The following is a 57,671-nucleotide window of genomic DNA, read 5'->3' on the forward strand; positions in this document are numbered from 1 at the left end:
TTCATCCTTTTTAATTGGTTTTCCAGGTTTAGGTTGACCTACTCTTTCAATAATTACATTCACTTTTTCATCGCTAGATTTTTCAGCCCAAAGATACTCCCATTTATTCCCTGCATGATGACTTCCCAAATAAGCTGTATTTCCATATGAAGCCACGGTATAAGGAACTCCTTCTGTAACAAATTCACCTGAATTATCTACTACATAATCTTCAAATTCTTTATTAGCTTTAATTTCAGTATCAATCTTTTGTGTAGGCGTTAGATTGTGTGCGTCATTGATTTCAAATGTAACTTTTCTGTGCGCAGCAATTTCAGATTTAATAGGGTGTATATTTTCTCTAGACTCATATGTAAATCCATTTTCACGTTTAACCAGTGTTACTGTTTGTGACGGAGCATTCCATTTCTTACTATAAGTAGTAGGAATATCTTTACTCACTCCAATTAAACCAGGTAAAATTGTTGCCCTAATCTTTTGCGTCACAGAATCATAACTACCTTCTACTAATGTTGGTTGCTGTAGTTTTGCAAAAGCTCCGTGTACAGAGTCTTTATGTAAATAACCGCGATCTCCCTGTCCCGCTTTTAAATCGTTCAATGCATCAGTTCCATTATTAGCTGAAACCACTGATACGTTATTAGTACTTTTAGCCTTGTTTACAATATGATTTACTTTTTTCGTATCTATATTTACCTGTTGAAAAACTTCGTTATAGGATAAAACTGGCTTATCAGCAAGAGATTTGTCTTTAGGAGTATATACCCTAAACTTTGGTATATTTCCTATATCTGTTTCTAATTGTTCAGTAGCTGCATTTACTCTAGACTCATATCTCCCTGAATCCCCCAAATGCATAATTTCTTCACCTTTTTCAATAGATAAATCCATTGTACTTGTAGGTAAAACTTCAATCGAAAGAAGTTCCCCTTGTTCAACAGCTTTCAATTCATCCAAAGATAAGACAATATTCGCATCTGCTTGTCCTTCTAAACTGTCAATTACTACTTCTGTTTTATTCCGTCCACCTTTTTCTGTACTTAAATAGTTTGCTTTATAACGATCTTGTGTTGCCTTTACAGTATTAATAATTTTGTTTCCTAAACGAATATTAAAATGAGGCGAAACATTTTCAGCGGATGCTGTTCCTACATTCTTATATTCCAAATGTACCCGTAATTTTGCTGCGTTCGCTGTATCCACAGTTGTTGCAGTAGACCAATCGAAATTATTTGTATAACTCTCCGTTTCCGTAGTTGTTTTTGAATATCCGTATCCCACATTTGCTGAAACACTTCCGGAAGGAACAGGACCGGCTGCTGAGCCTTCTACACCACCTGAACCACTTAAACCTACATTAAATGAATGTTGTGTAGATACACTTTTTTCCCATCCTCTACTAACTGATCCTCCATTATTATCCGTAATGGTTGCAATAGGAATTACTTCAATTCGTTTGACACCAATTTGCAAATTCGGCATGTTGGCAACTATCGGATTGAAATTAGTATCAGAATCGTTGTTATAATTCTCAACCTCATACATATCAGTAAAAGGATCACCATCCGTATTTGCATTCATAGGATTCGATATAAATTTTGTTTTCCCTTTATCCTTCTCGGTATCCCATGCTTTCGCTTCATTTTTTCCAGTTTGTGAATTGAATTCAATTTTATATCCATTAATCTCTAAGTCGTTGGAAATACCATCTTTATCCCAATCGTTGTTTGCCATTTCAATGTTTTGTGTAATGAGTGAACCTATTTCCCCATCAGATCCGAGCGTGAAATTCTTATCTTCTTTTTTTACATTTGCATTCTCTTTGAATATTTCAACTGTACCTCCTGGATTCGGTTGTTTTACATCTGCTAAAGCAGGAGATGCTAAAGTCAGTGCCATCGATACACTACCTAATACACTAATTGCTGGCTTCAATTGTTTCATTGTTATTTTTCCTCCTTGGTTTCTAGGTCCATTAGAACACCTACTAGTAAGATTAATTTCATCATATATAACAAATCTTTCTTTTCTCTCTCATAACTGTTAAAAAAGTCTCTCGTAAATATTACAAAACACTTACAGAGTTTTTAAAAGCCATAAAATCTATATATGAAACATCAAAAAGCCGTAATATGAAGAATCGATTACAATATATACAAAAAAGCAGCTAGCCAAAGCTAACTGCTTACTCATTTATAAAATTTCAGTAAAAGAATGTATTAATTTTGAAGTGTGCAAATTGGAAGAGTTACTTCAACTATAGTTCCCTTATTCACTTCACTCTCAATAAATACCTTCCCCTGGTGTGTTTCAATAATTTTATAACAGACCATTAATCCTAAACCGATTCCCTCTTCCTTAATACTGTAAAAAGGTTCTCCTAAATATGGTATACGTTCTTTTGGAATCCCACATCCTTGATCGATAAAGCGAATCCTTATTTGATTATTATCAAGTTTATCAAATTGAATCAAAATTTCTCCTCCTGTTGGCATGGATTCAATTGCATTTTTTATAATATTAACAAATACTTGTTTTAATTGATTTCCTTCACATGGAATCAGTGGAATACCAGGTGTAAAATCAATTCTAATTTTTATATTATTCATCATTGCTTGAGGTTGCAGTAGCATTAAAACTTGATCCATTAGCACACTAATATCATTAGGTTGTATCTTTACAACCTGTGGTTTGGCTACCGCCATAAATTCATTAGTAATACTTTCTATACGCTCAATCTCTGATGATACTATATTTATATAACCCTGATTATTCTCAGTTTCCGTTGATTTTAGTAATTGCATAAACCCTTTCATTGCGGTTAATGGATTATTAATTTCATGAGCCATTGCAGTCGCTAATTGTCCTACGACAGCAAGTTTTTCAGATTTTCGTAGTAATTCTTCTGTTTTTAGCCGTTCAGTGATATCACGAGAAATACTCAGGAAAACCTTTTTACCATTTAAGTTAAAAACACGGACACTAAACTCGGTAGTTATTATTTTTCCTGTTGGAAAAGCATATTCATCTTGCAAAGTGAAGGAAGTTTGTCCCTCTCTAATTTTTTCTAATAACCTTACAATCATTTTAGAATCTTGTGGTACGACATTTGGAAATGGTAACGAGAGCAGCTCTTCTCTACTATATCCAAATCTTTTACAACCAACAGGGTTTACCTCAATGAATCGACTTGGAACATGATTTTCATTCAGCTCTACTACATATACTGCATCAGTTGCTTGTTCGATTAGTGCACGGTACTTCATTTCACTATCTTTTAATTGTTGGTGTAATCGATGTCGTTCTCTTTCTGCTTGTTTTCTTTCAGAGATGTCTCTACATATTGCAGATAAAGCTATTACATTTCCTCTTACGTCTAGTATAGGAGAAACTGTCAGACTGACATCAAGTAGACTTCCATCGTTACGTCGTCTAACAGTTTCTAATCTAGTAACTACGGATTCTCCTGTTAGAATTTTCTGAATATTTTCAAGTGATTCTTCCATTAAGAAATCTGGTACACAGGGTAATCTCTTACCTACGATTTCTTGTAGTGACCATCCAAATATCTTTTCATAAGCTTTATTTGCTTGTAAAATATGCCCTTTTCGATCAGAAATGGTAATAGCATCTACATTATGCTTTATAAATGATTCTAGTAATTCTTTGGTAGCCCTTAATTCTGATTCTACCTTTTTTCTTTCGGTTATATCGACTGCAGAACCAACAACTTCAATAACTTGTCCATTTCGTTTAATCGGCCTAAGTGCAATAAGAATAATTGTTTTATCATCTGGCCAGGGTAATTCGAATATAATTTCTTTCCCTTCCCATGCCTGAAGATAATACTTCATCAATTGCGGAACTAAATGTGGTGGAACAATAGAAGCATCAATAGTCCGTAAGCTTTTTCCTACCACCTGTTCAGAATAAAATCCTTTTTGATAATAAAACTGTCCATCACATAAAGTGTGTATAAAGTGCTTACCCACTTTTTTAAATTTAAAAATCCCTCCTTGAAGCTCATGTACGGTATCTGTAAGTTCTTGCTTGGATTTTTTTAATTCCCGATTCATTTTAGATAAGTCCTGTGTTAAATAATACAATCTCTGATAGGCTTCCATAAGAAATAGCCCAATTAAAAGTCCTAACGCTATATATAATAAACCTCCAGAGTAAAGTAACGTAGTATTAAAGAATACACCAACTAACCACTTTATTCCGACAAAAATAGAAAAATATAAAGATGCACTTTTAAAAGGATGAAGGTTTTTAAAATATGTTTTAAAAGTAGAAAATAGAACACTCATACTTAAATATGCAATCACAGGTGGCTCCCAATACCCACCAATGAAAAAGATACGCATTATAATTATGCTAATTAGTGTAATCCAGCCAGCAATGCGACCAAAATAAATAAAAGATAGAATAAGAGGAACAACTCGAAGATCGTAGGAAAATCCCATGTATGGAAAAGAAAAGAGCATCAAAGTAACTGCAATAATTCCTCCATAGAATTTTTCGAAATATCGCCTGGAATGAACCAAAAACACTTGAATAAATATCGCTGCGCTAACTAATAAAGAAAAAATAGAAATATTGATGAAATAGTCTTTAATAATCATGTAATGTCCCTCCTTGCATTAAAGATATATTCGACAAAAAAACAGAAATTCCTACAAATAGTATAAACAGTTCAGGTGCAAAAAATATAATTCCGTACATGATAATACATGTAAATAGTATCATATTGATTCAAATCGAAAACCAGGGAATCTTCCATATGAACCTGCAAATCCCCCAAAAATAAGGTGTTTATTTAAATGTTATGTACAAAAAAACGTAGGAATATTTAATTCCTACGTTTTTTATAAATTAATCAACTCCTTCACTATTACAATTCTTCTAATTCCTCAATTTCGGCTTTTCGCTTTAAAAATATTGCAATATCTTTATTCTCCCTTTCTATTAAACCAAGAGCATGTCTATCATTTAAAGCTAATTCTTTATAACCCCATATATATTCTATTGTTGTCGCTTTACTATGTTTATGATCCGCAAAATACCATTCTAAAGGTTGTAAAGGGTTCGATACTTCAAACAATTCCGCTGGGTACCATGAAGGCAAGTTTTCATTTTCACCCAAGATTAGATAGTCTAATGCTCCATTCAATGAACTAATACCATAAACCACATATTCCTTATCGGTTTCTAAATTTATAATAGAGTCTCGATTATATCCTTGATCTAATAAAACCTCTGAAAATGTATCTCCTGAATTTTTTATACATAGTACCTTCACATACAAGCTCCTATCAACAAAAAATTAATTTTTAAATTTAAAATCATTAAATTCGCCTGTTCTATTATTTTTAAAATAATGAATTGCTACAAGAGTTACATTATGCGCCATTTGCGCCTAGCCACCTTCTTTGGGTCAACAAGAATCTGTCATTGGTATTCTCGTTAGAACTATTCTTTGTGGATTTGAATTAATTTTTTTCATTGCAAGTCGTTCTTTTAATGTATTTGCAGTGCTTCTACCTGCGGAGCCTCTTCCTAATATTTCAACTTCATATTTTTTATTTTTTATAGCCTCTTCTAGTTCCTTTTCTTTTCAGGTTTGCGTATATTTCATGTCAAATTACAGAAGTGAGTCAGGTCACTCTAAATCGTAGATTAGAAGAACATGAATAATATTCTTTTTTGAATTGTAATTAAACCTCAGAGTGGCACCCCATACCCAGAATCATTTCCTTACCCAACAGAAGTTAATAAAACATGGTTAATTATTGCTTCACCGCTTTGGCTACAAGTGATGCGTATGCTTCTGCACCTACTTTGGTTAAATGCACACCGTCAGGTGCAAAGTAGTCTTTCTTTCCAGCACTTGCTGCATACCAATCAACTAGAGTTACATTCGGATATTCAGATGCCATTACTTTCAGTCTCTCATTCACGATTGATTCCCACGGACGTGGTACTCTCGTATTAATAAATATGATTTTACGTTCGTTTCCAATTACTTTTATTAATGAAACAAGTTGCTCAGTAGTAAAGGCTCCATTTGTACCTAATCCAATAATGACATAGTTTCCTAAATTCCCTTCATATTTTAACTGTTCAACTACCGGAATCGCTTTTGACAGCTGGCGACCAATTTGCGCATCAATCCTAATATCAGGAAAAGTATTTTTTAAATACGGAGTAATATCAATCATAACGGAATCACCTATCGCAGTAACCGTGAGTGAATTTTTAGGTTGCGCAGAATTTACTTCTCTTGATTCCCCTTGTTTTTGAGGCGTCTCTTGATTTGGATTTTCCCAAACTGCAACTGGATGTGGCGACGGTTGTGTTTGTGCTACTTCCACCTTATCTTGTTGAGAATTCTCCTTAGCCTTACTAGCTTTTGATAACCCTACGACTGCTATCGACGAAACGAATAATGTACAAATTAAAGCTAACTTAACACCTAAAGTGACATTTTGAATTCTTAAATTCTTAAACTGAATGTTCCGGAGCGCTCCTTCTCGGATTGGTTTTTCAATAAACTTCCATGAAATTTGCGCAATCAATATAATCAAAAGAAATTGAAGGATTGCTCTTATTAGTGAAAAATCCCCAGCATTTACCTTTGAAGTCGTCAATGTAAGAATTGGATAATGCCAGAGGTATATACCATACGATCTTATCCCTATCCAACGTAAAGGTCTAAATCGTAAAAATTGAGCAATACGACTAGATGGATGAGCTAGATTTGCCACTAACAATGCTGTTGCAATTGATAAGAGAACCATTCCTCCCTTGTATAGAAATGGATCATATTGATTGGTCTTCCAAAACATAACCAAAATAATAATAAGGGCAATGCCCCCCACTACATCAAGAATGAAACGCGCCTTTGGAATAATTTTATTTGCAAGCCTATTGCTTGGCCAAACTAAGGCAAGTACCGCTCCGATAAGTAAGGAAAAGGCCCTCGTATCTGTACCATAATATATTCTGCTTGGGTCAGCTCCAGGTTCATACAAAATTGCCATCGCTAAAGCTGAAGCAACGACTCCCAGACAAATTAATAAAATCATACGGGATTGTTTTTTTATGTAGTAAAGCCCTAAACTAATGATAAATGGCCAAACAACATAGAATTGTTCCTCAACTGCTAGCGACCAAAAATGATTCAATGGAGAAAGCTGGTTAAAATTATCAAAGTACGATAATTTATGATAAATATACCACCAGTTACTAACATAAAATAATGCCGCTAATGAATCTCCGCGCATTTTTTCAAGTAAAGAGCTATGAAACATCGTAATCCATGCCAACGTTATAACGAGCATAACAAGCATTCCCGGAAGCAATCTTCTTGCCCTACTAAGCCAGAATTTTTTTAAATCAATTCTCTTATTTCTCTTCCACTCTATCGCTAGAATATCTGTAATTAAATAACCTGAAAGTACAAAAAATACAGTAACTCCTAAAAACCCTCCAGGCATCCAATTAAAATTAATATGATACAAAATAACACCTAGTATAGCTAGACCCCTTAGACTGTCCAACCCAACCATATAACGACTATTTTTTTTAAAAGGTTTAGTCATCCTACATTCACCTCTATTTCTTGGAAATTAGGTTAATAATAACGGCATAAAATGCTATTAATCCCCTAAAATCGTATAAGCTAAACTATTACAAATATCTTTTTGTAAGGCTCTTTTTTTATCTTTACATGCACAGTAATTAATACTTTAACACGTTATCTGGCTCTGTTGTGAAAATTTTTAAGCTAGATGTTCTTGTTTCTCTTCCGAAAAAGAGGAATATGATATATAACGTATATTTGAACATTTCCCTGCAAAATAACGTTATAAAGAAGGGCTACTGGTTATGAGCAGCCCCTCTTTTACCTTACTTCACATATACATATGTTTCATTTGAAATCACATTTTATGTCTTGCCCTTACTGTCGTGTATTTTATATTGCAGCGAACCTTGCATTAGAACAATATGTGTTCTAGTGCAAGGTTTTTTTAACTAGAATAAATTCTTTGAAAGCAAATAAGGAACATGTCAGATGTGATATTTTAAAGAAAAATAGTTTAAGAAAAATAATAGTAGCCATTTGCTACTATTATTTTTTTCTTTAAGTTATCGTAATATGCCTGAAATTCTAAAGGGACGTGGTATGTCAATTCATCTAACAACCATTATGTGCTGAGTTCGTGAATGCGGAAATTTCCTTCGTGATTTTTGAAAAATAAAACAAAAAAGAAAAACTATCTTTGAAAATGGATGAAACTTACATAAATGTCAACTAATCTATGTACGAATTCCTTTGCTTTAGCTAGGTGTTATAGGAAATAAGGAGCCATATGCCGGTCAATTTTTCAATTAACTTGGTGTCTAGTTTAGTGTACCATCTCCAATTAATGCGTTTTTTGGGGTTCAGTTCATTATATTTTCTACTTTGTCTTTATACACAACATATTCTTTTCCATCCACTACTGCTACCACCGCAAATTCATCATTTGGATTGAATGAAAGCCAGTCAGCCCACATGCTTGTATTAGCCCCTCCACTCCACATATGATGAACAGTGTTTTTAGTTAAATTCATAACTTTATAAGACGCATTTGGTGCATTTGTTCCAGTCTTTATTTCAAAAGTGTATGCGTTATGGATTTTTTTATAAAAGTAAAAAACGTTTGATGGACGAAGTAGATTCATAAAATCTTGTTCTTTCTTCTCTGCAATTTTTATGCCTTCTAGTAATGTGACAACATCTGCTCTTAATGTTTTCCAACTGTCTTTAGCTGAATTCAAGTTAGACTTTAAAAATTTATATCTATTTTGATCAGCTTTTTCATCAGCTTTATCAATATGCCCCATTACGCCCGAATATTGAGAGTCTAAATCATCCCATTGTGTGGACATATAAGTAAGAGCAGAAATAGCACTATCAATCGTACTATGCATATCACTAATATTATGAAATGCAACTCCGACTACACGATTTAATGTAATTTTATAATCTACAGTTTTACGTAATTCTGCTAAAGCAGGCTCTAATCGACCTAAATTATCTCTAGCAGTACCTATCATTATGCCACCAGAAATAAGCGTGGGGATAAAAGGGACTTTCACCATTATTAACCCATCAGATTCTAATTTCTTATAATAGTTTACTTGTCCTAAAACTTCATCTAAACGCTTTTGATCAGTCTCTACATCAGCTCCTTGGTTTTTTAAAATCGATTGCAAGGTCTCTTTATGGCTTCCAAATACTCTAACATCTTCTCCAATAGCGTTTTTAAATTTAGTTAATTCTTCTATTAGTGCTTTTGCAGACTTTTGGTTTCGTTGAATCCCCACCCTTAAATCTGTAATCCCCTTTTTTAAAGTATCCCCATTTCCATTATTGATCGCCTCTACTAATGTTTCATAATAATTTTCAAACTTTGTATCGTATTCAATAATGCCGGTCAATGTATCTAAAAGCTGTTTTTTTACTTTTGTATTCCATGTAACAGCATGTGCTCTTGCATTCTTTTGATCCTGTACAATTTTACTAGGTAAATCTGCATACCCATTAATAGAAATTCCTTCAAAACTCACATCCGGATTATTAATTAGCAAATAAGAATATTCATTCATAGCCTTTGCAAATAACCCAGCATCTTGCACAGTTTTTTTCATCTTTTCTTCATTTGCTGAAAGAGACATATCTCCAGTGTTCGTTTGTTCAGTTTCAATTGCAAAGGTTGCTACTGGTGCGACTGCATAGGTAGTTGTCATAATTAAAAATGCTGATACAGCCAGTATTTTATAAGGGTTTTTTTTCATCTTTTCTTATTCCTCCTGTATAGAGTATGATTTCAAGTCCTATTCTTATTAAAAGACGATGTTGTTGCATAGATTCGATATTATTAAGCAAATCTATATAACCTGTCCCCTATTGATTAATTCTGTTACAAATTTTTAAAAACAAGTAAACTACATGACTAACTTTTTATTTGGATAAAACTCATATATAAGTGAAAGGCGAAGTCTTTAATGAGACTCCGCCTTTTTAATATATAAGGATTTGTTAATTATTGCTTTACTGTTTAACAGTGTAATCATAGACTCTCTATGTTACGGGTCACTTTGCAACAGAATAAATATTTCCCTATTTTTGTGGAGTAACAGTTTCCACTTTTAATTCCTTTATCCCCTCTTTTAATGTAACCGCATCTGTTCTTAATGTTTTCCAACTGTCTTTCGCTGCATTTAAATTAGGTTTTAAGAATTTAAATTTATTTTGATCCGCTTTTTGAGCTGCATTCTCAATATGCCCTAGAACGCCCGAATATTGAGAATCTAAATCATGCCACTGCGTTGACATATAAGTAAGAGCGTTAATAGCATCATCAAGCGCCTTGTGCATTTCATTAATATTACTATAAGCAACTCCAACTACACGATTTAATGTTACTTTATAATCCACGGTCTGACGTAATTCTGCTAATAAAGGCTCTAACTTACCTAAGTTGTCTCTTGCTACTCCCACTATAATACCGCCAATTATTGGTAGACCCAAAATAGCACCCTTCATTACATTAAACCCATCAGATTCTAGTTGTTTATAATAGTTTACTGATCCTAATACTTCTTCTAGACGCTTTTGATCTGCATCAACATCTGCACCTTGGTTTTTTAGAATCGACTGCAAAAGATCTTTATTGCCTCCAAATGCTCTAACATCTTGTCCAATAGAGTCTCTTAATTTAGTTAATTCTTCTATTAATTGTTGTGCGTACTTTTGGTTTTGTTGAATTTCACCTCGTAAATCTGTAATTCCTTCTTTTAAAGTTTCTCCATCCCCTGTATTAATCGCCTCAACCAATGTTTCATAATAATTGTCGAACGTTGTATCATATTCAACAATACCAGTCAATGTATCTAAAAGCTGTTTTTTTACTTTCGTGTCCCAAGTAACAGCATGTGCTCTTGCATTCTTTTGATCTTGTACGATTCTACCAGGTAAATCCACATATCCATTAATAGTAATTCCTTCAAAATTTACATCAGGATTCTTAATTAGCATATAAGAATAGGCATTCATAGATTTTGCAAATAATCCAGCCTTTTGCAAGGTCTCTTTCATTCTCGCTTCATTTGCAGAAAGAGCCGTATCTCCATTGTTCGTTTGTTCAATTTCACTTGCAAAAGTTGCTACTGGTGAGACTACAGAAGTTGCTGTCATAGTTAATAGAGCAGATGCAACGATCAGTTTGTACGGGATATTTTTCATCATTTTATATTCCTCCAATATAATTGTTCATTTTCAGTTCTATTCCTGTTTAAAAGCGATGTCTTTTGAAATGAATTCTGCATCTTTATGAATATCATTCCAACTTTCTTTAGCAGCTTTTAAATCATCCGGTATTAAAGAGAATTTGTGGTCTTGCATAGAATCGATATTATCCAGTAAATCTGTATAATTTGCGCCCATTGTATTCCATTGCTTTTGAATATTTGTTAGAGACAATATCGCTTGATCTACAGTCTGGTATAGATATGCCAATGTTTCTTTCGCGTTAGTAAGCGAAAGAACTGCTTGATTAGCACGATCTGCTTTCATACTTAATTCTCCGATTTTGTTAGAAATTTCGTTATAGGAGTCCATATGCTTAGATGCCGTGACACCAGCTGCAGTTCCTAGACCGATACCAGCTGCTCCAAGAGCTGAAAGTCCACCAACAACAGCCGGTGTTGCTGTACCACCAGTTACAACAATTACAACTGCTCCTCCAATAGCTGCAATAACTAAAATAGCTGCTCCCAATCCACCACCAATTGACCATGCTAATACATCATCAAAATGTTTTTTCTGAGTAGAACGAAGTTGCTCAATTTCAGCTTGAAGTTGTGGAATCGTTGCCTGTTGACCTGCTAATATTGCAGTTAATCCACCTTTCCCATCTGGACCACCAACATTATTTTTAAAATCTGTAGAATTTTGATATAGTTTCCCTTTGAAGTCTTGTAGCATCTTAATTACATCTGTAACCTCTTTTGAATTTGTATTAATTGTTGTAATTAAATCATTTATGCCCTCTTTTAGACCTGCCTTATCTTTCTTTTGTACAGTATCTACTAATGTGTCGTAATAATTTTGAAATTGTTCATCGTAATTTACAATATTACGAGCTGTTTTTTGAATCTGTGGCTTCGCTGTATCTAACCAATAATTCGCATTGATTCGTGACAGTTCTTGATTAAGATGAATATTTTTGAGCAACTCTCCTCCTTCTGATCCTAAATCGATATTAGATAAATTTACATTCGGTTGCTTAATCATTGTTTTTGCGTACAAATCCATTACAAGAATATGAGACCCTGTTTCAGCCAATGCTTTCTTCAGTCCTTCAGGACCTAAAGCATAATTGCCTACTTTTTGTTCTTGAGCGGTCGTTTCTTGTGCAAACGCATGAATAGTGTTACCAGTAGTAGCAGTTATAACCGTTGCCAAAGTGGCTAAAGTTAGCACTTTGAATGGGAATTTTTTCATAACTATTCTCCTTCTTTCGCTAGATTCTTAGAATCTTTATATTTTTTCAAAAAACGTAATATTAAAATTTATATACCTGTTCTTCAAGGTAACTTATTACATTTTTTAATTGTCTTAATGTATCTTTTTGAGACTGCTCGTTAGTTGCATCAACATTAATAGATAATTTTGTAATGTTATTTTTTATTAGATCCAAATCTGCTTTATAGCGCTTTAGTAGGTCAAGTTCTACATCTACTTGGTTTGCAAACGTATGCAAATCATTTTGTGAAAGAAGAAGCATTGATTTTTGTAAATCTGCTATTGATAGTTTCGTTGTTAAATCATATATTTTTTGGTTTTGTTTCTCTAAGCCATCTAAATATGCTCGCTGCTCTGCTGTTAGTTTATTTACTTCTGCGAAGACACCAAATGTTTTCTTAATTTTTTCAGTATCAATGGCTTTCATCAGGTCATATTCTTGCGTTTTTGCGGCTGCAGCTGCAGCTATTTCACCTTGTTTGCTTTTCTCAATTGCTTCACGAGCTGCTTTTTTGGCCGATTCAATTTCTAGAGCAGTTTTACCTTGTTCTGTCGCTTCTTGCGCTGCTTTTTTCTCAGCTTCTAGAATAGAGTTGTTAATTTCTTTTCCTTTGTTATACGCTGCCATCCCTGCTTGAGCAGCCGGTTCAATAATCTCTTTTGAAAGACTATAAACTTCTTTGAATATAGCAAATCCCTGTTCATTTAAAGCTCCTGGTATTAATGCAATTTGTTGTAAATCATTTTGAATTGCTTTTTTGGTATTTAATATTTCATTTTTTAACTGATCTATTTTTCCTGTTCCCTCTGTACCTAATATGCCTTGCGCAGTTGCCACATCAGTATCGAAATCTTTTAATTTTTTATCAAGCTGTAATTTAAGATCAGTTAACTCATTAATTTGTCGTTGCGCATTTTCTTGATTCGTCATAGCCATTTCTTGAAGTACTTCAAGTCTATCCAAAAAACCTTCTCTATCTTCATTATTGTCTACATACGATTTTAATGTCGGATAATAGCTATTAAATTTCGTTACAAATCCTTTGCTTTTTGAATTTAATAGAATTAACTGTGGATAGAGTTCCGATGACCATTCTTTCATATCTTGTTTGATTAGAAATTGATTTGTATTTAAAGCTGGGACTTCCTCTAGCTGTACATTAGGACTCATTAAAGATTGATCAATATACGTTTGGATTAATTTAGATTGCGCACCTAATTTTCGTAATGATGAAGAAATATCCATGTTTTCCTGTTGAGTTTCTGCTTGAACGATTGGTGTTGCCAGAGTATTGATAGGAAAAGTTGCTCCAGTTACAATGGATGTTATTAAAAATCCTGTCATTATTTTATTTTTCATTCCGTACACTCCTTTACCATTTTTTTTTATAACTTGATTCATATAACTGTACAACCTAGCTCTAGGCTCTCTGCTTACACACGCCTGAGGAAGAAGAGGTCTTTCATATAGGATGTTATCGTTATTATTTACTTCTAATAGAATCTAAGGATTTTACTTCCCTCTCATTTAGCTCTATTTTTCAAATAATAAACGATAAAAATTCATCAGCTATATTTGAATTAGCTGTCCAATGAATAGTAAAATACTTCCACCCCTAGAGCTGCTGTTTAACTTACAGAACCATGAAGATAGATAAACCATTGAATCCAGGGTTAATCCTGTCATGACTTTTTTTAATATCAATTTCATAATAGGGTTTTTAGTTTTTTCAGCAAGAGCCTTACAAGACTACAAAAGATGAACTTATACTGTACATTGCTTATACTTATATTGCGGAATTAATTCACTTTTGCTATGTAGAAACTTAAAACCCTATTTTTTAAAAATAATACTTTTGAGATTCTACATCCGTTTAAAAAAACTGATTATTAAGAAGATTAATCGCAACATACTTTACTTGCAAATTTATTAACCTCTATTAGTTCGCTCTTCTCCTTTCTGTGTGGTCATACCAGTTATGATGTTCATTAAAACATTAAATTTCTGATGCGTAAATAGCGAAATTTTGTCGATTGAGCTCGATAGTTTAACTGTTAAGTAAAAATATGCGCTAAAAAAATTATATAGATATAATTAATTGGAAATTGCATCTCTGTAATTGTAATGATTACAAATTAAAGTGTATACGGTTAATAAATAACCATTTTAGCTCAACGGAGCAATTTCATTTTAAAAAAAATACTTATAGAATAATTTAATAGGTTTTTTTATACTTTTTTACCTTTATTTAGTTATGTATAATTGCATATAATATAGATATATCAAGTGATATATGTTATATTGTTAAACTTTATGTAATAGTCCCTAATATCACCATTATTAAATACTCAACATGCCAACCACTTTAATACTTAACATGAAGATATCAATCTATAAACTTATCCCTTGTTATAACTATAGTTTTTAAAATATAAAAAAGCCGCAAAGCTTTCTCGAAAAGAACCTTTGCAGCCTTCTGTTTTTTTGTCTCCTGAGAAAAATAATGGATAGTGTACTCATAAATTAACAACATGTTATAAATCTTACCCATGTCTTTTAGCTTCACTAAATGTTTCATAGATTCTTCAAGATCTATTTGAATACATATTCCTTTTCTAGATCAATCACATACCCTTTCTAGAGTAAAATAAACAGTATGCTCAATTTTTTGAGTTACTTGAGCGTATATTAAAGTTTTTTCACAAGAAACTGATACTAAGCTCATATTACTGTATATTTTTCACGATACTGTCTAGGTGTCATGTTAGTTGATTTTTTGAAAACCCTTGTAAAATAGCTTTGGTCGTTAAAATTAAGCCAAGCACAAATATCTGATAATGGATATGTAGTAAGTGTTAATAATTTTTTTGCTTCTTCAACTCGTTCCCTTTGAATAAATTCACTTAAAGGAATTCCTACTTCTTTTTTAAATATTTTAGATAAATAAGTAGGCGTAATATCCAAATGATTAGCGAGTTCATTGAGTGATATTCCATCGTATACATTTTTACTAATATGGTTCATACATGTAGTAACCGCATTTGAAAATTTTTGCGCATTGAATTCTTTCACTCGATCTGCAAAAGTACGTAAAGCATCTCCTGACAATCGCCTTACAGAGTCCACGTTATCTAGTTGTTCCATGGTTTGGATATACAAAATACTAAGTGCAAAAGCAATGTCTGGTGGGAGATTACCTTCTATCGCATATCGAGTAGCTAAAGTAATCGCAATAATCCCATGGTTTTTTTGGTTTCTAAGTGGATCCGCTGTTAAAATTAATTCAGTATCTTCCTGCGAAACTGCATACATATATTGCAACAACTTCTTTTTATTTCCCTCTTTGATTGCTGAAAAATAATTATGTACTAATGCCATGTTGTGAGTTTTTGGTTTATTTTGTTGACGTTTTAAAATATATAGATCGGGTTCCACAATTTTATAGGGAACTTCCTCTAACACTTTATTTTTTTCTAAAACAATATTAACATCTAACTTTTCATTGAAAATCATGTAATGCAATAAAATCCCCATATCAATTAAAGCATTTTTTTTTGCCTCAGGTAGGGATTGATAATAAGTTAGTCTTTCTTGAATATTAATATTTGAGTTAAATTCTTTTCGAAGTTTAAATGTCACATCATCTGATCCCTTTGGATGTATAGTTGGGCCAATTATTATAGTCCCTTTTATATAATCATGATTTGCGATATGAATTAGGATAAAATTTTCAAGATAACTGTTACATCTGAAAAGGGGCAAATTATCGGGATCATTTTCTTGATAAATGTCACTAAGATGTTCTTCTTTAGAAGAATAAAAAGGACTACAAATATCATCAGAAGTAGACTGATATAAGATTTTTTTGTCTGTGGATAAAATGTGAACGGGTACATTAAAGGCTTTATGTGCGAGATCACACAAGTGTTGTATATCGATAGAATTATTCATTACCTTCTCCTTTTAATTAGATTAACTAATAAATTTTTACATCTTTACGGTATAAATTCATAAATTATTTTCCGTCAGGTATAACTCTCGACAAAATATTACTATAAAATATCAAAATAGTACAATTCACGACAAAATATTACTATATTTTTTTTATAAAAATCATATATTATTTAATTGTAATTAGCATTTAAATATCAGAGTAGCGTAGATAAGATAAGTAAATGAAATAAGCGAGGATCTTTTCTTAATTCTACAAAATTTAATCATTGAACTTGAAAAAACAGTGAAAAACTTACAAAATACAGTGGTAGTCTATGCGAGGACCAAGCTGGAAAAAAGATTCAAAATATGGCTAAAGTAACATGAGATACTGTACCATCGCAAGAAACAACAGTCAAAATTTGAATTCAATTACATGTACAAATTGAATTCAAAAAATGGATAATGCTAAATTAAATGTAAAACTGAAAAATTACTGTGTTTCAGATTTTAGACAAAAATAACAAAAAGTCGGGAAATTAACAACAGAGGAAAATGATAAGGATATTTATGAACCACTATGCTTTGAAAGTACAAGCTAGAGGAAATTCAAGTATCAAACAGATACATGTTACTTAAAGATTTAATTGAGAGAAAGGTCTTTTCATCAGTACAAAAATAAAAATAGAAAACACAAAAACAGAATGGAATATTTAAAATACTGGTGATATAGGGACAACTATTTTTATCTAATTGGTACTATATTACTAGTCGCAACATTAGTTTTACTTCCCACCAAAAAGGAAGAAATATATAGATTTTAAAAATACTAGGAATAGCAGCCGGGATAGAACAGATGAATAACCTATTTATTGGTTGTTCATCTTTGTATTATTAGTCTTTATATTACCTAGTTTTATTATTACATCACATATACTTATTATTAAATTTTCAAATACAATAGCTGTTAATTAACAAAAACAACATCCATAATTAAGGTGCACAGTAAATTGACCTCAAAAAAATTCTTTAGTGACATATCTTTAAATCCATTTAAATATTAAGTATACTTTGTACACTACTTTTTATAAATTGATATATATACCCCTCTTAATTTCTCACTTTATTTTTAATTAAGAATTAAATTATTTATGAATGAAATTGTATTATATTGGCTTAAATATTATGGAATTAAAATTACGAATAATAACAAAACGGTTTTAAACAACCTTACACTAATCGTATCGAATTTATTTTATACTGATACCTATAACATTAACTAATCTACAAAAGGTTGTTACAAAGGAATCTGAGGGTCTGTTTTTCAACTTCAAAATTTATTTTTTGAAGTTTTTGTAAATAAAAGGAATAATAATCCACTTGCACATGAATTCTTCTTATTTACTGCTTTAACTTAGTGTAATCTGTATTGACCTGTTAATTGTTCTTCAGCCATTCGAACTAAACGTTTTGTAATTTCTCCACCGACAGATCCATTTGCACGTGATGATGTATCAGGTCCTAATGTGACTCCTAATTCACGAGCAATTTCATACTTCATTTGCTCGATAGCACTTGCAGCAGCAGAAACAAGAATTTCATTTGTATTACTTTCGTGTCTTTAAATATTCATAATTGCACCTCCATTATATTTGTATTTAACTTGTGCCTAATTATGATATTTATGCATGAGTAACCTAGTTTCTTCTAGTATTTTTAGGGGAACCCTTTTTCTTTCTCTCTTTCCCATATTCCACTAATTGAATTTGAAACACATCTGAATCCTTAATTCCTAAAACATTCGTTTCTTCTATAAATGAACGCCAGGACTCTACTTTTCTTGATTTTTCTTGACTATTTCTTAATGTGTAGATATTTGAGTACTCTATAATTAATCCTCCTCAAAAGTTAAATAATGTACATTGCATTTCAGTATAAAAATAAAACCGCCTGTAAGAACGGTTTCTCTTTTCGTTATTTTTTTATGGCTCTACGCTTTTTTATTTAATATATTGTATGTTACGTATGCCTAGACGAATTGACGCGAAGATAAGGTAAATCATTATAATGACGTAGACTACTAACCAACTCGTATAAATATATGTACCCTGAAATCCATTTTCAGTAATCCAGTTAGTGATCCACATTCCACCAAAATAAACTGGGATTGTTAACAAGCTTACGTCTTTAGGATCTGTTGCAAGATAAATCATTAGAAATAGAAAAGCAAGTGCCCCTATCGTACTAACATTTTCAAAAACCATTATCGGAAATCACCTACTTTATGATTAATAATATAACAAGTGTTAATTTCTTACCCCTTCCGTGGATAACTCGTTTCGCGGTTTTCATAACTACCATTCCTTGGGGTAAGTATATCAAATACCAAGGTAAATTTCCCCAATAGGTATGATGTCTACTTAACAGTTTCTTCTTCGGCCAGTAATAGAATACTAATTTTTATTGCAACATATCCGCAAAGGAAGTACCTACATTATTCTTTCGCTTCATATGCTTCTCTAAATAGATTTTTGTTGTTTGAATATTTTCATGCCCAAGCGTTTGCATTAAATGATATAAATCCGCATTTCCTTGTTCAACTGCCATGATTGCAAAAGCATGACGGAATGTATGCGCCGTTACAGGATTTTCACGATACTGCAGAAACTCTAAATTGGTCTTTTTTATCATATCTGTTACCTGGTTCGATAACGTTTTTGAATTATAAAAGTTCCCTCTTTGATTTACAAATAAAGGACTTTCATCTCCTCGGTCCAATACAGTTTGGAACCCTCTTCTTCTTCTCATTTCACAAATACACTCATATAAATGTTCAGAAATGAAAAGTTCACGTACTTTACTTCCTTTACCTATAACTTTTAACCAGTGCTTTCCGTCATAATGTAAGTCTTTAACCCTTGTTGTACATAATTCTTGAATTCTTGCACCGGTACTTGCCAGAGCTAGTAAAATTGTATAGTTTACTAAATGGCCTTTTTCTTTATAAAACCCTAAAATTTTCATAACTTCCTCATAGGATAGGTCCCGATTCGGCCGATCCTGTTCATTTACATTTGCACGCTGCAGTTCTTCATGAAGAGGTCTTTCAATATAAGCAAATACATGAAGGTGTTTAAAAAAAGAACGAATCAATACAGATTTTTTTGCAAGTGTTGCGACCGCGTACGTATCCCCATTCCTACCGTTCTCTACCTGCTTCAACCAAGCATTATATTTACGAATATGCCAAGGCTGTAATGTTTTTAACAGAGAGTCATTTTGTTGTACTTCTTCCCCATTCAATTCAAATTCTTCTGCATGCTGCACCATGCACTGACAAAATGACAAGATTTCGGACACATAACTCTTTTTCGTATCCTCTTTTCTATTCTTCTTTTCATCCATATCTTTTTGTAAATGTACAAAATGATAAATGACTTCTATATCACTTAAATACGTATATTTACTCTTTCCCTCTTTTTCTGCAACCTCCATCTTCTCTTCCACTTTATCTATATAACGATTGTTATGCAGAAATGGAATGATCCCACTTATATTCTCTACATATGTATCCATATACTTACTTTGATTGTTTATAATAGGTACATTTTCTTCTATATTGTTATTACCCATAATTCGAATTCACCTCTCCTATTGAAGATTACGAATATAATTCTCTTAATTAACTATACTTATTATTTTATTTTACTTATATCCATTATACAAATAATAAATCACTTTCTTTCTGTAAGAATACTACATTCTTCTCTATTTAGATATACGTATAATTTCTAATAATTTTTTACTAAATAGATAAACATTTAGCATAATTTTATACAATTTTATAAAACATCTATATATAAATAAATATTAAATTTTATATAAAATTTAAGTAAAGTTATAATTCACTATAACATATTGGTATAATGATATTTTATTTTATATTTAAATCTTATTTTATATCTAATTAAAAATCTGATATGATATATACATACTTTATGAATTATAGAGAGTAAATAAGGAGGTAAACTTTCATGACACAAGATTTACTGTTTATTACAAAACCTACAGTAACAACAAAAGAAGCAGCAGATTTAATGGGAGTTACCGTTCAGACCATTCTAAAGAAAGAAAAAGAAGGTCTTATAGAATGTGTATATAAAGATAGTTGGAAGCAATTCGGAAGTAAAATATTCTATTTAGAAGATATTGAACGGTTAATAAATAAAGATGAAATAAAAGGATTAAGTACAAAAAAAGCAGCAGAAATTCTAAACGTAGCACCCTCTACAATCTTTACATATATTAAATCCGGGAAATTAACAGCCACAATGGTAGAAAAGCTGGGTAAACAAGTATATGTCATTAATGAAGAAGAACTAAAAAATTTCCAGCTTAATTACGAAAAAACTACAACAAAAGAGCGTAAAACATTCATTACTAAGATTCAAGATACAGACATTTATTTGTATCAATTATTGATACATCGACATACAGAAAAAAAAGCTAGGGTAATAGAAATTAATGGATCCGATGGAAAGGTTCTTACAGAGGATGAAGAAATTTTCTCATTATCAGCTTATAAAGAACATAATTATTCCCTTGAACCCTTCAAAAAACACACAGTGATTACGAAGCGAGGGTATTTATCTTTTACATTTAAAAAGCCTCAATTATTTAGTTCTATTACTTATAATCTAATAAATTTATTTTATAAAGAGCTTGGTGTCACAAATATGCGATTGACTTCTACACAAGATACCATCAGGTTGGAAATTAAACCATTTGTTTTACAGGTAGAGCCATTACAATTCCAAGAAGAGATTAAGTATTTACACTCACATATGATGTCAGGCTCAATACTCCCCCATGTTGAAGGTATTTATTTTAAAAGTAAAGTAGAGCCATTAACCTTTCATGCAGATCATGACTTTAAACAGAAAGTAATTAAAATGGCTTCAGAATCTGGTATGGGGCAAGAAGAGTTTTTATTACAAGCAGTAAAGTCTTATATTGAAAAATTTTGAACTTTATTTACGTTAACATCCTTAATGGCTATATGATTCTAATTTTAAAATATAGATACCGTTTTGTTTCACCCTGATGGTCACATAGCTTGCATTGAGTATGACAAAAGTGATAACTGTCAAGATTCCGAAATAATCATCAGTTATAATAATAAAGCTTAATAGTCAAACTAATCCCCACTCAAAATGCTCACGGACTGTTTCAAGTGGGGATAGTTCAAATATTATAAAAAGAGCAATTCCTAGTAAGTACTCTCTCACAAAAAATATTGGTAGTTGCATTTGCAACCAGTCTATACACCATTCTTTTTTTAGATAGATTCGCAAATAGATTCATTTAACATTCACATGACTATTAAATAATTTATTACAATCATCACTAAATATAAGGACCTTTCAGTTGTATTTCACATTATTTTTAGACTTTATTTGTTGCTATAATGTCTGTTTTAGATTTATTATCATGTGCCTTATATTAAATATGCATAATTACATAATTATTCTTTATATTACAATATTGCAATTTACATTTATAACCTGTAAAATACAGGATGTTAAATAAATTACATAGGAGTTGTAAATATGAAAAAATTTATGGGCATGTTAGCTATGTGTTTTGCACTTACACTAGCATTTTTACCAACTATTTCAAAGGCGGATTCTTCTCCACTACGAAGTGTTAGCATTAGTGCTGTAGGCGATAATAACAAAATGTATAGTGCAAGTTCTTACTTATCTATTCCTGTTCTTAAAGGCGATTATCTTTATGTGAAAGTTAGTGAAGTAGGTACACCAGATTCATATTCTGAGGCTTTAACTGTTAATGGTATTAGATATGCGGGAAGTTCTTTAGACGAAGTTAGTTCTTATTCTGGTCCATTCGGATCTGAAAAAACATTTAGATTACGTATCAAAGATTCTTACATCTTTTCAAACACATCAAATTCAACAAATACTATAACTTTTGAAGCTAGAGTTCCTTTCTCAATGCAAGTATTATCTAAAACCATATCGGTTCATGTAGAATAACTTATAACATTATTATTAATAAAAAATACATCCCTATAAGGATGTATTTTTTATTTCATAGAAACATAATTCTAATTTTCAATAATTTATGTGGCGAATCAATGTTTTGTAAATCTTGTTATCCGAGATAAAATTATTGCCGTAATCAAGATAATAATAGCGGTTATTAAGCCAGATTCTCCAATCCAAATCTCTGACTGATGTCCTGTACTTGCACGTGCGAAAGGTCCTTGTATGATGGCATTCCAAGTGGTATGGATGATAACCGAAGGCCAAACGCTACCTGTGATAAGTCGTAAATAAGCTGTAATATAACTGAATGGCACAATACAAAAATAGATGCCAAGTACTGAAAGTAGGACAGATGATCCCTCTACATATAGACCAGCAATAACAATTGGAACATGCCACGTTGCCCAAATCAATCCACTAAAAAGGATAGGCCGTGAAAACTCTGCATCGACTAGCCTTGTGAGCATATAACCTCGCCAACCCATTTCTTCTCCCAAAACTGGGATTAAGTTAAGCAAACTTCCTAAAATGCCGCTCAATACTACTAGATAAATGAAACTGAATGGTTCCGGTAGATACTGAAGTCCAAGTATATTGTAGATTGGTTCTAACATACCACCTTCGGGATGCTGAAACCTCGCGATTCCGCTCAACCAGGCGATAGAATAAGTAATTCCACAAATAACCATGGGTATTAGCAGAGCAAAACCAATCCCCTTCCATATCTTTAAGTTACCGAGACTAAAAGAAACATCTTTAAACCCTTCTTTCAGTATTATGCGAGTCAAAATAGAAGAAAATACTGGGGTAAACATATATACCACAATAAGCGGCATACTTTTCGTAATTATTACTGCTACATTTAAGATAATAGAAGTAATGATTAAGATACTCAGAAAGAATTGAAGTCCTATTTTAGCACGTTGGATTTTATCTTTATTGTGGAACGATTTTGCGTGTAATATCATTGTAATCCGCCCTTCCCCTTTAATTCACTTGTTTATCGAATTTACTTCTTGTCATTTCCACGGATACAACTTAGAATAAAAATATTTTTGTATACAGATTCATTCATCTTTAAAATCCCTCCCAAATTTATAATCTAGTCTTACTTGCGACTCATCAATGTAATTATTATTTATAAGTTGTCATAGCCGATAGTACAAAAGTGTAATGATTAGTCTATGACCTGTGTCAATTCACCTTATGACAATATGTAACTAGAAAATATGATATGGGATAGATAACAATTGAATTAAGGCAATTGATACGTGCAAGTGCATGAATCAATCTTGCTTTTAAAAATAATTCAATTGAGGTGGAAAAAAATGAATAAGAAAAGAATGATTGCAATGGTTAGTACAGCTTTATTAGTCACAGGATGTGGAGAAGTAGGAAACGCTCAAACAGTAGCTGTCGAAAATTCAGGTCAATCAATCCAAAAAAATATAGTTAAATCAATACAATCACAGGCTTACCCATTAAAAACGATAGAGCCGTCAAAATCATTTGAGGATTTAAAACCACTTAAGAAAATGATTGGGAGTGCACAATATGTAGGATTAGGAGAGAATACTCATGGAAGCTCTGAAATTTTCACTATGAAGTTTCGACTTGTGAAATATTTGGTTACTGAGATGGGTTTTACAAATTTCACAATGGAAGAAGATTGGGGAAATGGCTTAAAGCTAAATGAATATATCCAAACAGGAAAAGGAAACCCTAAAGATTTTTTAAACTTGTTATATCCTACTGATGAAATTATAGCCATGATTGAGTGGATGAAAGATTATAATGCTGATCCATCCAATAAAAAAAAGATTCAATTTATTGGGCTCGACTTAAAGGAGTTGGACCAAGGTTGCTTTAATAAAGTAATTGATTATGTAAGGCTGCATCGACCAGATTTGCTGGCAGAAGTAGAAGAAAATTATAGAGAATTGTCGGCTTTTAATGGAAGTACACAGGAATATATGGACCTTGCTCCTGAAATAAAAGAAAAGTTCAAAACAAACGCTGAGAGAGTAGCTCGATTTCTAAAAGATGAGAATAAGCAAGCCAACACAGAAATAGTTTCACCCGAGTACATCTGGGCGAGAGCAACGGCAAGTGCAATAGAGAAATTTACCACAATGCTAATTCCTAACGACTATCCAAGTATGTTAAAGCTACATGAGCAATACTTGGCCGATCATGCAATGTGGGCACAAGAGACATTGGGTGGTAAAACTATGGTATGGGGACACAATATTCATATAGCTAAAGGAATTATCGATGAGAAATTATACCCTTATGTTGCGGGGCAGTTTTTGAAGGAACGTTTAGACAATAATTATGTCACAATTGGTAGTACAACTACGGAGGGAAATTTTACCTTATACAGCGAATATGATTCTTCCACTGGAGGTAAGATTACAACGCGTGCGATTCCACAAAATGTGAATAGCTTTAATTATACTCTCGGAAAAGTACCATATAACATGTTTTTATTGGATAACCGTCACCTTAAAGGACAAGCAGAGAAATGGGTTAAAGCAAAAAGACCATTACTTAGTATAGGGGGACAAATCTTCCCGAACGAATCGGCATACTTTGATAAATCATTGCTTGAGCAATTTGATATTATTTTTCACATTCGAAAAACAAGTCCATCTCATATTAAATAAAAGTACAAAACAATCCCGTTCTTGCATCTTCAAGAACGGGATTGTTTTGTGGAGATTAATAAAAGCATCTTTTTTAACCAGAAGTAGGTAGCTCTCCCCTTTTTAGCATCATTTAGAAATGTCATATGACACTTTTACACTAGTGAGAATGACAAAAAAAGCAATATAATTCGGTTATTACATAGATAGGAGCGATGAACTTTATGAAATCAAGATTCATCCAGAATGGTTATTTTTTATTGCTAACTTTCGTTACAGGATTGTTTTATTTTTGTTTTTATCTAATAGCTCTGCTATTCAGTTTCACCCTTTCATTTACAGTAGTTGGGATTCCACTAGTTATACACGTACTACAAACTACTACACCTTTTATCCAATTCGAGCGTATACAGACGAAAATTTATACCGATATTTCGACCGACTCTTACGATAGAAGTATAAAAGTGGATACATCAAACTGGGCTCAGGTGAAATTAATGCTTACAGATCGTCGTACTTGGTCTGCTGTCTTTTGGTTAATGAAGAAATTAGTGATTGGCATTTTCAGTCTTATTAGTGCAATCATTTTTTATGTAATGCCACTTATGTTGCTGTTGGCACCACTACTGTATCGATACATCGAAATGAATATTATATTCATACAGATAGATACTTTTGCGAAGTCACTCTTTGTAATGTCTATGGGGATAGTATTTATCGCCCTAAGTATTAGAATAGTAGATGGTTTGACAAAGAAAATTGGGGGCTATACACGTAGCATGATTCGGCAACTAAATCGATAGAAGTTTGCAATCTGTGAGTAGTATCGCGGTTTTAAATTTAAAAGTATAATAGGCATGAAGGATTAAATTATAATATATGAAGTAAAAAGGTAGGCTAATTAGGGGGTAAATGACTTGTTAGATATGGTTAAGTATTGGTTTTGGTACGATTGGATTATGTTAGGGATACGTCTACTTACTAGTGTGTCTATCATCCTAGCTACATTAAGTTTTCAGGATGGGTTAACATTGCCACTTTGGATTATTATTCTTTGGGAGGTTGTTGCCTTCTCAATTCCATGGGTTGCCTTACTGTTCAATTACAAATATTACTTGTTCACAGAAATACTGCTATATGGTGGACAATGTATATATTTAACCTCATTATTTCCGGAAGCTTACAACATATTTCTTATATCAGTGTTTCTAATTGCTGTAAATAGTAAGCATTTGTCCTATTATTGGACAGCTCCAACAACAGTTTTTATAACAACTGGAATTTTCTATGCTGTTGCGCCAAGTAATAACTATTGGACTATGGTCACCTACTATGGATTCGCTTATGTAATGGGATTCGCTTTTCATTTATTAATCGCCAATCATAAGCAAAATGAAGTAATTCGTAAACAAAACGCGGTACTTGAGCAATATATGTCTCAGATTGAACGTATTACACTGGCAGAAGAACGGAACAGACTGTCGAGCGAGCTTCATGATACAGTTGGTCACGCTTATACTTCTATTATTATGGGGATGGAAACGTTGCGTACCGAACTTGCTACTGAGATGGGTATACAGAGGCTAGATTCTCTGCTTGAAATGGGACGTAAAAGTATTGAGGACGTGAGAGGTTACCTACATCAAATGGATTCTCCGTGTCAATCCCCTTCCTTGATTCAATCTCTACAAAATCTTGGAGCCGAATTTCAGGAGCACGCTCAGGTAAATGTAAATTTTAGGACATTCGGAGAGGAATATCAACTGTCTCGGCAAGCGAAGATCGCATTCATTCGTTGCTTACAAGAGTCCCTTACGAATGCAGTACGTCATGGTCAGGGGACCGAAATTATAGTTTCATTGCAGTTTGAACAACAATATACGAGGTTAGAAGTTCAAGATAACGGAAAAGGAAATGTAGAATGGCAGGAAGGCTTCGGTATGAATGCGATGAAAGAACGGGCAATGAATTTGCAAGGTCAATTGTCTGTATATACAAAGCCAGAGGAAGGAATGCTTGTTACATGTACCATACCGCGACAAACTGAAATAAAAGATGGACTTATTCGTTTGTTAATTGTAGACGATCAACCATTTGTTCGGGAAAGTTTGAGGACACTACTCGATAGATATGAAGATTTAAATGTAGTCGGTTTAGCTGAGGATGGCAATCAAGCCATCGATTTGTGTGGGCGCCTTCAACCCCATGTTATACTTATGGATTTAGATATGCAGCACATGGATGGAGTCGAGGCAACCAAAAAGATTAAGCAACAATGGCCACATATCCGCGTATTGATTTTCACAACGTTTCAGGATACGAAACAGGCGTTTGAATCACTTCGCAACGGTGCGGATGGTTTTTTACTCAAATCTATTGAAACATTGGAGCTAGCTAATACGATCCGACTTATTCATAAAGGTGGGACACTGATTGATCAGGGAATGTCTCACAAAATATTTGAGAAGTTTGATGAGAAAAAACAGACACCACAATCAAAAGCAACTACTTATGAGCTAACAGCCAGAGAGATAGAAATTTTACAGCTAGTAGCAAAGGGACTTCGATACACTTCCATAGCTTCAAGGCTGTATTTATCGAATGGCACAGTCAGAAATTATGCTTCCACAGCTTATGCAAAGCTAGGAGTGCGTAACAAAGAAGAAGCTGTTCAAAAGGCTCTAGAAATTGGTATTATCGGATGAGAAAAATGGTTGTTGCTTCTTTAAAACTAGGCAAGCATTAGTTATAAGGTACAATAATATTTGTTTATATTAAATTTCAATGCATTTTTGATAGGTCTGTTATTTTTTAAAATTCATTTAAAAAGAAAATCCCTTCACATGGGATTTTTTTCTTTTTTTATAAGGTGACTAATCATCTTAACATTCCACTTCTCTGGCAGTACATTTTTCGTAATCTAATAACTATATGTAATTAAAGAATTTTATCTAAGCTCGTGTTTTAATTAGAACAGCCTTACTCAATATTAATTTCTTCTAATACTATAGATGGATTAGCAGTGAATATAATGAAGTTTAAGTTTGTAGTATGTATCAGTATTCTATTCTTTGAGGAAGATGGCGTTCCAATATAAACAACATGATCAAGCTTATTATGAGGAACGTCATTCATAGATATAGTAAGGATATCTTTTATAGGTATGGTAATCTCTGCTGATTGCCATGCAATCATTATACTATCTTGGGACTTTGTAATGCTCATTCTTGACATTTTATATCAATCCTTTTTCAGTTTTAGATAATTATCTAAATTGGTTAAATAAATACATAAACCATTATATATTAATATAATAAAATTATGCGTTTGTATGTAAAATTACATGCGCAAACTTCTTATTACCCAAAAAATACAATCTAATAATAAAGATTTGAACTACTATTAATCAATTTTATTTCTTTACATTTGACAGTAATTAACTAGAATTAAATCTCCTTTTCTATTAACAAATTAAAAAATAAATAAATTGATGTAATTTTTGTATTTAATGATTTGGAGAATTTTTAGAACATCCACCCAATGAAAAAGACCATTGTACTTTATAAAAGTTACAATGGTCTTTTTATTATTTTTACATCACATTTGATATATTCTATTGCTTTTTGTCTTGCTTCTCAATAATAAATTGTGAAACTAGTACTGACAATGCTTCTACTTTTTCTTTTATTTTGTTAGATTGATTCGATATCTCCTCGATTGATGCTGCTTGTGATTGGATTGATTGTACAGTTTGAGTTGTTTCCTTAGCTACTTGCGTTGCACTTTCAGAAACACTCGACATAGAGGCATTGACTTCTTCTGTACCAGCAGACATTTCTTCTGTTGCTGCAGATACTTCTTGAATTTGGATAGTGATTTTATTAATAGCCACCATAATAGATGAAAATGCTCGATTTGCTTTATTAGCAGTTTCCTTTCCTTCCGAAGCTTTTTGTTGACCTTTTTGCATTGCATCAACTGTATCTTTTGTATCTTGTTGAATGGCTAGTATTAAATGATTGATTTCATCTGCAGATGCTTTAGACTGTTCAGCTAAATTCCCTACTTCCGCTGCTACCACTGCAAACCCTTTTCCATTTTCTCCAGCACGTGCAGCTTCAATTGAAGCGTTTAAGGCAAGAAGGTTTGTTTGTTCAGCAATATTAGTAATCGCATCCAGAGCTTTATCAATTTGTTGCGTACGTGTAACAAGCCTCGCAATTACTTTAGAAGTTTCTTCAACAACCTCATGAATACTATTCATTTGAAGTATAGATTGTTTAATTACTTCACTACCAGAATTGACTTGTTCTGTTGTTGTGACCGCCACTTCAGTAACCGTTGCTGAAGACTCAGCTACAGTTTGAACGCCAGTCGCAATTTCTTCCATTGATGAGGAGCTTTCTTGAATACTAGTAACTTGTCCTTCTATTTTTTTATCAACCTCAGATATAGTTTGAACTACCTCTCTTGATATATGAGATGCTCGTTTAGTATCTTGCAACATCCCATTGGTAGACGAAATGACCTCTTGAGTTGTGATTTTTACTTCTCCAATTAATTGTTGTAAATTATCCAACATATTATTAAAAGACCTTACAATACTTCCTAATTCATTATCCGATTTATAAGAAGTACGTATCGTTAAATCACCTGCAGATACCCTTTCCATATCTCTTTCTAATAATACAATTGGTTGTCTAATTGCACTTTTAATGATATAGCCAATAAAAATAACGATTACGATTGCTATAATGGAGATGCTAACAAACAGCATTATAGTATTTGTTGCACTGGCTGTATTATTTTTTTGTAAATAATCTGCATTATTATTATTAACCTGAATGAGCCCACGAATAGCCTGCACTGCCTTTTTCATATTAGGGTCAACTTCTTTCAGATAATAAGCATATGCTTCATCATTATTAGATTGTCCCAGATCTTGTACTTTGCTCAATTGTGTTCTTAATTCATTAAATACTTCATGAAATGTTGTATATAATTCTTTTTCTTTTTTAGAACTAACTCTAGACTCAAACTTCTTTATTAACTGATCAGTTTCTGAACGAGCTACATCTATTTCTGTCAAAAGCTCTTTTATTCTTTTTTGATCTTTTGATAGAATAGTTTCCTTTACATTCATATTGATTAGATAAAAATTAGACTCTATTGCTCCTATCCACTGAATTGGTAATAAACTATCTTCATACATCGTATTAGATGCATGCTCCCCTTTTTTCAGGCCAATAAATCCTAGTATAGATAATATTATACAAGCCACACTTGCTATAATTACCAAAACACTTAATGTTGTGCCAATTTTACTGTTTTTTAAAAACGACAATTAACTCCACCTCATTGTTATATTATGATTAAATAATTTTATGTGCAAAAATAAAAGACATTTAAATATTTATATCCATTAAAAAATCGTATAAAGTTTTCTAAAATATGAAAGTTTGTACTTAAATCTAAATTTAAAAATAGTCCGGTAAAAAGAGCGTGTTTTCATCTATTTATCTAAACACGCTCCTGCAAATATTTAAACCCTATAGTAATTGCTTATTCCATTCTGATTTCCTTTTTACTAATACATATCTTTTTATATACGATTATCATGCCAGAAGTTTATTGGAAAATGATCATTCTCATTATAAGCTTCAAATTCATAACCTTTTTCTTTTAATCCTTTTATAATTGCTGGAACTGCCGCGACAGATTGGGGATGAATATCATGCATTAAAACAATTTCTTTTGAAGATGTCGCACCTGCCAATACATTTTGCACAATTTTTGCGGCTGCTACATCAACGGCTAATTTATTGTATTTCCAATCTAAAGAATCAATTGTCCAATCCCATACTTTTAAATCATTTCCGACCACTTCATTTCGAAGTGATTCATTTAAACCAGGCATTGATCCATATGGTGGCCGTGTTAATTTCGGTGAGCTTCCAATAACATTTCTAATTAAAGATTGATCCTCTTTCATTTCCTTAACATATTCCTTATTGGTGTATAACCTTTTAAAATTATGTGTCATGCTATGCATGCCCACATAGTGGCTCTCTACATGCTCTCGTTTCACTAAATCTGGTAGCCTTTTCACATTGTCGCCAATTAAAAAGAATGTTGCCTTTACATTATTTCTTTTTAATATATCTAATAAGTTAGCTGTATATTTTCCAGGTCCATCATCAAAAGTTAAATATGCAACTTTTCTTTCTTTACCAGCAAAACGATTAGGTATCGATTTTTTTAATTCATTTTTAGGTAGACTGCTCACTTGTTGAACACTGTTTACCTCTTCTGCATTTACTAGCTTAGGATTCGTAATAGATTGAAACATGTAATAACCTATTGCTACTAATGTAATAGCTAACAATACACATAAAATTCTTTTTTTCTTTAGCTTAATTTTCATACCATAATTCTTCCTTCTATCCTATTATTCCACTATATGTTATTTAACCAAACTCATTTTGCCTTTGCTAGTAGTTTTAATAATCTGGATAAGCCCTATTAATTTCCTGCACTACTGATCATACCATTTCCAATAATAGTTAGAACTAATGGAAATAACACTGGCCCTAAGGTAAGAAAAATGTTTAAAAGTATAATAAACTTATATAGGAAACTGTTTTTTTTATTATTAAGATTTAAAAATATCAAGATAACTAATGTTATTATAGTATTTAAATGTAAGAATAAGATTATCAACCAATAGTACATCATTATAGTAACATTCCACTTTCCTAATAGTTGGTATGTTATCCCTACAAATATTCCTAATACTGCAGCATTAAAGGAAATAAACAAAGTTCTGTATAGTATTTTAGGAAATATTTTATAATACACAGTTTTATTTGATAGATCTATTAAAATGGCCAAAGATAGATATGCCAGTAATACTCCCACCCAATTTAATATCCAATCTTGATTTCCCATTAAATTAAATAAAAGTGCAATGACCCCTCCTAATGCAAAAATCAAAGAAATCATAATATTATTTAAAGCTGATTTCATGATGTTCTCACTTCCTTAATAATTTTTATGATAAAGCATTGATGTTTACTCTTGAGTTATCCGTTTCTTATTAAAAGCCCTTTTTATTAATTGAGAACCTGTTTGATACTATTCTTCCATTACTTCTCTTGAACTCATACTTTCTCCTATTCCCCATACAATATGTGTACCTTGATTCAAATTTTGTTTTAAAGCATTTTTTGTATATAGTCTTTTCCTTCTTTATCTACTAATTCTTTTATTAATTTATATAAATAATTATTACTAGCTGTATATGCACCTCTTAAAAATAGTTCTAATGTTTTATCTACAAACCCAGATGCTATTCTAACTGCCAGTCTATCAGCTATTTTTTTATTATCAATCCCAATATCTTGTATGGAAATGCCCTCATGTAATCTGGTCATCATACCTAAAAACATACATGAAGTATAAATACCAATTATTTCTCGTCTTATTTATTTTTCTCACAACTGTGCAGGTGCTTGGAAAATTAATAATAATTTATTATAATTAAGTATATATTAACAATGTGTTTAGTATAAGTAAATAAAATTAATTTTAATTTAATAATTTTTACTTATTTAAAGGGGATTACGCATATGAACAATATTAATGTTGATCAAAAAATTATGGCATTTAGAAAAGCTGCCGGATTAACTAGTAAACGTTTAGCTGAATTAGCTGATATAACACCTTCTATGTTAAGTCAGATTGAGAAAGGAATCACGAATCCATCATTACAAACATTAAAATTAATTTCTGTAGCATTAAATATTCCATTATTTAATTTTTTCTTAGAAGATACCAATACAGAAGAATTAGTCGTAAGAGCTAATCAAAGAAAAAAAATAACTTTCCCTGAAAGCGGTAACGTTTCATATGAGTTATTATCTCCCAATTTAGATGGATCACTGGAATTGGCTTTAATGAATCTGTTACCTCAAACCGCTTCATCTATAGAACCTGTGGCACATAAAGGTGAAGAAATAGCATTTATTATGGAAGGACAAGTAAGACTATATTTAAATGATGAGGTTTTACTTCTCGATACAGGTGATAGTGTTAAAATCCCACCATATGCAAAGCATAAATGGGAAAACACTTCTTTAAACAAAGTCACTGTTATATTCGGAGTAACCCCACCATCTTTTTAATTCCATATACTATCGGATAAAAGTTAGAGAAAATAATTCTCTAACTTTTTGTATACATAACTATATTTTAAGAAAATAAAAAACTGGTCTCATAAATATATAAGATTAAAAGCTAAACAATTAAGAATAGTAAAGTAGAGCTTTTTGATTACATGCTTAATTTACTTTTTAATGTCCAGTATTTTTCCCCATTAGCGTCAAAAGAGAATTCGACCCATCCATTTGGATCTTCACGATAAATAAAGATGTTTGTTCCAGGAGTTAATGTACCAACATTATTTTGCGTTACATCTACATCTGATCTACTTTTAATTTTCAAATCAAATGGATAAGGTACATAGTAATAAACAGCTGATGAAATAATTTTTGCGCCCGAACCATCTAAATACATTTTATACGGTATTTCATTAGATAACGCTTCAACATCTAATGTTTCAGGACTCTTTGGTAATTTTTTTGCATATGTATAGTCTTCTGCACGGAACGGTTTCATACGTTCCATAATACCCGCAATTTTTTTAGCCCAGCCTTTATCTGATGCATATTTCACGTTCATACCAGCTAACGTTGGTCCGTTATAATGCATACCACTTTCTTCTAAATACCTCTCTCGTACATAATTAGCGTTATAAGCAATACTGTCGCCGTACGTTGGTAAGTATTTTGCATATTTAAATGGATTTCCATCATATGCACGTAATCCGAATAGATTATGTTTTTGATATGCAATTTCTGATTTACCGTATCCAGATTCTAAAATCGCATGCGCCGCTAAATAATGAGCATTCACGCCATATTGATTTTGCGCATTGATAAAATCTTGCCCATGTCCAACTAATGGACTATCTGAATGATATTTTGCTATAAAACTATCAATCTCTTGACCTGTGATTTTGGAAGCCACTGTTAAATTCAAATCTTCATATGATGTAGCAGTAATAATCTCTTTTTCCTCTAAAACATTCTTTGGAGTTAGTTGCATCATATCTGTTTTTGCAGTAAGTTGAGCAGCTTCGGCGCGTGTTATCGATCTATTAGGTTGCCAACCGTTATCAGTACCAACGGAAATTTTTAAATCAATTAAAACATTGGCGAATCTTTCACCCCAATGGCCTTTTAAATCCTGAAATTTACTTTGGCTATTATCATTTGTTGTACTTTGAAGTTTATAGGCATTTACTAGCATTGCCGCCATAGCAGCGCGCGTTACTTTTCCGGATGGATTGAAGATTCCATTACCTTCGCCTTTAATAATGCCAGCTTTTTCAGCTGCGGCAATATAAGGCGCTCCCCAGTGGTTTTGTGAATCTGTAAAGGATGGTTTTGCATTGTAGTCAATTTGTATACCTAAAACTTTTGTCATTATTGTTGCGGCGGAAGCTCTGTCTAGTGAATCATTTGAGCCAAAACTTCCGTCTGGGTAACCACTTAATACTTGTTTATCCACTAAATAATTAACGGATTGCTGTGCCCACTTAGGAACATCAGAAAATTTTTGAGTATCTGCTAAAGTATTAGAAGAATAAGATAATATTGCTCCTGCGAGGATACTTGTCGCGATGAATTTGTGCTTCATAAAAAAATATACACCTCTACCATACTATTGTATTTATCAAATTGAGATTTTCTATTTTTATATTTACATGCCTGTAATCATAATCAGATTGTATTAACATGCATTCAATTTGATGTAATGATTATAGTTACTTATATGTACAAGTGTCAATAGATGTCTTTTACAAAAATGTATGATATTTATATGAATTTGAATTTCCACAATATCATAATTGACTCATGTATAAGGTAGATTTAATAGTTAGATTTCCTCCCGGTATTGTAAGTCTCTTTAACTTAATGCAGTGAAAACTTAAAGTTGTTATGAAATGCTATTACTTTACATTCGGTTGCAGAATCAATAATAAAATTATTAAAGTAAATGTAGTTAATTTCCTTTAGAAGAGCAAATAATAATTAATTTACATTTAATTATATTTACTTATAATTAATACCGTGTTAACGTGTATTTAATAATAGAATATTTAGCCTTTGTTAATTAAAAGCGAAGTTCTTATAATTATTATATAATTATATTAAGATTTATTGTATAATCGATTTGTCTGTTATTTTTTTTAATTCATTTGATTGGGCAATTCCTTTACAAAGAGGATTGCCTATTTTTTTACAAACCTATTACATATTTTTCCTGTTGAATTTAAGTGATTGAACCCGAAATCAAATATGGGATGCTACATATACAAAATACGATAATTCTTTGGATGGTATAAGCTAAAAAGGACGGGATACTTTAACATCACGTCTCATAACTACTACTTATGTATGTATTATCCTTTTTCAAACCCACGCTTGAGCTTCCTACGGCGAAGAGTGGGTCTACTGTTCTTTTTTGCAGTTTCTTTCTTAGCACCTATGTTGAAAGCTAACACAAATTACTCGTATAATCTCTTTTAAAAGTTTATATAATAACCTCACCTTCACAAGATATACAGTCACCATTAAACACTTTAGTTTACTATAACATGAATATGTACACTTGAAGATTTATAGGTTTATAAATTTAATATGGAAAAAACAAATTTTTTTTAGAAATTCACAATATACATTTATCAATTTTTACAAGCGTTAAATATATATCATTTTAATAGATTAATATAAAATAAAGGGGAATCTTTTATGTCAAAACCAAAATTAAAAAGGTATTTTGGGGCGCTAAGTTTAACATCCGCATTACTTATTTCTGCAGTGCCAGCAAGTGCTGGTTCAGGATAATAAGTGTTAGAGACAAATACCCTAATGCATATGAATTTGATTATAATAGTGCAAAAGGGACAGTTGAAATTTTTTACAGGGATAAAAAAGGTAATACTAAAACAAAGATAGAGAAATGTTATATGAATAACCACACGTGTTATGTACCAGATAAATGATAAATGAAAGTAATAAAAACACTCAATACGAGTGTTTTTATTACTTTTCTTATAGACAATTAGAATATTACTTTAAAGATATTGGATGTACTAACAATTCTCTTTTAGATTAACTCTTTCTTCTAATTTAAAATGGTAGATCATCATTATGTTACTATAATTTTAATATATATACTTTTTTCAAGTTATCTTTTCTTTACTCGTTATTTATTTTCATCAGTTTTTCTCCTTGTTCTAAAAGTGCATCATAGTCATTTTTTTCTTTAATTTCGTTAATTTTATTTTCAATTGTGGGCGTATTATTTATATTAAAATACGTATTTAATACTTCATAAGGTGTCTTTCCTTGTTTGGTTGCACTATCTTCAATAGCTTCTTTCCATGGAATATTTGCTCTGTCCATGCTTAATTCAAGAGCTGAACCAGTCTCATATCTCATATTCCGCTCTAAAAACCTTGGAGATTCTGCCTGTCCATTAGCAATGAAGTTGAACGCCTCCATAAAAGTAACATGATATGGCTTTTCCTTCTTTGCAAGTACCATAAGTTTCCCACCAGTTAACTTACTATAACGATACTCTAAGTATCGTGCTGAACCTTCTATTGCTTCAGTTTTTGTTTCTCCAATCAATTGTGGCCATTTTTTATAGCGATAATTACGTACAATTGTCCAATCATATAATGCTTGATTAATATTTTCTGGGTTCGTATCAACCATTGCTTTATCTAATAACTTAAATTCTAATCCCATTAATGCATAATTTTCTTTATTTATAGGATATTCGTGAATATACTCTCCACCATTTGAATCATATGTCCAATCTTTTTGTTTATAAGCATGAAAAGCCTCATGTAATAAGAAAGACGAAAAATCAAAATATAAATCTGGATTAACAAACATTTTAGGATAATATTTAAAATAAAATACATCCATATCGTTAATATTTATTGTCCCAAAGTTCCAAGGCATCCAGGTAGAAACAGTTCTAAAATCAAAACGAGTTAAGCGATAGACTTTAGGTAGATGCAAAGAATTTGGGACTTTTATTTCTTTTGCCAAAATACTATTTTCTACTCCTTTTACATTAACTGCATAAGCTTCTTGTCTAAAGAATCCCCCATCTTTATTACTATGTATCAGTACTAATGGCTTTTTTTCGAAATGATAATCTTTATTCCAAAGTTTATCATTCGATTCTTCGAAACTCTTATAAATAGTAGATAGTTCTTTTAACATGTTTTGATCCGTTTCATTTAAAGACTTAAACTCTGTATGATATGTTTTATTTAAAATTATGCTTCCCAACATAATTCCTATAAATATCACCAATAAGATTAGAATTACTCTTAAAAACTTTTTCATCAGACACTCCTTTTCTATAATAATAATTCTTATTTTAAATAAGGTTTACAAATTTGGAATCACTATACAAAGAGGCTTTGCCTTTTCAACGTACAATGAACTTCGGCAATTACTAGCTACTTCCTGAACATTGTTCTTCATTTACCAACCTGTTTATGCTTTTTTTAAAATTTGCAACATAATTAAAAATTTCTTCCTATTACTTATAGTCCATTATTAACTGGTGCCTCTTTTGTATTCCCATCTTTACTTGGTGGCGTTGTATTTCCTTGGTCACTTTCATTGGTTGATGGCGTTGTATTTCCACGGTCACTTCCATCGGTTGGTGGCGTTGTATTTCCACGGTCACTTCCATTGGTTGATGGCGTTGTATTTCCACGGTCACTTCCATTAGTTGATGGCGTTGTATTTCCACGGTCACTTCCATTGGTTGGTGGCGTTGTATTTCCACGGTCACTTCCATTGGTTGGTGGCGCTGTATTTCCACGGTCACTTCCATTGGTTGGTGGCGCTGTATTTCCACGGTCACTTCCATTGGTTGGTGGCGCTGTATTTCCACGGTCACTTCCATTGGTTGGTGGCGCTGTATTTCCACGGTCACTTCCATTGGTTGGTGGCGCTGTATTTCCACGGTCACTTCCATTGGTTAGCTCACTTTGCTTTTGCTCTTCTGGTTTCTTTAATTTTTCTTGTTTCTTTTGCTTTTCATTTTGCTTATTTTCACTAGGCTGTTCAGTCGTATTTGCTATTTTTGTATTTGGAGAAGAATCACGCTTCTCACCTTTAATACGTAATTCGCTACCCTCTTGAACTACACTGTTCGGCATTTTAAATTGCGACTTATCTGTAGCAAACTTACTCATCATCTCTTTAAAAATCAATTGAGCTATTTTCGTATTTTTACTACTAATATAATCATTTTTATTATCCTTTGTATATCCGGTCCATACTGCCATCGTATATTGTGGTGTATAACCAGCAAACCAACTATCACGAGTTGCGCTTTCTGGTAGATTATATTGTGCTATTTGTTCTAAAGAATAGTTTGTTGTACCTGTTTTACCCGCTATATCTAAAGAACCTATATTGGCTGTTGTACCTAAACCAGATGAAACAAAAGTACGAAGCATATCAGTAATCATATATGCTGTGGAATCCTTCATAACTCGTTTTGTTTTTTGCTCAAAGTTTTCTGATTTTCCATCTGGATAAACGACTTTCTTAACAAAATACGGCTTCGTATACTTACCACCATTACCAAATGCCGCATAAGCACCTGCAATTTCAGTTGGAGACGCTTCATTTGTACCAATCGCTGTTGATTCGGTCGGTGCTACATTAAAAGTAATACCTAGATTTTCAGAGAAACCTTTTGATTTATTAATTCCTACTTCTTTTGCAGTTTTTATTGCCGGAATATTTCGGGACGTCTTCAATGCATCACGCATTGTAATTGGTCCTAAATGCTTTCTATCTGCATTTCTAACTTCTTGTCCTGTTGAATACTTAAATGGAGAGTCATCAATTTGATGGTAAGTAGCCCATTTTAAATATTCAATTGCAGGAGCGTAATCAAAAATTGGTTTCATCGTTGAACCTGCTGAGCGATTTAATTCAATCGCAATATTATGTCCTTTAAACACAGCTTTATTTTCACCACGTCCGCTACCAATTGCACGAACTTCTCCTGTTTTCGTATCCATAAATGTGAAAGCCCCTTGAAATTTCTCATTTGGATAATTAATAATATCTTCATTTAAAAGCATGTCCGCAAAATCCTGTGCCTTTTGGTCTAATGTTGTATAAATTTCTAAACCATCAGATCCAATATTAGCTTCTGGCAACTCTTTTTCAATTTCTTTCACAACGGCATCCATAAACGCAGGATATGGCATTTCTTTTTGTTCAGTTGCTCCCTTAAGTCCTTCTGTTACTGGAACTTTTGATGCTTCATCCATTTCTTTTTTTGTAATATAACCATGTCGATTCATTAATTCAAGAACAACATCTCTTCTTTCTGTTGCCTTTTGAATATTTTGTTCTTTCGTTGGATCATAGTTATTAGGCGCTTTCATTAAACCGGCAAGCATCGCAACTTCTGGTAGTGTTAAATCTTTTAATTCCTTACCATAATAGTTTTGTACTGCTGCTGCGATTCCGTATGAACGGTTGCCTAAGTAAACCTTATTTAAATACATCTCTAAAATTTCATGTTTTGAATACTGTTTTTCCAGCTTATACGCTAAATATATTTCTTGCGCCTTTCTCTTTGACGTTTTTTCCATCGATAAGAAGTAATTTTTAATAACTTGCTGCGTAATCGTACTTCCACCTTGAGAGCCGTAATCACCTTTTAGGCTGACTAAAACTGCACGTGCAGTACCTTTAAAGTCTACGCCACTGTGCTCGTAAAAACGTGCATCTTCTGTCGCTAAAAACGCATTTTCTACTAATTTAGGAATTTGATCATACATAATATTCGTTCGCTTCTCTTTCCCATATTCATATATCAATTTCCCATCTTTATCATAAATTTTTGAGGATAACGGATTAACAAGTTTTGCTTTCTCAAGGTTTGGTGCGTCCTTGATCATAACGAAAAAAGTAGCAACCCCTGCGACTAACCCCACAATACCTAGTAATAAACAACTAATTAAAAATTTACGAAAAAATGAGGTTTTCCCCTTTGGTTTTTGTTTTTTAGAAGCTGACTGTTTTTTCTTTTTAACTTGCCGTCGTTCCTCTCTAGAACGATGATTTTCTAACATGCTATATTCTCCTGCCTTTCAATTCTCCTGTTGATTTACTTAAAATTAGAGAGGGCACCTTCAGAAATATACTTATATTTAAAAAGTGTGCTAACCAGAAACAGTGAATCTTTTCCTAATATATAGATTATAAAACTTAGATTAACTCTTAATCTGTCTATTTCCTCTCTATTCTTTCTAATAATGCTGCTCCGTAAAGTAAGAATATTGTTTGCTGTACTTCATCTTTTTGTTATATAACCAAAATTTAAATATTACATCATTTAATAACCAGTCTAAAACAATGGTTCATGTTAACATAATCAGCATGAAAAGAATCGACTACTAATTTTATCCCATAGTTTGTATGGATACAGGGAATCAGAAAGCAAAGGTAAAATTAATGCCCTCACTTGAAAGCATCTTAGGATTACATTGAATAGACAATTTAAGTAATAAATTTGTTCCACTTTAAGATGAGAAAGAAATTTGAGTTTGTATAGTAACGGAGCAGAAACGTTACTAGGGATACAGCAACGAAAATGGAATTTCATAGAAAATCCAATCTTAGCGTGACGGGTATGGATTACCATCAACATTCTGGAACATTACCCCACTAAGCAAAAAATCTCACTTTTCATCTTTTTCAGATAAGAAGTGAGATTTTTCATTTTTGTGTATTTCTTTTGCTTAACTTGATTGTGACAGAGTTCTACCCAAATAGACGTAATCGTTTACTTTTCTTTAATATTCAAAAAATTGACAGATCTCCCGTCCTCAGTACCTAAAGCCGTTTTTACTTTATCTAATTCCTTACTTAATTCTGGTGCTTTCCCTTGATTGACTAAATTAAGATTCCCAAAAGATTTATTAAAAGATAGAATCTGTCTAGTCTTTTCTTTCCCATTTATTTCTTTAAATAATGTATCATCTACTATTAATAGGATTACATTGGATCCACCACGATATGGCGCTAGCCATACATCACCTGCGTATTGTGTACTCATTTTTTTCGCATCATATGTTATTTCTTTTAAGTCCTTATATTCTTTATTTGCAAATAAGATAGTTTCACCTTTTTTTGATTTTGGTAATGAATCCACAGGATCTGAAGAAATGTCCCCCTGATTATTATCTCTTTCAAGTATAAGCCCCTTTTTGACCATTTTTTCAGCAGTTGTTCTACTAATAAATAGTAAATTACTAGGAGTATCCGCCCCAGCATCCCCAAACTGTGTTGGGAGCTTTATGTTTAGTTTGTTATTATCAATGCTACCCTCTTTTATTTTGAATTGGTCTTGTGATATGGTTATATCTTTGTATAGGCCTATAATAGAATTTCTTGTTTGTTCATTTAACTGCTCTACCTCTATTGAAAGCCCATTTGCTGGAGAATTTTTTGTACCAAATAATGAACATGCTCCTAACATGGCAATCGAAATACCAGATACTATTAATAATCCAAGTCTTTTTTTCAACCTATATTCTCCTTCTTTTAATTATATTTGAATTAAAAAATTGTTTTATACATTTTTTTCAAGTATTGAGCACGAACAACGTAAAAGTATATAATTTGCAAAACTAAGAAACTAATTAATACCATAATTGAACTACCCAAGACTGAAAAATCGGCTAATTCTTGTAAGGCCGTAAAAGCTACTGCACTATGTGTAATTGCTATTACAATGGGTAAAAAGAATAGTAATGCAAGTTGACGTGACACAATTTTCTTTAATTCAGGTTTACTTAAACCAACTTTTGCTATCATTTTATATTGCTGCTGATTTCGTTCTAAGTCTGTGTATAATCGGAAATATAAAAAGCTTGCAGCAAACGTAAAGAAAACAATACCTATTAATACACTCATGATAGATGCAAGTCCAAAACCTTGCTTCATAGCTATCCATGTAAAAATTAAAGTCGAAAATTGATATGATTCGTTGTATACTCTAGGATCATTTATATCTTTATTCCCTTTCTGTAAGGAAGCCAAGATTTTTTCAGCAACTTTTTTTGTTTTCTCCCAATCTTTCACAACAAAACCATTGATAGTGAATTGACCGTATTGACTCTCTGGATCCACAATCATTTGATTATATACAGAATCCGGAATAATAATTGTCGTTATGTTTGTATCTTGTAGTTCTTTTGGCGTTAGTATTTTATTTACATGCATAGCTTTTCTTATATTTCCATGCAACAATTGAAAGTTATTTTGATTAGATTTTGTATTAGTAACTTTTCTTGATGGAATGACAAAACTATCATTTTCATCTTTTAAGCTTTCTCTTTCAAAACCAAATGCCTCAGCTAACTTATTATAATCACTTATTTTTATAACACTTAATAAAACATTACTGTTATAAATGGTATCTGAAATTTGTTTGATTGAATAAGTCACCCGTTTGAAATTAAACCCGCCATCATTGAGTTCACTTTCAATCCTTTTTATATGTTCTTTTTCTAAATTGTTATTATTATAAGACCGATAAGAAAATGCAAAAGGGCTATCCGATTCAGCCATGGATGAGTTACCTAACCCCATACAAGTCCCCACTGCAGTGAAGGCAACAGCAGAAATAATAGTTACCATAAAAAACATTTTTGCATTATCTTTTAATTGATACACTAAATCTGAGATGATGAGTATGTTTGTTTTCTTAAAGAAAATATTTTCCCTTTTCTTTAATACACGTAACACATACACACTGAGTTGTGTAAATAAGAAGTACGTTCCAAGTACAACAAAGCTCACCCCTGTCGCCATCATGAATAATACATATTTCACATCCTTGTAATGAATTGCGTTAACACTATGGAAAACAGCTGTATATCCTAATCCAATACTAATTAGTGCGAACAAAGATAGCCAAAGGGATGCTTTTGGTTCAGGCTTTGGCTTTTCTTCTGCTTTTATTAATTCTACTAATTGCTCTACATTTACTAGTCGAGAAGTAAAAAGTGAAATAAATAAAAATAGTAATAAGAATGCTCCAAATGTTATCCCAATTGCTTTAAATGGCATGTAAAATGGGAGTCCTTTATCAATCATTAACAGATTGTTGCTCATAATTAAGATAAACTTAGAGAACGCCATTCCAATTGTAATTCCTGTTAAAATAGAAGCCGTACCAATTATTATATTTTCAATAAATACTAATTTATTCAACTGTGAACGCGACATCCCATGTAGCATTAGAATTCCAAAATCTTTTTTTCTTGTTTTTAAAAATGCACTTACAGAATATAAGATAAAGAAGAATGAGAAGAAAAATATTAACCCCTGCGATATCTGTAATCCTGACTTTGCAAATGTATTGATTGTTATACTGGCAGCAAGATCCCCTTGTAAATTAGGATGAAATGCAAGTAATGCATAAGTAAAGAAAATCATAATAGCAAACGTACTACTTAAAAAATGAGCCAAATATGTTCGTTTACTTCGAATGACGTTATTAAATGCGAACTGTCGAAAAGTCATTTGCATTTCCTCCTAATAATGCTAAAACCTCTAGAATTTTTTGATAAAATACTTTGCGATTATCTCCATAATAAATCTCATTGTATAACTGTCCATCTTTGATAAACACAATCCGATCACAATAACTTGCAGCCATTGCATCATGTGTCACTAACATCATCGTTGTGCTATTTTCTTTATTAAGCTTTGTCAATAATTCCATCACATCACTAGCAGATTTTGAATCCAGATTTCCTGTAGGCTCATCCGCAAGTAATAATTTCGGATTATGAATTGTAGCTCGTGCGATAGCTGTTCTTTGTGCTTGCCCACCAGAGATTTCATACGTACGTTTATCTAATATTTCAGTTATCCCTAGTTTTTCAGCAATAGCTTCCACTTTACCTTCCATTTCTCTAGGGCTTACACCATCAAGCGTAAGTGGAAGAACAATATTTTCTTTCACTGTCAATGTATTAAGGAGATTAAATGATTGAAAAACAAACCCTAATTCACGTCTTCGAAATAAAGACAACTGATCTGGAGATAACAGATATGGATTTTCTCCATGAATTAATACTTCTCCTGATGTTGGAGCATCTATAGTAGAGACCATATTTAATAGCGTTGTTTTACCACTCCCAGATGGTCCCATAATTCCTACAAATTCACCTTTGTTTATTTTTAAATCAATATGGGATAATGCTGTATAAGAAATTTTCCCAGAATAAACTTTCCCTAAATCTGAAACATGTAGTATCTCCACAAGTATTTCACCTTCCATTTCTCTTTTCGATACATGAAGTGTAACTTATATATATTATGTCTCATATCGATTTCCCTAACATTTATCTAACAAGTTTGTAAGATTCAAAAGAAAAACCGATGAAAGGTATACCTTTCATCGGTTAACGAGATGCATACGGGAATATGATTCTAATTTTTGTTCCCTTACCTACCTCAGATTCTAGCTCAATCTTATGATTTAATTTTTCACATACTTCTTTAACAAGATATAATCCCATTCCCGTAGACTCTTTAAATTTCCTACCATTTTCTCCAGTATAAAATGGATTGAAAACACGTGGTAAATCAGCAGTAGGAATACCAACCCCATAATCTTTTACTTCCAAAACAATTGCTCTTCCTTTTGAATACGCCGATACTATTACTTTCTCTTTCTTACTTGATGAATATTTAATTGCATTCGACAGTACTTGATTGAGTATAAATCGAAACCATTTCTTATCTGTTTCTACAATAAGATTCGGATTCACTTTTACCTCTGGATACACATAACTACGTATAAACAAACGTTTATTCTCATGAATTACAGAATCAACCATTTCCAATAATTTTAATCTGTCTACATGAAAATCCTGTTCAAATGTTTCTAAACGTGCAACATATAAGACCATTTCTAATCCTTTTTTGATACTTTCAGTTTCTTCATTAATACTGTCAAATCGAGAGTCATCTGCATCTTGTGTAATTAACTCAATAACAGAAAGAGGTGTTTTCATTTGATGAACCCATTGATTCATAAAAGTCATTTGTTCTTGTTGTTTTCGTTCCCATTTTTTTAATTGGTTTTGATAATATTGATATTGAGTTTGTAGGACTCTATCTAAGGCAATTGATAATGGCGTCAAATCACTATCTTTTATTGACTCATTTAAACCTTCCATTGGTGTTGATAGACGTTTGTAGAATGAACGATGACTATAATAACGATATATTAGATAACCCATTAATAAAAAAACACCCAAAAATACAGAATATAATGCTGTCAATATATGTGGATAACCATCAAACCAATATATAAATAGGATGATAAGCAATTGGGCAAATGTATAACAAATGAGTGGAATATGTTCTTGTAAAAATAATTTCATTATTCCTTCCCTTCCTCCTCCCAAGTAACATGCAATCGATATCCAGCACCACGAACTGTCTCCAATGCGTTTTCAATACCTAAATCCTGCAATTTCCTTCTAATTCTACCTATATTTACACTCAATGTATTCTCATCAATGTATGAACTATCCCATAGTTGTTCTAAAATCACTTCACGTTTTACAAGGAGCGGAGACTTTGTTATCAATATTTCCAATAAATTTGTTTCTTTTCTAGTAAGTAAAATTGTCTTATCATCTAGTTGAAGTTCCATTCTTTCTGGGAACAGGAATAACCCTGATTGCTCAACTATTCGTTCTTTTACTTTAGGAGCATATTCACCATATGCTCTTCTAAGTTGACTACGGATTTTAGACATTACAACTTCATAATAAAAAGGTTTCGTAATGTAGTCATCACCACCATTTTCTAATGCCATCACTTGATCCATCTCTCCACTCCTTGCAGATAGAAATACAATTGGACAAGTAGAAATAGCTCGTATTTGACGACACCAATAATAACCGTCAAAATTAGGTAAATTTACATCTAATAGCACTACATCTGGTTTTATCTCTTGAAATATATCTAAGACATTTTCGAAGTCCTCTATAATAACACTTTGGTATCCATATTTTTTAATATGAGTTCCCAGTAATTCAGCGATTTTCATATCGTCTTCTACAATCATGATTGTATTCATAACGTACTCTCCTTTAATTTAAGTTCAATTTCTAAAGTTCATTTGTTATTTAAAATTTTATTTATGTAAAAAAGATGATATCTCACCTATCCCCTCAAATGCAATAAGTATCCATTGAACTACTCCCACTTTCACTTCATTTAGAAGTGACAGTGGGAGTAGTTCAATGTGTGTTCTTTTATCAACCATTATACTTCTTCATTACGATTTCAGCAGAATAACTGTAGAAGTTTCCTTTTTTAAAAATATGCAGAATTAAATATACGTTTCTGAAAATCCTTCTTTTATATTTCAATTTATTGATATAAAATTAATTTGGAAATTTCATCTAACAAATTAGGAGGAAAACATCATGAACGGCCTATATCCTAAACAACCTACAAGTATGTTTCGTGCAATCATTAGCATGATTGTCTTTTGCCTCGCTTACATAGGTTTAGTTTATACCACTCTTCCATTTCGGTTTGCTTTTTTAGCGATAGCTGGTGCAATTGCTTTATACTTGAACTATGGCTTTTACGGCATTCGGTCGGCTTTTAGTCCTCTACAAAAAGGGGCTACGAAAATCATTGTAATTGGACTCATATGGAATATCATACAGACAGGGTTAGTTGCATATTTAGTACAATTTGTTTTTCATTTTTCAGTTGCTGCAAATGGAAAAACTACTATTTTTGTAGATAATAGCCCACTCCAATTTATGTATCACCTGTTGCAAATTATATGCAGTTTGTTAGGAGAAGAATGTTTAATTTTAATTCCATCTATCCTGGGGATATACTTTTTGAAAAAACAAGGGGTAAGCGAAAAATGGTCGATGATTCTTATAACACTTGTTGGTGTATTTTTGTTTGGAATGGCGCATTACTCTACCTATGAGGGGAATTTAATTCAAATTCTTTTTGTAACTGGTCTAGGAAGATTGCCATTCAACTGGATTGCATTTAAAGCCAATTCTATATGGGCAAGCGTAATTGCTCATGTTTTTTATGATTTACCACTGCTCCTGGTTGCATTGTTAGTTGCACCTGTATAACGTTAATAAAGCTGTTTATTAACTAGATATATTTAAATGTAGACAAAGAAATGAATGAAACGGTTATAGAAATCCCTACTTTTCTTTGTAGCATATCGCCCCTTTCTTACATCAAAAAGGTTCATTTTGGGATCATGTAGAATTAGTACATATCGTAAGATTTTAAAATTGAAGAGGTAATTATACTGACGGATTTAACAAAATCAAAATATTCATCAACAGGTTTGAGAAGGTATTTGAAATCCTATCCGTTAACTTCATTTTTTTTAATGGCATATGTATTCTCGTGTGTTGTATTAATTCCATTTATCTTGTCACAATGGGGTATCTTCCCGAAAACAAAAGTGTTTAATCTTTTCTTTTATGCCAATGCATGTGTAGGTCCTATGCTAGCAGCGTGTATCATGTTCCGAACTCTTGAAGACAAAGAGTCATGGGAAAATTAGAAACAGCATTCTAACAACTAAGGTCGGTTTGAAGTGGTACTTGTTTACCCTCATCGTTATCCCCGCTGCAATTTTTCTGGGTGTAGTGATAGTAAATGGAGAGATACCTACTTTCGGTGACCTTAATTTTGAATTTTTTATAACCTATCTCTTCTCTTTTGTAGCAATTTTCTTTCTCGGTGGACCTTTACCGGAGGAAATCGGATGGCGTGGTTTCGCTCTGCCTCGATTACAATCGAAATTTGGACCGTTAAAAGCTACATTACTATTTAGTGTTTTGTGGACTTTTTGGCATCTTCCACATTTCTTAACGGCTGCACAAAGGGATGGCCCGGGTTCTGACCTTTCTCTCCTATATATTCATTTGCCAATTTTTATTTTACTATGTTTATCGATCTCAATCATTCTCACATGGGTCTATAACTTCCATCACGGTAATTTATTTATTGTCATGCTAGTTCATGCGAGTGTAAATACATTTAGCTTAGTACAAACTCATTCCACCAACCCTATTTTAAAGAATACGGATTTATTTGTAGTGATAGGATTGAGTATAGCTGCTTTGCTAATTCTTATTTGCACACGAGGCAACCTTGGATCTAAACAAACCGCTAATGAAGTAACGTTCAGTAACAATGAAAATATAAGTAAATTGAACTAAAAGCATAAAAATGAACTTTGCTATTCATTTTCTCATGCTAGATTCCACATAAGATCCTGAGATAATGGGACTGCTTTAGGAAAGTAAAACAATGTGAAGAGAATTGTTCACACAAGAGTAATGTAGTAAACGTACATGCAATATCTGTATTGAAATACAAGATGTGGTATAGAAAGCAAGGGATTTTCAATACATTGAAGAACCCTTTTTTAATTTTCTAAATATTAAATTGTAAAAAATCCTTGTATGTATTATTATAAAAAATGGTATATTAGTAAATTTTATCATTTTCAATTTTCAGCTTGTAAACTATGATACTCGGAGGCGTTGTTGTGTGTAAAAAATGGAAACTTGGACTAATGAGTACTCTTCTTGCCTGTTCTACCTTTACATCTGTTGCATTTGCAGCCGAAAAAACAGTCAATCAACCCAAATGGGAGCAATGGATAAACGGACATGCAAAAATATTAAATGAACCAGCTTCCCAAACAACAGAGGATTTATCATTTCTTAAAGAGGCCGTACAGGACAAGCGCATTGTTGTACTTGGCGAAAGTACGCATGGTGCAAAGGAAATGAATCAATCCAAAATTCGTATGATTAAGTACTTACATGAGGAAATGGGATATGATGTGCTTGCTTTTGAAACAGGGCTTGGGGAAGCAGCAGCTGTTCAGCAAAATTTTGATAATTTAACCGCTACGGAAGCGATGAAACAATCTTTATATGTTGTATGGCAAACAGAGGAAGTAGAACAATTATTTACCTATATGAAAGAACAAAAAGAAAAAGGAAAGCCACTCACATTAGCTGGTTTTGATATGAATTTATTTTATAAATCTTCATTCCACTCCTATGCAAATGAATGGTTGCAAAAATTTAGTCCTGAAGTGGCAAGTGAATTTAATGCAGCAGTGTCAGAGTTAATTGAACTGAATAAGTATTACGATCCAAAGAAAACATATCCCTATGATCAATTTAAAATGGAAATACAGCCTGTAATTAACAAGTTGGAAAAGGTTAGAACATTTATTCAGAATCATAAATCTGAATTGACCCAAGTCGCACCTCTCGCTTCCTATGATGTGAACTTTCTGGAGAAATCTATTAATATACGGATTGATGCGATTAAAACGCATTTAGATGCTGTAATGAAAGTTAAAGGTGGTATCTACTCACCTAAAATTGCAGACTACGCTACCTATATCCGAGATCAAAAAATGGCACAAAATTTCGCATGGCTCACCGAAATGCAGTATAAAAACAAAAAAATTATTGTGTGGGGGCATAATTATCATATTCGAAAACAAAATTCAAAAATGATATTAGACTTTACGAAGGTGCAGCAATACAATTATGTTGGCCCAAATATGATGGATTATCTTCCGCAACGTATCAAAGACCAAATGTACACGATTGGTGTATTTGCGTATAGTGGAAGCAGTTGGGATGATGGTAATGAAGATATTATTCCTGTACATAATGAACATGAAGAACAAAGCGTTGAAAAAATTATCAGCACGGTGGGAAGTCCCCATGTTTTTATTAACCTAAAGGGAGAAAGTTACCTACCAGAAACTTCATGGATGTTTACTCCTACTGCAGCAAGTTATTGGGGAATAAAAGATAAAGAAGAAATCATGATTCCGACAGAACAATATGATGGCATTCTCTGGTTAGAAAAGACGACGCCTTCTGTACTGAAGTAAATACAAAAGCATCCTTACAATATAAGGATGCTTTTGCTTATATTTTTATACATTCTTTTTCTATGAATACATTTTTGTATATATGCGTTTTAAATAGTGATTTCTAATAATAAGGAAGTAAATAATTTGCATACAAATAAAGCTTATTAATACAACAATTGAACTTTGAATAACGGACATTTCTTTACTTACTGTTTGTCCTAATTGATGAAACGTTAGAAATGCAAAACTGCTATGAACCATAGCCACTATAATCGGTAAGAAAAATAGTAGTTTCATTTGTCTTGTCACGATTTGCTTTAACTCACTTTGACTCAATCCTAATTTTGAAATCATTTGATATTGCTCTTGATCACGTTCTAAATCAGTAAATAGACGGAAATATAAAAAGCTTAGCGTAAATACGAAAAATACAATACCCACCATTACACTTGAGATAGAAAGTAATCCGTTTTGTTGTTTCAATTCAAGCCATCTTAAATACAAAGATGAAAACATATAATAATCATCTTGATTCTTACCAATAATCTTCATAAGTGTAGTAGAAACTGCATTCGTTTCAGACCAATTTTCAACGATAAAACCATATATGGTGTAATCTCGGAGTACGTTTTCTTGTTGAGCATTTTGGACCTTATTATAAACAGCATCAGAGACAATAACAGGCTTTTCTATTAACGATAATTCTGGGATATAAATTGTTTTTTGCACAGAAAGTGGAACCTCTATTTGACCATGTATTATTTCAAAAGTTTTTATATCCTCCGCATTTTTCTCGTTCTTATTTAGTCGTACAGCAATGCTATCATTTTCATTTGTTAATTTCTCTATTTCATACCCTAATTGTTTTGCATATTCATTATACGTAGATAGATTAATTAACGCCAACCCGTTTAGTGTCCTTTTAAATTCTGTTGCAACAAGTTTATAAGAAAATCCATATTCTTTTAATTGCTTCTTTATCTCTTCAATATGGGCTTTTTCTTGTATATTCCCCTTATCCGATCGATACGTAAATGCATATGGGGTCTCATGTTTTGCTAGTTCTGGATTCCCAATTGCTGTACAAACTCCAATTGCGGTAAAAGAAACAGCAGATATAATTGTAACGATAAAGAATGTTCTCGCATTATCTTTCATTCGATACATCAATTCTGAAATAACAAGAAGATTGGTTCTTTTAAAGAATGTAGTTTCTCTATTTTTTAAAGTATATAACACATATACACACAATTGAGTAAAGAAAAAATAGGTTCCAAAAACAATTAATAAGACACCTACCCCTACAAGTAGTAATAATTGATCTAAATCCATGTAATTCACTGCAACGATACTGTGGTGAACACAGGAGTAACCTGCCCCAAATAAAATTAGTACCAACATGGATATCCAGACGGAAACTTTCGGCTCAGCTTTTGGTTTTTCCTCTGATTTTATGAGTTCTACAAGCTCATTTATTTTCATCATTTTCGATGTAAATAATGAAATAAGTAGAAATAGAACAAAAAAGGAGATAGCTGTTATTCCCATAGCCTTTAATGGAAAGTAAAATGCTAACCTATGCCCTACTCCCAATAAGGACCCAGTAACTAGTAAGAACAATTTAGAAAAAGCTATCCCAAGCCCAATTCCTACTAGTATAGAAGGAATTCCAATCAACATGTTTTCGAAAAAAATTAATTGATGAAGCTGCCGATGAGACATTCCATGTAACATTAATAATCCAAACTCTTTTTTTCTATTTTTTAAAAAGGCACTAACTGAATAGAAAATAAATAAGAATGAAAAGACAAAGATTAAGTAATACGATAGTTGAAATCCTATCTTCCCAAACGTACTCAATATGGTGCTTACATGAGTCAGCTCGCCTTGTAGGTTTGGATGAAAGACGAGTAAACCATAAGTGAAGAAAATCATTACCGCAAATGTGCTACTAAAAAAATGCCCAAGATATATTCGTTTATTCCGTATAACATTATTAAATGCGAGCTGTCGAAATGTCATTTTTATTACCTCCTAACCTAGAAAGACTGTCCACAATATTTTTATAAAATAGTGGGCGATCACCGTTGCAGCAAACTTCATTGTATAACTGTCCATCTTTAATAAATATAATGCGATCACAATAACTAGCAGCAATTGGATCGTGCGTTACTAACATCATTGTTGCCTTTTCTTCTTTATTTAATAGTGTTAATATCTCCATTACGTCTTGAGAAGCTTTAGAATCTAAATTTCCTGTCGGCTCATCGGCAAGAAGCAATTTAGGAGAGTGAATGAGTGCACGAGCAATCGCTGTTCGCTGCGCTTGACCTCCTGATATTTCATATGTTCGTTTATTTAAGATTTCGTTGATTCCTAATTTTTTCGAAATAGATTCTACTCGTTTATTTATTTTCTTCACATTCATGCCATCTAATACGAGCGGAAGAACCATATTCTCTTTTACTGTTAATGTATGCAATAGATTAAAGGATTGAAAAACGAATCCTAATTCCTGTCTGCGAAATAAAGCCAAATCATTGACCGAAAGTTGATACGGATTTTTACTATTAATGAATACACTACCTGATGTTGGTGAGTCAATAGTAGATATCATATTCAATAAAGTTGTTTTTCCACTACCCGACGGTCCCATAACCCCAACAAATTCCCCTTCTGTAATTGTTAAATTAATATTTGAAAGTGCTGTATGTGAAACATTTCCTGTGTATTCTTTACTAAGTTCTTTTACTTCTACTATTTTCATATGAGAAATTCCCTCCAATTTTATCTACTAAGAATGAGATTTGATAACTAATGCATGCCTACATTTTGACTTATTCAAAATACGATTAATGTACTACTCATTAATCATTTGTTTCAGCTTTTCTTATTTAAGCGTCATACTTGTTCGAATGTATTAAGCAGTAAAATAACTTGCTATCGTACCCCAGGATTTTTAAGCATGTTTCTGTTTTTCATTGTAGTAGTATGGTTGTTTTTCTCATATTGAATTATCTTTCATTTTTCTTACACGCTTGAAATGTTTCTGAAAACACAGTCTATAATCCAAAAAACATAATTTTTTGAGAAATAGCATTAAGGAATTTTTCATATGCACTGTACTATACGGTACTAGATTTCCATATAGATTTTATTTGCAATTCATCGTATTTTCTTTACCGTTCACCAAGTTCTTCCTATTTTTAAAATGGAACAAATTTATTACTTAGAGTGTCTATTACGTGTATTCCTAAAAATATGAAAGGACTTATTATTACCAAAAGTAAAGTGATGTAAAAAAGTGTGTTTTGAAATACAGCATTTAAATGTTACGAGTTTAATACTTTCACAGGTGGACTATTACAAGTGTAATTAAAAAAAGAAACAATCCAAACAGCGTCAGTTCATTCATCTAAACGTTTTAATTCTGCTTAACCTGTTAAAATTCAACTTCAAAATTATTGTTATCCTATACACACTTTAATTAACATCGGTATTTAAAACGCCAAAACAAAATCCATATATTCTTGAAAGAGGTTGAAAATTTATGTTCGTTTTAAACAAGTTCTTTACCATTTCACATTACAAAAAAATTGTACCTGTCGTATTACTTTCATGCGTAACACTAATAGGCTGTTCCAATAGTAATACTTCATCTGAATCACCTAAACAAACGAAACAAACAAATCAAATTAAACCAGAAAATACTGGTAATGATTCTTTTGCTAAACTTGAAAAAGAATATGATGCCAAGCTTGGTATTTATGCACTGGACACAGGTACGAATCAAACTGTTGCTTACCATGCAAATGATCGTTTTGCATTTGCCTCTACATCTAAATCATTAGCAGCGGGAGCTCTTTTACGTCAGAACTCAATAGAAGCTCTTGATGAAAAGATTACGTATACGCGAGAAGACCTTTCTAATTATAATCCAATTACTGAAAAGCATGTGGATACAGGAATGACGTTAAAAGAACTTGCAGATGCTTCTGTTCGATATAGTGACAGTACTGCACATAATTTAATTCTTAAAAAGTTAGGTGGTCCATCCGCATTTGAAAAAATATTGAGGGAAATTGGTGATACTGTTACTAATTCTGAGAGATTTGAACCTGAATTAAATGAAGTAAATCCAGGAGAAACACATGATACTAGTACACCAGAAGCGATAGCTAAGACACTTCAGTCATTTACATTAGGAACTGCACTTCCAAAGGAGAAACGTGAACTATTAGTAGATTGGATGAAGAGAAATACAACTGGAGATAAATTAATACGTGCGGGCGTACCAAAAGGATGGGAAGTAGCTGATAAAACAGGTGCAGGATCTTATGGGACAAGGAACGATATTGCAATTATTTGGCCACCAAATAAAAAACCAATTGTTCTTGCCATCCTTTCTAATCATGATAAAGAAGATGCAGAATACGATGATAAACTCATTGCAGACACAACCAAAGTCGTGTTAGATACTTTAAAAGCTACGAATAAAAAATAATAGATTATTGGAGCGTGTCATATAAACCGTGTAAGTAACCTACCATCATAGATAGATGGTTGCTTCACGGTTTTTCTTTTTCAAAAATAATTAAGAAGGAGTGGTTACACTTATAGTTAGAAGAGAGATTCAAAATCCGTGAAATTAGCTCAATCAATTTTTGAAGCTTACCAATCGGAAACTGTTGAAGATTTTCAAGAGGCTTTGAAAGACATCGGTGGACCTTTGTTTGAGGCAATGGTTCAGGGCGAAATGAATCACCATCTTGGTTACGATTTAAACTCAAAAAACGGAAAGAACACGAAAATTGTCATAATGGATACCCACACTTTGGATACCTAAAGTGCCACAAACCTTGCGGTCATTTAGTAGCACTCCGTATCCAATCTCACTTTCATCCCTTGCCTAAAGGCTATGTGTTTTTTTGTTGGAGAAGGATTGTAAAAGAACCCCATAACAAATGGAATGGCAATTATATCCCTCAATTGGTCAATCTTGTTGAATCAGCTTATGGTTAACGTTAAATTTGCCTAACTTATTGTAAAATACAGAATTTATCTACCGTGATTTAAATTCGTCGTTTGTTCGATAAGATAATTTGATATATCTGTGTTGGTGCCATTCCTCAAGAGGAATTTCACTAAATCTTGTTTTTGAAGAACAGGATTAATAACAGCTACATCTAACTGACTTAGAATCTGAACGATGCCATGGTGTGAAAAACTCTTGATTTCTTTCAAAAGTTCTGCATCACGTTTCTTTCGTTCGGCGGATTCTTCAGGATAGCCCGTATTGAACGGTTCTTCAAAAAGTTTCTCAAGCGTGAAGCGAAGATTTAGTTCGCCCGCCCAACCGAAGTTCAATCCAAGTGGCAGTGATGCACAGTTTCCGTTATTTATCCTACCAAACAGGAACGCATCTGTTGGAGTTGGCAGATAACCGCTAATGACATTCGGAAGTGTATTACAGGCAATCGACATACCAACACCGCTGCTACATCCAGTGACGACAAAATCAACTGCACCTGAATTTAGAAGTAGACCAACAACTAAGGACACTTGTATATAGCTTAACTCCGAATCTTCAATTGTAACACCAAAATTAAACACTTCATATCCATGCTTCGCCACTGCCCTTCTTGTTTCTTCAAAAATCAGTTCATTTTTGCTAGTTTGGGTACTTGCTTGTATCACAGCTATCTTCATTCTTCCACGACCTTTCGATTTAATTATCACACATACTGAAAGTCAAAAGAAGATAAATAAGATAAAACCAATCTTTCCTTAAAATTTGCTATTCTATGTGTTCGTTTCAAAAACTCACACAGATTTCTTTACAGAAACGGTTATTCTTCCATTTCTACAGAAAAAGTTGGGGATTCCCCCAACTTTTTAATACATCTATTTTCTTATTAATCCTGTGGATGTAACCTGATATGTTCTTTTCTTACCTATATATTCCTGTTTTCCATTCTCAAGGTTAGTTAAAGTCGCTCGCGTTTTTTCCTTTGCTGCTTCCCCTTCTATATGAGTAAATTCTATATAATCCCCCATTTTTATAGGTACTGTTTGGGTTTCAGCATTTTGTTGTCTATTTCCCATGATTTCCTTATTGTACATAACGCTACCGGATGAGCCTTGGACCTTAATACTTGCATATGTACTATTAAAGTAAGAATGCGGTACACCAGCTTCTAATTTGATTTTCAGCTCTTCTGCTGTTTTATTATAATCTACTTTTGCAATTTCTCGATCACTATATCCTTTTAATGACCATGCAAATTGGTTTCCATCTAGAATTGTTGTCTCTGGCATTTTTTCTACTTTCTTTAATCCCTGTTTTGTAACCTGATACCTTGCTGTCTTTCCAATAGTCTCATTTTTGTTATTTTCAAGATTCGTTAATGTTGCGCGTGTCTTTTCCTTTACTGCGTCTCCTTCTATATGAGTTAATTCAATGTAATTCCCTACTTTTACAGACACAGTTTGGGTTTCGGTATTTTGTTGTCTATTCCCCACGATTTCCTTATTGTATAGTACGCTACCAGATGAGTTTTGGAGCTTAATACTTGCATATGTGCTATTGAAGTAAGAATGCGGTACACCAGCTTCTAATTTGATTTTCAGCTCTTCTGCCGCTTTATTATAATCTACTTTTGCAATTTCTCGATCACTATATCCTTTTAGGGACCATGCAAATTGGTTCCCTACTAAAATATCAGAATTTCCATTTGTAATTTCTACTTTTTTCTCTACAGTTCGATCAAATATGTCTGTTAATGTAATTTTAGCAAAAGCCGTTTGAGGCAATTGCATAGTTTTACTTACCTCAGTTTGGTAGGACTTAATATTATCAATTACTTTCAAAGGTTGTCCCATTAACTTTTCATTGTCATAGATTTCAATTTTCCCTTTAAACTGTGGGGTACTTTGTTCTTTCAATTTCCAAGACACATTTAATCTTTCAGCTTCAAAGCGAATATTTTGAATATCAAAATCTAAATTTCCCATTTCTGGTTGACTAGGCTGATTTATAGTAAAAGTTTTTCCAGTACCAATCGTTGATTGAGTATTTCCTCCTGCCTTAACCCATAAATATTCTGAAGTTGCTCCTCCATCGTATTGATAAGATGTATCATGTTGTCCACTGATACGCTGATTATTCCAAGAATTCCATTGTTTATCTGAAATTTTTCTACTGTATCCATTTTTTAGGCGTGCTTCTCTTACATCTTGTCCATTACCAGCCCAGTCTTCTTGAAACATGGATAGACCATAATTAAATGCAACATTCGCAACTGGATGATCCATAA

General features: G+C 32.5%; 40 protein-coding genes and 3 pseudogenes (2 of these 43 cut by a window edge). 12 read left to right on the top strand and 31 right to left on the bottom strand.

From position 1 onward, the window contains the following. The 4 genes from QCI44_RS29870 to QCI44_RS29885 all read right to left on the bottom strand — a co-directional run. Nucleotides 1-1,944 carry the 5' portion of a binary toxin-like calcium binding domain-containing protein gene (locus QCI44_RS29870; protein WP_353811636.1) on the bottom strand. 273 nt of this gene lie to the left of the window's left edge, so 1,944 of the gene's 2,217 nt are visible here — the first part of the coding sequence; its start codon is at nt 1,942-1,944; the stop codon falls past the left edge of the window. Nucleotides 1,945-2,219: 275 nt separating this feature from the next. Then, entirely contained in the window at nt 2,220-4,625 is a 2,406-nt protein-coding gene (locus QCI44_RS29875; protein WP_016135630.1) for a PAS domain S-box protein, read from the bottom strand. Between the two features lie 269 nt (nt 4,626-4,894). Next, nucleotides 4,895-5,302: a hypothetical protein gene (locus tag QCI44_RS29880; protein ID WP_016135631.1), complete on the bottom strand. Its 408-nt coding sequence runs from the start codon at nt 5,300-5,302 to the stop codon at nt 4,895-4,897. 487 nt (nt 5,303-5,789) lie between these two features. Continuing rightward, nucleotides 5,790-7,604, bottom strand: a complete 1,815-nt coding sequence (locus tag QCI44_RS29885; protein ID WP_016135632.1) for an acyltransferase family protein — start codon at nt 7,602-7,604, stop codon at nt 5,790-5,792. Nucleotides 7,605-8,084: 480 nt separating this feature from the next. On the opposite strand from QCI44_RS29885, the pseudogene QCI44_RS30700 reads away from it, so the two are divergent. After that, a pseudogene (locus QCI44_RS30700) lies at nt 8,085-8,215 on the top strand (IS6 family transposase); the annotation flags it as partial. A gap of 233 nt (nt 8,216-8,448) precedes the next feature. Here QCI44_RS30700 and hblB read toward each other — a convergent pair. The 9 genes from hblB to QCI44_RS29930 all read right to left on the bottom strand — a co-directional run bounded on the left by hblB (nt 8,449) and on the right by QCI44_RS29930 (nt 20,144). Further along, nucleotides 8,449-9,846: a hemolysin BL regulatory component HblB gene (gene hblB / locus QCI44_RS29890; protein ID WP_016135633.1), complete on the bottom strand. Its 1,398-nt coding sequence runs from the start codon at nt 9,844-9,846 to the stop codon at nt 8,449-8,451. A gap of 325 nt (nt 9,847-10,171) precedes the next feature. Then, nucleotides 10,172-11,299, bottom strand: a complete 1,128-nt coding sequence (gene hblA, locus QCI44_RS29895) for a hemolysin BL binding component B (protein ID WP_000977258.1) — start codon at nt 11,297-11,299, stop codon at nt 10,172-10,174. Nucleotides 11,300-11,335: 36 nt separating this feature from the next. Continuing rightward, nucleotides 11,336-12,556 carry a hemolytic enterotoxin HBL lytic component L1 gene (hblD, locus tag QCI44_RS29900; protein WP_000714431.1) on the bottom strand — a complete coding sequence of 407 codons (1,221 nt, stop codon included), beginning with the start codon at nt 12,554-12,556 and terminating at the stop codon, nt 11,336-11,338. A gap of 61 nt (nt 12,557-12,617) precedes the next feature. Then, a complete protein-coding gene (gene hblC, locus QCI44_RS29905) occupies nt 12,618-13,937 on the bottom strand; it encodes a hemolytic enterotoxin HBL lytic component L2 (protein WP_353811637.1) in 1,320 nt (439 codons plus the stop codon). Between the two features lie 1,362 nt (nt 13,938-15,299). Continuing rightward, nucleotides 15,300-16,529 (bottom strand): helix-turn-helix domain-containing protein, encoded by a 1,230-nt coding sequence (locus tag QCI44_RS29910; RefSeq protein WP_353811638.1) that lies wholly within the window; start codon nt 16,527-16,529, stop codon nt 15,300-15,302. A gap of 1,396 nt (nt 16,530-17,925) precedes the next feature. Beyond that, complete coding sequence (locus QCI44_RS29915) at nt 17,926-18,108, bottom strand: alpha/beta-type small acid-soluble spore protein (RefSeq protein ID WP_141533921.1); 183 nt, start codon at nt 18,106-18,108, stop codon at nt 17,926-17,928. Between the two features lie 100 nt (nt 18,109-18,208). Beyond that, nucleotides 18,209-18,403, bottom strand: coding sequence for a hypothetical protein (locus QCI44_RS29920; protein WP_074651339.1), 195 nt, complete (start codon nt 18,401-18,403; stop codon nt 18,209-18,211). 108 nt (nt 18,404-18,511) lie between these two features. Next, nucleotides 18,512-18,775, bottom strand: coding sequence for a hypothetical protein (locus QCI44_RS29925; RefSeq protein ID WP_353811639.1), 264 nt, complete (start codon nt 18,773-18,775; stop codon nt 18,512-18,514). Between the two features lie 196 nt (nt 18,776-18,971). Continuing rightward, a complete protein-coding gene (locus QCI44_RS29930; protein WP_098506160.1) occupies nt 18,972-20,144 on the bottom strand; it encodes a tyrosine-type recombinase/integrase in 1,173 nt (390 codons plus the stop codon). 401 nt (nt 20,145-20,545) lie between these two features. Here QCI44_RS29930 and QCI44_RS29935 point away from each other — a divergent pair, with 401 nt between their 5' ends. Together QCI44_RS29935 and QCI44_RS29940 are read left to right on the top strand one after the other, a co-directional pair. Beyond that, complete coding sequence (locus QCI44_RS29935; RefSeq protein WP_353811640.1) at nt 20,546-21,538, top strand: helix-turn-helix domain-containing protein; 993 nt, start codon at nt 20,546-20,548, stop codon at nt 21,536-21,538. A gap of 582 nt (nt 21,539-22,120) precedes the next feature. Continuing rightward, nucleotides 22,121-22,567, top strand: coding sequence for a hypothetical protein (locus tag QCI44_RS29940; protein ID WP_353811641.1), 447 nt, complete (start codon nt 22,121-22,123; stop codon nt 22,565-22,567). Between the two features lie 98 nt (nt 22,568-22,665). On the opposite strand, the gene QCI44_RS29945 is transcribed toward QCI44_RS29940, so the two are convergent. Further along, nucleotides 22,666-23,547 carry a CPBP family intramembrane glutamic endopeptidase gene (locus QCI44_RS29945; RefSeq protein ID WP_098412679.1) on the bottom strand — a complete coding sequence of 294 codons (882 nt, stop codon included), beginning with the start codon at nt 23,545-23,547 and terminating at the stop codon, nt 22,666-22,668. A 360-nt stretch (nt 23,548-23,907) separates the two neighbouring features. Between QCI44_RS29945 and QCI44_RS29950 the strand changes: the two genes are divergently transcribed. The 3 genes from QCI44_RS29950 to QCI44_RS29960 all read left to right on the top strand — a co-directional run bounded on the left by QCI44_RS29950 (nt 23,908) and on the right by QCI44_RS29960 (nt 27,929). Beyond that, complete coding sequence (locus QCI44_RS29950) at nt 23,908-25,245, top strand: erythromycin esterase family protein (protein ID WP_098412678.1); 1,338 nt, start codon at nt 23,908-23,910, stop codon at nt 25,243-25,245. 203 nt (nt 25,246-25,448) lie between these two features. Beyond that, the gene (locus QCI44_RS29955) at nt 25,449-26,027 is read left to right on the top strand and encodes a sensor domain-containing protein (protein ID WP_088083957.1); all 579 of its coding nucleotides are present in this window, start codon (nt 25,449-25,451) and stop codon (nt 26,025-26,027) included. Between the two features lie 114 nt (nt 26,028-26,141). Then, the gene (locus tag QCI44_RS29960) at nt 26,142-27,929 is read left to right on the top strand and encodes a helix-turn-helix transcriptional regulator (protein WP_016135642.1); all 1,788 of its coding nucleotides are present in this window, start codon (nt 26,142-26,144) and stop codon (nt 27,927-27,929) included. Nucleotides 27,930-28,203: 274 nt separating this feature from the next. On the opposite strand, the gene QCI44_RS29965 is transcribed toward QCI44_RS29960, so the two are convergent. The 5 genes from QCI44_RS29965 to QCI44_RS29985 form a co-directional block, all read right to left on the bottom strand. Next, complete coding sequence (locus tag QCI44_RS29965) at nt 28,204-28,458, bottom strand: SunI/YnzG family protein (protein WP_016089718.1); 255 nt, start codon at nt 28,456-28,458, stop codon at nt 28,204-28,206. A 379-nt stretch (nt 28,459-28,837) separates the two neighbouring features. Then, nucleotides 28,838-30,568, bottom strand: a complete 1,731-nt coding sequence (locus QCI44_RS29970; protein ID WP_098486691.1) for a methyl-accepting chemotaxis protein — start codon at nt 30,566-30,568, stop codon at nt 28,838-28,840. A gap of 258 nt (nt 30,569-30,826) precedes the next feature. Beyond that, complete coding sequence (locus QCI44_RS29975) at nt 30,827-31,648, bottom strand: peptidoglycan-N-acetylglucosamine deacetylase (protein WP_353811642.1); 822 nt, start codon at nt 31,646-31,648, stop codon at nt 30,827-30,829. 98 nt (nt 31,649-31,746) lie between these two features. Further along, entirely contained in the window at nt 31,747-32,250 is a 504-nt protein-coding gene (locus QCI44_RS29980) for a DUF3902 family protein (RefSeq protein ID WP_016089721.1), read from the bottom strand. Nucleotides 32,251-32,438: 188 nt separating this feature from the next. Then, complete coding sequence (locus QCI44_RS29985; protein ID WP_016089722.1) at nt 32,439-32,657, bottom strand: hypothetical protein; 219 nt, start codon at nt 32,655-32,657, stop codon at nt 32,439-32,441. Nucleotides 32,658-32,852: 195 nt separating this feature from the next. On the opposite strand from QCI44_RS29985, the gene QCI44_RS29990 reads away from it, so the two are divergent. Continuing rightward, nucleotides 32,853-33,407 (top strand): helix-turn-helix domain-containing protein, encoded by a 555-nt coding sequence (locus QCI44_RS29990; protein WP_016089723.1) that lies wholly within the window; start codon nt 32,853-32,855, stop codon nt 33,405-33,407. Between the two features lie 148 nt (nt 33,408-33,555). On the opposite strand, the gene QCI44_RS29995 is transcribed toward QCI44_RS29990, so the two are convergent. From QCI44_RS29995 to QCI44_RS30030, 8 genes are all read right to left on the bottom strand, one after another. Continuing rightward, nucleotides 33,556-34,983, bottom strand: coding sequence for an S-layer homology domain-containing protein (locus QCI44_RS29995; RefSeq protein WP_353811643.1), 1,428 nt, complete (start codon nt 34,981-34,983; stop codon nt 33,556-33,558). Between the two features lie 1,565 nt (nt 34,984-36,548). Then, nucleotides 36,549-37,715: a hypothetical protein gene (locus tag QCI44_RS30000; protein WP_016135646.1), complete on the bottom strand. Its 1,167-nt coding sequence runs from the start codon at nt 37,713-37,715 to the stop codon at nt 36,549-36,551. A gap of 203 nt (nt 37,716-37,918) precedes the next feature. Then, nucleotides 37,919-40,483 carry a transglycosylase domain-containing protein gene (locus QCI44_RS30005; protein WP_353811644.1) on the bottom strand — a complete coding sequence of 855 codons (2,565 nt, stop codon included), beginning with the start codon at nt 40,481-40,483 and terminating at the stop codon, nt 37,919-37,921. Nucleotides 40,484-41,196: 713 nt separating this feature from the next. Further along, nucleotides 41,197-41,940, bottom strand: a complete 744-nt coding sequence (locus tag QCI44_RS30010) for a lipoprotein BA_5634 family protein (protein ID WP_016135649.1) — start codon at nt 41,938-41,940, stop codon at nt 41,197-41,199. 32 nt (nt 41,941-41,972) lie between these two features. After that, nucleotides 41,973-43,943: an FtsX-like permease family protein gene (locus QCI44_RS30015; protein ID WP_353811645.1), complete on the bottom strand. Its 1,971-nt coding sequence runs from the start codon at nt 43,941-43,943 to the stop codon at nt 41,973-41,975. Then, nucleotides 43,918-44,688 carry an ABC transporter ATP-binding protein gene (locus QCI44_RS30020; protein WP_016135651.1) on the bottom strand — a complete coding sequence of 257 codons (771 nt, stop codon included), beginning with the start codon at nt 44,686-44,688 and terminating at the stop codon, nt 43,918-43,920. The genes QCI44_RS30015 and QCI44_RS30020 overlap by 26 nt, the downstream gene beginning before the upstream one ends. Nucleotides 44,689-44,830: 142 nt before the next feature. Next, nucleotides 44,831-45,817 (bottom strand): sensor histidine kinase, encoded by a 987-nt coding sequence (locus QCI44_RS30025; RefSeq protein WP_088083966.1) that lies wholly within the window; start codon nt 45,815-45,817, stop codon nt 44,831-44,833. Then, nucleotides 45,817-46,521 (bottom strand): response regulator transcription factor, encoded by a 705-nt coding sequence (locus QCI44_RS30030; RefSeq protein ID WP_016089733.1) that lies wholly within the window; start codon nt 46,519-46,521, stop codon nt 45,817-45,819. The genes QCI44_RS30025 and QCI44_RS30030 overlap by 1 nt, the downstream gene beginning before the upstream one ends. 352 nt (nt 46,522-46,873) lie before the next feature. Between QCI44_RS30030 and QCI44_RS30035 the strand changes: the two genes are divergently transcribed. The 3 genes and pseudogenes from QCI44_RS30035 to QCI44_RS30045 all read left to right on the top strand — a co-directional run bounded on the left by QCI44_RS30035 (nt 46,874) and on the right by QCI44_RS30045 (nt 50,373). Beyond that, nucleotides 46,874-47,557 (top strand): CPBP family glutamic-type intramembrane protease, encoded by a 684-nt coding sequence (locus tag QCI44_RS30035; protein WP_016135653.1) that lies wholly within the window; start codon nt 46,874-46,876, stop codon nt 47,555-47,557. 182 nt (nt 47,558-47,739) lie between these two features. Then, nucleotides 47,740-48,664 (top strand): annotated as a pseudogene (locus QCI44_RS30040) (CPBP family intramembrane glutamic endopeptidase). A gap of 332 nt (nt 48,665-48,996) precedes the next feature. Beyond that, on the top strand, nt 48,997-50,373 hold the full coding sequence (locus tag QCI44_RS30045) for an erythromycin esterase family protein (RefSeq protein ID WP_016089736.1): 1,377 nt from the start codon (nt 48,997-48,999) through the stop codon (nt 50,371-50,373). A 60-nt stretch (nt 50,374-50,433) separates the two neighbouring features. On the opposite strand, the gene QCI44_RS30050 is transcribed toward QCI44_RS30045, so the two are convergent. Both QCI44_RS30050 and QCI44_RS30055 read right to left on the bottom strand, forming a co-directional pair. Next, on the bottom strand, nt 50,434-52,377 hold the full coding sequence (locus QCI44_RS30050) for an ABC transporter permease (protein WP_353811646.1): 1,944 nt from the start codon (nt 52,375-52,377) through the stop codon (nt 50,434-50,436). Then, on the bottom strand, nt 52,352-53,122 hold the full coding sequence (locus tag QCI44_RS30055) for an ABC transporter ATP-binding protein (RefSeq protein ID WP_353811647.1): 771 nt from the start codon (nt 53,120-53,122) through the stop codon (nt 52,352-52,354). The genes QCI44_RS30050 and QCI44_RS30055 overlap by 26 nt, the downstream gene beginning before the upstream one ends. A gap of 783 nt (nt 53,123-53,905) precedes the next feature. Here QCI44_RS30055 and blaIII point away from each other — a divergent pair. After that, on the top strand, nt 53,906-54,859 hold the full coding sequence (gene blaIII, locus QCI44_RS30060) for a class A beta-lactamase BlaIII (protein ID WP_016089739.1): 954 nt from the start codon (nt 53,906-53,908) through the stop codon (nt 54,857-54,859). 138 nt (nt 54,860-54,997) lie between these two features. Further along, nucleotides 54,998-55,165 (top strand): annotated as a pseudogene (locus QCI44_RS30065) (IS256 family transposase); the annotation flags it as partial. 248 nt (nt 55,166-55,413) lie between these two features. Here the strand turns inward: QCI44_RS30065 and QCI44_RS30070 are convergent. Continuing rightward, a complete protein-coding gene (locus QCI44_RS30070; protein ID WP_016089741.1) occupies nt 55,414-56,064 on the bottom strand; it encodes an RpiB/LacA/LacB family sugar-phosphate isomerase in 651 nt (216 codons plus the stop codon). 195 nt (nt 56,065-56,259) lie between these two features. Continuing rightward, nucleotides 56,260-57,671 carry the 3' portion of a DUF3472 domain-containing protein gene (locus QCI44_RS30075; protein ID WP_016135657.1) on the bottom strand. 550 nt of this gene lie beyond the right edge of the window, so the window shows 1,412 of its 1,962 coding nt (coding positions 551-1,962); the start codon falls outside the window, past its right edge — the gene reads right to left on this strand; its stop codon occupies nt 56,260-56,262.

Source organism: Bacillus cereus group sp. RP37 (assembly GCF_040459695.1).
GTDB lineage: Bacteria > Bacillota > Bacilli > Bacillales > Bacillaceae_G > Bacillus_A.

Coding starts and splice junctions, on each gene's coding strand:
- QCI44_RS29985 (WP_016089722.1), bottom strand. CDS start 32,657: ATGACCAGATTACATGAGGGCATTTCCATACAAGATATTGGGATTGAT.
- QCI44_RS29935 (WP_353811640.1), top strand. CDS start 20,546: ATGACACAAGATTTACTGTTTATTACAAAACCTACAGTAACAACAAAA.
- QCI44_RS29990 (WP_016089723.1), top strand. CDS start 32,853: ATGAACAATATTAATGTTGATCAAAAAATTATGGCATTTAGAAAAGCT.
- QCI44_RS30035 (WP_016135653.1), top strand. CDS start 46,874: ATGAACGGCCTATATCCTAAACAACCTACAAGTATGTTTCGTGCAATC.
- hblC (WP_353811637.1), bottom strand. CDS start 13,937: ATGAAAAATAAAATAATGACAGGATTTTTAATAACATCCATTGTAACT.
- QCI44_RS30015 (WP_353811645.1), bottom strand. CDS start 43,943: ATGACTTTTCGACAGTTCGCATTTAATAACGTCATTCGAAGTAAACGA.
- QCI44_RS29980 (WP_016089721.1), bottom strand. CDS start 32,250: ATGAAATCAGCTTTAAATAATATTATGATTTCTTTGATTTTTGCATTA.
- QCI44_RS29950 (WP_098412678.1), top strand. CDS start 23,908: ATGAATAAGAAAAGAATGATTGCAATGGTTAGTACAGCTTTATTAGTC.
- hblB (WP_016135633.1), bottom strand. CDS start 9,846: ATGAAAAAAAACCCTTATAAAATACTGGCTGTATCAGCATTTTTAATT.
- QCI44_RS30050 (WP_353811646.1), bottom strand. CDS start 52,377: ATGACATTTCGACAGCTCGCATTTAATAATGTTATACGGAATAAACGA.
- blaIII (WP_016089739.1), top strand. CDS start 53,906: ATGTTCGTTTTAAACAAGTTCTTTACCATTTCACATTACAAAAAAATT.
- QCI44_RS29995 (WP_353811643.1), bottom strand. CDS start 34,983: ATGAAGCACAAATTCATCGCGACAAGTATCCTCGCAGGAGCAATATTA.
- QCI44_RS29885 (WP_016135632.1), bottom strand. CDS start 7,604: ATGACTAAACCTTTTAAAAAAAATAGTCGTTATATGGTTGGGTTGGAC.
- hblD (WP_000714431.1), bottom strand. CDS start 12,556: ATGAAAAAATTCCCATTCAAAGTGCTAACTTTAGCCACTTTGGCAACG.
- QCI44_RS30055 (WP_353811647.1), bottom strand. CDS start 53,122: ATGAAAATAGTAGAAGTAAAAGAACTTAGTAAAGAATACACAGGAAAT.
- QCI44_RS29925 (WP_353811639.1), bottom strand. CDS start 18,775: ATGGTTTTTGAAAATGTTAGTACGATAGGGGCACTTGCTTTTCTATTT.
- QCI44_RS29875 (WP_016135630.1), bottom strand. CDS start 4,625: ATGATTATTAAAGACTATTTCATCAATATTTCTATTTTTTCTTTATTA.
- QCI44_RS29945 (WP_098412679.1), bottom strand. CDS start 23,547: ATGATATTACACGCAAAATCGTTCCACAATAAAGATAAAATCCAACGT.
- QCI44_RS30030 (WP_016089733.1), bottom strand. CDS start 46,521: ATGAATACAATCATGATTGTAGAAGACGATATGAAAATCGCTGAATTA.
- QCI44_RS29965 (WP_016089718.1), bottom strand. CDS start 28,458: ATGTCAAGAATGAGCATTACAAAGTCCCAAGATAGTATAATGATTGCA.
- hblA (WP_000977258.1), bottom strand. CDS start 11,299: ATGATGAAAAATATCCCGTACAAACTGATCGTTGCATCTGCTCTATTA.
- QCI44_RS30025 (WP_088083966.1), bottom strand. CDS start 45,817: ATGAAATTATTTTTACAAGAACATATTCCACTCATTTGTTATACATTT.
- QCI44_RS30070 (WP_016089741.1), bottom strand. CDS start 56,064: ATGAAGATAGCTGTGATACAAGCAAGTACCCAAACTAGCAAAAATGAA.
- QCI44_RS30000 (WP_016135646.1), bottom strand. CDS start 37,715: ATGAAAAAGTTTTTAAGAGTAATTCTAATCTTATTGGTGATATTTATA.
- QCI44_RS29930 (WP_098506160.1), bottom strand. CDS start 20,144: ATGGGTAATAACAATATAGAAGAAAATGTACCTATTATAAACAATCAA.
- QCI44_RS30005 (WP_353811644.1), bottom strand. CDS start 40,483: ATGTTAGAAAATCATCGTTCTAGAGAGGAACGACGGCAAGTTAAAAAG.
- QCI44_RS29975 (WP_353811642.1), bottom strand. CDS start 31,648: ATGAAAATTAAGCTAAAGAAAAAAAGAATTTTATGTGTATTGTTAGCT.
- QCI44_RS29955 (WP_088083957.1), top strand. CDS start 25,449: ATGAAATCAAGATTCATCCAGAATGGTTATTTTTTATTGCTAACTTTC.
- QCI44_RS29940 (WP_353811641.1), top strand. CDS start 22,121: ATGAAAAAATTTATGGGCATGTTAGCTATGTGTTTTGCACTTACACTA.
- QCI44_RS29910 (WP_353811638.1), bottom strand. CDS start 16,529: ATGAATAATTCTATCGATATACAACACTTGTGTGATCTCGCACATAAA.